At 48.3% G+C, this 56354-nt stretch carries 62 protein-coding genes (2 of these 62 only partly in view); 21 read left to right on the top strand and 41 right to left on the bottom strand.

What is annotated here, in order from left to right:
• The 3 genes in view from hemW to rph are tightly spaced (at most 33 nt apart) and all read right to left on the bottom strand, a layout consistent with a single transcriptional unit that may run on beyond the window.
• Positions 1–905, bottom strand: the 5' portion of a protein-coding gene (gene hemW / locus RS24_RS07695; RefSeq protein WP_021777642.1) for a radical SAM family heme chaperone HemW. Its footprint begins 280 nt before the window's first position; only the first 905 of its 1185 coding nucleotides appear in the window; its start codon is at positions 903–905; its stop codon lies beyond the left edge, outside the window.
• Positions 890–1525, bottom strand: a complete 636-nt coding sequence (gene rdgB / locus RS24_RS07690) for an RdgB/HAM1 family non-canonical purine NTP pyrophosphatase (RefSeq protein WP_021777641.1) — start codon at positions 1523–1525, stop codon at positions 890–892. The genes hemW and rdgB overlap by 16 nt, the downstream gene beginning before the upstream one ends.
• A 33-nt stretch (positions 1526–1558) precedes the next feature.
• Positions 1559–2278, bottom strand: a complete 720-nt coding sequence (rph, locus tag RS24_RS07685) for a ribonuclease PH (protein WP_038300962.1) — start codon at positions 2276–2278, stop codon at positions 1559–1561.
• 168 nt (positions 2279–2446) lie between these two features.
• Here rph and grpE point away from each other — a divergent pair, with 168 nt between their 5' ends.
• The gene (gene grpE / locus RS24_RS07680; protein WP_021777639.1) at positions 2447–3112 is read left to right on the top strand and encodes a nucleotide exchange factor GrpE; all 666 of its coding nucleotides are present in this window, start codon (positions 2447–2449) and stop codon (positions 3110–3112) included.
• Positions 3113–3127: 15 nt separating this feature from the next.
• Here the strand turns inward: grpE and RS24_RS07675 are convergent, their stop codons facing one another.
• Positions 3128–3748, bottom strand: coding sequence for an alpha-ketoglutarate-dependent dioxygenase AlkB (locus RS24_RS07675; RefSeq protein ID WP_038300802.1), 621 nt, complete (start codon positions 3746–3748; stop codon positions 3128–3130).
• A gap of 224 nt (positions 3749–3972) precedes the next feature.
• On the opposite strand from RS24_RS07675, the gene dnaK reads away from it, so the two are divergent.
• The 4 genes from dnaK (at position 3973) to RS24_RS07655 (ending at position 8547) form a co-directional block, all read left to right on the top strand.
• Positions 3973–5898, top strand: a complete 1926-nt coding sequence (gene dnaK, locus RS24_RS07670) for a molecular chaperone DnaK (protein ID WP_021777637.1) — start codon at positions 3973–3975, stop codon at positions 5896–5898.
• A gap of 64 nt (positions 5899–5962) precedes the next feature.
• Positions 5963–7075 carry a molecular chaperone DnaJ gene (gene dnaJ / locus RS24_RS07665; RefSeq protein ID WP_021777636.1) on the top strand — a complete coding sequence of 371 codons (1113 nt, stop codon included), beginning with the start codon at positions 5963–5965 and terminating at the stop codon, positions 7073–7075.
• A 54-nt stretch (positions 7076–7129) separates the two neighbouring features.
• The gene (dapB, locus tag RS24_RS07660; protein ID WP_038300801.1) at positions 7130–7927 is read left to right on the top strand and encodes a 4-hydroxy-tetrahydrodipicolinate reductase; all 798 of its coding nucleotides are present in this window, start codon (positions 7130–7132) and stop codon (positions 7925–7927) included.
• Positions 7928–7938: 11 nt separating this feature from the next.
• Positions 7939–8547 (top strand): 2,3-bisphosphoglycerate-dependent phosphoglycerate mutase, encoded by a 609-nt coding sequence (locus RS24_RS07655; protein WP_021777634.1) that lies wholly within the window; start codon positions 7939–7941, stop codon positions 8545–8547.
• A gap of 18 nt (positions 8548–8565) precedes the next feature.
• Here the strand turns inward: RS24_RS07655 and RS24_RS07650 are convergent, their stop codons facing one another.
• The gene (locus tag RS24_RS07650) at positions 8566–9105 is read right to left on the bottom strand and encodes a methylated-DNA--[protein]-cysteine S-methyltransferase (RefSeq protein ID WP_021777633.1); all 540 of its coding nucleotides are present in this window, start codon (positions 9103–9105) and stop codon (positions 8566–8568) included.
• 45 nt (positions 9106–9150) lie between these two features.
• Positions 9151–9621, bottom strand: coding sequence for a DUF2244 domain-containing protein (locus tag RS24_RS07645; protein ID WP_021777632.1), 471 nt, complete (start codon positions 9619–9621; stop codon positions 9151–9153).
• 99 nt (positions 9622–9720) lie between these two features.
• Between RS24_RS07645 and nth the strand changes: the two genes are divergently transcribed.
• Positions 9721–10356, top strand: coding sequence for an endonuclease III (gene nth, locus RS24_RS07640; protein ID WP_021777631.1), 636 nt, complete (start codon positions 9721–9723; stop codon positions 10354–10356).
• 22 nt (positions 10357–10378) lie between these two features.
• On the opposite strand, the gene RS24_RS07635 is transcribed toward nth, so the two are convergent.
• Complete coding sequence (locus RS24_RS07635) at positions 10379–10807, bottom strand: hypothetical protein (protein WP_021777630.1); 429 nt, start codon at positions 10805–10807, stop codon at positions 10379–10381.
• Between the two features lie 172 nt (positions 10808–10979).
• On the opposite strand from RS24_RS07635, the gene RS24_RS07630 reads away from it, so the two are divergent.
• Complete coding sequence (locus tag RS24_RS07630) at positions 10980–11975, top strand: adenosine kinase (RefSeq protein WP_021777629.1); 996 nt, start codon at positions 10980–10982, stop codon at positions 11973–11975.
• Here the strand turns inward: RS24_RS07630 and coaA are convergent.
• Genes coaA through RS24_RS07590 form a run of 8 tightly spaced genes read right to left on the bottom strand, consistent with a single transcriptional unit; the run spans position 11972 to position 17444 of the window.
• The gene (gene coaA, locus RS24_RS07625; protein WP_021777628.1) at positions 11972–12943 is read right to left on the bottom strand and encodes a type I pantothenate kinase; all 972 of its coding nucleotides are present in this window, start codon (positions 12941–12943) and stop codon (positions 11972–11974) included. The genes RS24_RS07630 and coaA overlap by 4 nt on opposite strands.
• A 3-nt stretch (positions 12944–12946) precedes the next feature.
• Positions 12947–13306: a phosphoribosyl-ATP diphosphatase gene (locus RS24_RS07620; RefSeq protein WP_021777627.1), complete on the bottom strand. Its 360-nt coding sequence runs from the start codon at positions 13304–13306 to the stop codon at positions 12947–12949.
• 37 nt (positions 13307–13343) lie between these two features.
• Positions 13344–14102 carry an imidazole glycerol phosphate synthase subunit HisF gene (hisF, locus tag RS24_RS07615; protein ID WP_021777626.1) on the bottom strand — a complete coding sequence of 253 codons (759 nt, stop codon included), beginning with the start codon at positions 14100–14102 and terminating at the stop codon, positions 13344–13346.
• Positions 14096–14824 carry a 1-(5-phosphoribosyl)-5-[(5-phosphoribosylamino)methylideneamino]imidazole-4-carboxamide isomerase gene (hisA, locus tag RS24_RS07610; protein WP_021777625.1) on the bottom strand — a complete coding sequence of 243 codons (729 nt, stop codon included), beginning with the start codon at positions 14822–14824 and terminating at the stop codon, positions 14096–14098. Before hisA ends, hisF begins: the two co-directional genes overlap by 7 nt.
• Positions 14821–15459, bottom strand: a complete 639-nt coding sequence (hisH, locus tag RS24_RS07605) for an imidazole glycerol phosphate synthase subunit HisH (protein WP_021777624.1) — start codon at positions 15457–15459, stop codon at positions 14821–14823. The genes hisA and hisH overlap by 4 nt, the downstream gene beginning before the upstream one ends.
• A gap of 39 nt (positions 15460–15498) precedes the next feature.
• Entirely contained in the window at positions 15499–16095 is a 597-nt protein-coding gene (hisB, locus tag RS24_RS07600) for an imidazoleglycerol-phosphate dehydratase HisB (protein ID WP_021777623.1), read from the bottom strand.
• A gap of 29 nt (positions 16096–16124) precedes the next feature.
• The gene (locus tag RS24_RS09800) at positions 16125–16769 is read right to left on the bottom strand and encodes a Smr/MutS family protein (protein ID WP_021777622.1); all 645 of its coding nucleotides are present in this window, start codon (positions 16767–16769) and stop codon (positions 16125–16127) included.
• A gap of 3 nt (positions 16770–16772) precedes the next feature.
• Positions 16773–17444, bottom strand: coding sequence for a Tim44/TimA family putative adaptor protein (locus tag RS24_RS07590; protein ID WP_021777621.1), 672 nt, complete (start codon positions 17442–17444; stop codon positions 16773–16775).
• A 141-nt stretch (positions 17445–17585) separates the two neighbouring features.
• Here RS24_RS07590 and RS24_RS07585 point away from each other — a divergent pair, with 141 nt between their 5' ends.
• The gene (locus RS24_RS07585; protein WP_021777620.1) at positions 17586–18080 is read left to right on the top strand and encodes an FxsA family protein; all 495 of its coding nucleotides are present in this window, start codon (positions 17586–17588) and stop codon (positions 18078–18080) included.
• Between the two features lie 48 nt (positions 18081–18128).
• Entirely contained in the window at positions 18129–18635 is a 507-nt protein-coding gene (secB, locus tag RS24_RS07580; protein ID WP_021777619.1) for a protein-export chaperone SecB, read from the top strand.
• An 11-nt stretch (positions 18636–18646) separates the two neighbouring features.
• Here secB and dnaQ read toward each other — a convergent pair whose 3' ends face one another.
• From dnaQ to RS24_RS07555, 5 genes are read right to left on the bottom strand one after another with little or no spacing between them, the layout of a single operon-like run.
• Positions 18647–19345 (bottom strand): DNA polymerase III subunit epsilon, encoded by a 699-nt coding sequence (gene dnaQ, locus RS24_RS07575; protein WP_021777618.1) that lies wholly within the window; start codon positions 19343–19345, stop codon positions 18647–18649.
• Positions 19346–19372: 27 nt separating this feature from the next.
• On the bottom strand, positions 19373–20002 hold the full coding sequence (coaE, locus tag RS24_RS07570) for a dephospho-CoA kinase (protein ID WP_021777617.1): 630 nt from the start codon (positions 20000–20002) through the stop codon (positions 19373–19375).
• A complete protein-coding gene (locus tag RS24_RS07565; RefSeq protein WP_021777616.1) occupies positions 20002–20892 on the bottom strand; it encodes a shikimate dehydrogenase in 891 nt (296 codons plus the stop codon). The genes coaE and RS24_RS07565 overlap by 1 nt, the downstream gene beginning before the upstream one ends.
• Positions 20889–21485, bottom strand: coding sequence for a Maf family nucleotide pyrophosphatase (locus tag RS24_RS07560; RefSeq protein ID WP_021777615.1), 597 nt, complete (start codon positions 21483–21485; stop codon positions 20889–20891). Before RS24_RS07560 ends, RS24_RS07565 begins: the two co-directional genes overlap by 4 nt.
• The gene (locus RS24_RS07555) at positions 21485–22324 is read right to left on the bottom strand and encodes a pyruvate, water dikinase regulatory protein (RefSeq protein ID WP_021777614.1); all 840 of its coding nucleotides are present in this window, start codon (positions 22322–22324) and stop codon (positions 21485–21487) included. Before RS24_RS07555 ends, RS24_RS07560 begins: the two co-directional genes overlap by 1 nt.
• A gap of 542 nt (positions 22325–22866) precedes the next feature.
• Here RS24_RS07555 and hemE point away from each other — a divergent pair.
• From hemE to rho, 3 genes are all read left to right on the top strand, one after another.
• Positions 22867–23889: a uroporphyrinogen decarboxylase gene (gene hemE / locus RS24_RS07550; RefSeq protein ID WP_021777613.1), complete on the top strand. Its 1023-nt coding sequence runs from the start codon at positions 22867–22869 to the stop codon at positions 23887–23889.
• Between the two features lie 4 nt (positions 23890–23893).
• Positions 23894–24343: a protoporphyrinogen oxidase HemJ gene (gene hemJ / locus RS24_RS07545; RefSeq protein WP_021777612.1), complete on the top strand. Its 450-nt coding sequence runs from the start codon at positions 23894–23896 to the stop codon at positions 24341–24343.
• 159 nt (positions 24344–24502) lie between these two features.
• A complete protein-coding gene (rho, locus tag RS24_RS07540; protein WP_021777611.1) occupies positions 24503–25768 on the top strand; it encodes a transcription termination factor Rho in 1266 nt (421 codons plus the stop codon).
• 36 nt (positions 25769–25804) lie between these two features.
• Here the strand turns inward: rho and RS24_RS07535 are convergent, their stop codons facing one another.
• Together RS24_RS07535 and RS24_RS07530 are read right to left on the bottom strand one after the other, a co-directional pair.
• Complete coding sequence (locus tag RS24_RS07535) at positions 25805–26503, bottom strand: dienelactone hydrolase family protein (RefSeq protein ID WP_021777610.1); 699 nt, start codon at positions 26501–26503, stop codon at positions 25805–25807.
• A gap of 20 nt (positions 26504–26523) precedes the next feature.
• The gene (locus tag RS24_RS07530) at positions 26524–28710 is read right to left on the bottom strand and encodes a thioredoxin domain-containing protein (RefSeq protein ID WP_021777609.1); all 2187 of its coding nucleotides are present in this window, start codon (positions 28708–28710) and stop codon (positions 26524–26526) included.
• Positions 28711–28808: 98 nt separating this feature from the next.
• Between RS24_RS07530 and mnmE the strand changes: the two genes are divergently transcribed.
• From mnmE to RS24_RS07505, 5 genes are all read left to right on the top strand, one after another.
• On the top strand, positions 28809–30149 hold the full coding sequence (mnmE, locus tag RS24_RS07525) for a tRNA uridine-5-carboxymethylaminomethyl(34) synthesis GTPase MnmE (protein ID WP_021777608.1): 1341 nt from the start codon (positions 28809–28811) through the stop codon (positions 30147–30149).
• A 77-nt stretch (positions 30150–30226) separates the two neighbouring features.
• Complete coding sequence (mnmG, locus tag RS24_RS07520; RefSeq protein ID WP_038300798.1) at positions 30227–32128, top strand: tRNA uridine-5-carboxymethylaminomethyl(34) synthesis enzyme MnmG; 1902 nt, start codon at positions 30227–30229, stop codon at positions 32126–32128.
• The gene (rsmG, locus tag RS24_RS07515) at positions 32121–32801 is read left to right on the top strand and encodes a 16S rRNA (guanine(527)-N(7))-methyltransferase RsmG (RefSeq protein WP_021777606.1); all 681 of its coding nucleotides are present in this window, start codon (positions 32121–32123) and stop codon (positions 32799–32801) included. The genes mnmG and rsmG overlap by 8 nt, the downstream gene beginning before the upstream one ends.
• Positions 32802–32881: 80 nt before the next feature.
• The gene (locus RS24_RS07510; RefSeq protein WP_021777605.1) at positions 32882–33766 is read left to right on the top strand and encodes a ParA family protein; all 885 of its coding nucleotides are present in this window, start codon (positions 32882–32884) and stop codon (positions 33764–33766) included.
• Positions 33756–34691 (top strand): ParB/RepB/Spo0J family partition protein, encoded by a 936-nt coding sequence (locus tag RS24_RS07505; RefSeq protein WP_021777604.1) that lies wholly within the window; start codon positions 33756–33758, stop codon positions 34689–34691. Before RS24_RS07510 ends, RS24_RS07505 begins: the two co-directional genes overlap by 11 nt.
• 6 nt (positions 34692–34697) lie before the next feature.
• On the opposite strand, the gene holA is transcribed toward RS24_RS07505, so the two are convergent.
• The 5 genes from holA to RS24_RS07480 all read right to left on the bottom strand — a co-directional run bounded on the left by holA (position 34698) and on the right by RS24_RS07480 (position 40109).
• Entirely contained in the window at positions 34698–35774 is a 1077-nt protein-coding gene (gene holA / locus RS24_RS07500) for a DNA polymerase III subunit delta (RefSeq protein WP_021777603.1), read from the bottom strand.
• A complete protein-coding gene (locus RS24_RS07495) occupies positions 35774–36283 on the bottom strand; it encodes a hypothetical protein (protein ID WP_157833796.1) in 510 nt (169 codons plus the stop codon). Before RS24_RS07495 ends, holA begins: the two co-directional genes overlap by 1 nt.
• Before the next feature lie 16 nt (positions 36284–36299).
• Positions 36300–38888, bottom strand: a complete 2589-nt coding sequence (gene leuS / locus RS24_RS07490; protein ID WP_021777601.1) for a leucine--tRNA ligase — start codon at positions 38886–38888, stop codon at positions 36300–36302.
• 26 nt (positions 38889–38914) lie between these two features.
• Entirely contained in the window at positions 38915–39466 is a 552-nt protein-coding gene (locus RS24_RS07485) for a DUF3576 domain-containing protein (RefSeq protein ID WP_021777600.1), read from the bottom strand.
• Between the two features lie 109 nt (positions 39467–39575).
• Entirely contained in the window at positions 39576–40109 is a 534-nt protein-coding gene (locus RS24_RS07480) for a thiamine phosphate synthase (RefSeq protein ID WP_157833795.1), read from the bottom strand.
• 244 nt (positions 40110–40353) lie between these two features.
• Between RS24_RS07480 and RS24_RS07475 the strand changes: the two genes are divergently transcribed.
• Entirely contained in the window at positions 40354–40983 is a 630-nt protein-coding gene (locus RS24_RS07475) for a YggS family pyridoxal phosphate-dependent enzyme (RefSeq protein ID WP_420885951.1), read from the top strand.
• 7 nt (positions 40984–40990) lie between these two features.
• Here the strand turns inward: RS24_RS07475 and RS24_RS07470 are convergent, their stop codons facing one another.
• Entirely contained in the window at positions 40991–41506 is a 516-nt protein-coding gene (locus tag RS24_RS07470; RefSeq protein WP_021777597.1) for a L,D-transpeptidase family protein, read from the bottom strand.
• 132 nt (positions 41507–41638) lie between these two features.
• On the opposite strand from RS24_RS07470, the gene RS24_RS07465 reads away from it, so the two are divergent.
• Positions 41639–42325, top strand: a complete 687-nt coding sequence (locus RS24_RS07465; protein WP_021777596.1) for a response regulator transcription factor — start codon at positions 41639–41641, stop codon at positions 42323–42325.
• A 99-nt stretch (positions 42326–42424) separates the two neighbouring features.
• Here the strand turns inward: RS24_RS07465 and RS24_RS07460 are convergent, their stop codons facing one another.
• Entirely contained in the window at positions 42425–43390 is a 966-nt protein-coding gene (locus RS24_RS07460; RefSeq protein ID WP_131443757.1) for a hypothetical protein, read from the bottom strand.
• A gap of 121 nt (positions 43391–43511) precedes the next feature.
• On the opposite strand from RS24_RS07460, the gene RS24_RS07455 reads away from it, so the two are divergent.
• Positions 43512–43880 carry a hypothetical protein gene (locus RS24_RS07455; protein ID WP_021777594.1) on the top strand — a complete coding sequence of 123 codons (369 nt, stop codon included), beginning with the start codon at positions 43512–43514 and terminating at the stop codon, positions 43878–43880.
• A gap of 227 nt (positions 43881–44107) precedes the next feature.
• Here the strand turns inward: RS24_RS07455 and xth are convergent, their stop codons facing one another.
• From xth to RS24_RS07425, 6 genes are all read right to left on the bottom strand, one after another.
• Entirely contained in the window at positions 44108–44908 is an 801-nt protein-coding gene (gene xth / locus RS24_RS07450) for an exodeoxyribonuclease III (RefSeq protein WP_021777593.1), read from the bottom strand.
• 28 nt (positions 44909–44936) lie between these two features.
• On the bottom strand, positions 44937–45629 hold the full coding sequence (locus RS24_RS07445) for a hypothetical protein (protein ID WP_021777592.1): 693 nt from the start codon (positions 45627–45629) through the stop codon (positions 44937–44939).
• A gap of 21 nt (positions 45630–45650) precedes the next feature.
• Entirely contained in the window at positions 45651–46289 is a 639-nt protein-coding gene (locus RS24_RS09795) for a LolA family protein (protein WP_021777591.1), read from the bottom strand.
• Positions 46289–48733, bottom strand: a complete 2445-nt coding sequence (locus RS24_RS07435; protein ID WP_239642412.1) for a DNA translocase FtsK — start codon at positions 48731–48733, stop codon at positions 46289–46291. Before RS24_RS07435 ends, RS24_RS09795 begins: the two co-directional genes overlap by 1 nt.
• Before the next feature lie 13 nt (positions 48734–48746).
• Positions 48747–49970 carry an aminotransferase class I/II-fold pyridoxal phosphate-dependent enzyme gene (locus tag RS24_RS07430; RefSeq protein WP_021777589.1) on the bottom strand — a complete coding sequence of 408 codons (1224 nt, stop codon included), beginning with the start codon at positions 49968–49970 and terminating at the stop codon, positions 48747–48749.
• Between the two features lie 152 nt (positions 49971–50122).
• The gene (locus RS24_RS07425) at positions 50123–51337 is read right to left on the bottom strand and encodes an ammonium transporter (RefSeq protein ID WP_021777588.1); all 1215 of its coding nucleotides are present in this window, start codon (positions 51335–51337) and stop codon (positions 50123–50125) included.
• Positions 51338–51505: 168 nt separating this feature from the next.
• Here RS24_RS07425 and RS24_RS07420 point away from each other — a divergent pair, with 168 nt between their 5' ends.
• Positions 51506–52840 (top strand): FAD-dependent monooxygenase, encoded by a 1335-nt coding sequence (locus tag RS24_RS07420; RefSeq protein ID WP_021777587.1) that lies wholly within the window; start codon positions 51506–51508, stop codon positions 52838–52840.
• Between the two features lie 31 nt (positions 52841–52871).
• Here the strand turns inward: RS24_RS07420 and RS24_RS07415 are convergent, their stop codons facing one another.
• From RS24_RS07415 to RS24_RS07390, 6 genes are all read right to left on the bottom strand, one after another.
• On the bottom strand, positions 52872–53081 hold the full coding sequence (locus tag RS24_RS07415; RefSeq protein ID WP_021777586.1) for a Trm112 family protein: 210 nt from the start codon (positions 53079–53081) through the stop codon (positions 52872–52874).
• Positions 53082–53090: 9 nt separating this feature from the next.
• Entirely contained in the window at positions 53091–53747 is a 657-nt protein-coding gene (locus RS24_RS07410; protein WP_021777585.1) for an LON peptidase substrate-binding domain-containing protein, read from the bottom strand.
• A gap of 1 nt (position 53748) precedes the next feature.
• Positions 53749–54708: a thioredoxin gene (gene trxA / locus RS24_RS07405; RefSeq protein ID WP_021777584.1), complete on the bottom strand. Its 960-nt coding sequence runs from the start codon at positions 54706–54708 to the stop codon at positions 53749–53751.
• A gap of 129 nt (positions 54709–54837) precedes the next feature.
• Positions 54838–55794 (bottom strand): phosphate acyltransferase, encoded by a 957-nt coding sequence (locus RS24_RS07400; RefSeq protein WP_021777583.1) that lies wholly within the window; start codon positions 55792–55794, stop codon positions 54838–54840.
• Complete coding sequence (locus RS24_RS07395) at positions 55787–56140, bottom strand: AtuA-related protein (RefSeq protein WP_021777582.1); 354 nt, start codon at positions 56138–56140, stop codon at positions 55787–55789. The genes RS24_RS07400 and RS24_RS07395 overlap by 8 nt, the downstream gene beginning before the upstream one ends.
• Positions 56141–56142: 2 nt before the next feature.
• Positions 56143–56354, bottom strand: the end of a protein-coding gene (locus tag RS24_RS07390; protein WP_021777581.1) for an acyclic terpene utilization AtuA family protein. Its footprint extends 1162 nt past the window's final position; the window shows 212 of its 1374 coding nt (coding positions 1163–1374); its start codon lies off the right edge, out of view; its stop codon occupies positions 56143–56145.

Below are 56354 nucleotides of genomic sequence, written 5' to 3'. Positions count from 1 at the left end.
GTGGATGCGAGCCATGCTGCAGGTTGTTTAATACCGATGGAAGCATGGCGTTGACCCCCAATATCAATGCGACCATGTGCACCGGGTCCGATGCCAATATAGGGCGCCCCCTGCCAGCATTGTATATTATGACGAGACTCATGACCTGGGCGGGCATGATTTGAAACTTCGTAAGTCACCAACCCCACATCATGGCAGAGCGATTGGGTGATATCATATAGCCCAATTTGGACGTCTTCATCCGGCAAGGTCAGTCGCCCCGCCTGATGTAACTTGCCGAAATTTGTGCCTTGCTCAATCGTCAGCTGATAGGCCGACAGATGATCAGGTGCCAAAGCGAGCGCCGTTGTCAACTCCGCCGCCCAAGCGGCAACCGTTTGATCAGGACGGGAATAAATCAAATCTAGGGATGTGTACTCAAAAAGATCCCGCGCCAAGGCGAAAGCAGAAATGGCGTCAGCCGCATTATGAGTGCGCCCAAGAAATGAAAGAGCCTCGTCATCCAGCGATTGCACACCCATGGAAAAACGCGTAATGCCGGCCCGCTTTAGATCCTCAAGCAATGGCCTGTCCAACCCAACAGGATTAGCCTCAAGCGATATTTCTGCATTTTGGGCCAGCCCCCAAACGGAAGCGATTTCGTTTAAAACGCCTTCAAGAATATCCGGACGCACCAGTGACGGCGTGCCGCCACCGAAAAATACACTCGTCACGGGGTGCGCATAATCCGTCAGATTACCAAGGTGTTGGATTTCAGCTGCATAGGCTTTCAGCCAGCTATCCTGATCAACATTTTTAAATACGTGAACATTGAAATCACAATAGGGGCAAATTGACAGGCAAAACGGCCAGTGGACATAAACACCGAGAGAGTCTGCTATTGACGCGTCTAGTCTTTCAGACATGCCGTAACAAGTTTTTGAAATGCTGCTGCCCGATGCGACATTGCATGTTTCATCTCCGGTTGTATCTCGCCAAAGGTTTTTGCAAGACCGTCAGGCTGGAACACCGGATCATAACCAAAGCCTAGATCCCCGCGCGGCGGCCAAACCAGCTCACCATAAACCTTACCTTCGAAGCTTTCACAATGTCCGTCCGGCCATGCAAGCGTTAGCGCACAAACAAAATGTGCTGTTCTGGGCGCATCGGGAATGCGCGTAAGCGCTTCCTCGACCTTTCTCATGGCGCGCTCGAAATCGCGCCCGGGAGTTTCCCCCTTCTCAATATCTCCCTCCGCCCATCTGGCAGAATGAATACCTGGCGCACCACCCAACGCGTCAACCGCTAGCCCACTATCATCAGCCAGTGCCGGCAAACCTGCCGCTTGCGCCGCCGCCAAGGCTTTTAGTTCCGCATTAGCTATAAAAGTGTCACCGGCTTCCTCTGGCTCAGGCAAATTCAAGTCAGCCGCACTGATTGTTTCAATGCCGAAGGCGGCGACCAATTCATTAATTTCAGTTACCTTGCCGGCATTATGACTGGCAACGACAATCTTCCCTGACAAGACTTTCCGGTTTTCAGACATGTAGCGCCCCAAATGTTGTAACCAAAAACTGTATTAACCGAGAGATTGCTTCTGCAGCACGACCAGATTACGAATACCCGCTTCAGCAAGCATCATAAGAGCAGAAAAATCCTGCTGGCTAAAAGGTCTTTCTTCGGCTGTGGCCTGCACTTCAACAAGTGTGCCACTCCCGGTCATCACAAAATTCGCATCAGCAATCGCGTTGCTGTCTTCTGCATAATCCAAATCCAGCACCGGCTCATCCTTATAAATACCACATGAAATTGCCGCGACATGATCGCGAATAACAACTGCGTTAGCATCAACAATTTGTTTGGCTTTCATCCAATCAACCGCCTGTGAAAGCGCAACAAAAGCGCCAGTGATAGAAGCCGTTCGTGTACCGCCATCAGCCTGCAGCACATCACAATCAATACTGATTTGATTTTCACCCAACGCGGCGAGATCCGTGACGGCACGCAGTGAGCGACCGATAAGGCGCTGAATTTCTTGGGTGCGCCCTGACTGTTTACCAGCCGATGCCTCGCGGCGCATGCGATCAGATGTCGAGCGCGGCAACATACCGTATTCTGCCGTAACCCAGCCCGTACCGCCATTTCTTAGCCATGGCGGGACACGCGTTTCAACGCTTGCTGTGCACAATACATGCGTATCGCCCGCTTTTATCAAACAGGAGCCCTCGGCATGTTTAGTAACTCCCTTCTCAAGCGTGACGGATCGCAATTGATTATATTGGCGACCTGATGGTCTTATCATTTGTGTCATTAACAGTCCTGTTCGTTGAAAACTATAATTTAGTCATCTGTTTAGCGGCTGGACGGAACATCAGCAAGGGTGAATAAATCCAAAAGGTTGAACTCGCGCGCTATACCTCCTAAATAAGATGTGCTGAAGCCCATATCAGATAATTTAGGGAATGAAATGATGAGTCACGAAAACGAAACTGACACAAATCCGGAAAATCAAGAGGCCCCTAAAACGGAAACAGATGCCCCAAAAGCCGACACATCTCAAATAGAAGCATCTCATAAAAATACAGAGGAGCCTTCAAAATCTGAAGAAGAACCTACTGAGAAGAAATCTTTAGAAGAAGCGCCCGCAGAAGTGGTTGAAGAGCCAGAGGAAATTGATCCCGAACAACAAATTGCCGAATTGAACGAAAAAATGCTTCGGCTGGCGGCTGAGCTAGAAAATACCCGCCGCCGTGCTGAGCGCGATAAGTCCGATGCTCTCCGATACGGCGTGACTGGTTTTGCTCGTGATATGGTGTCAGTAGGCGATAACCTGACACGCGCCCTCAACGCCATAGAAGAAACCGACCGGGAAGGATTGTCTGATAACATGGTCAATCTGCTGGAAGGTGTCGGCGCCACCCAGCGCGACCTGATGGCGGCGCTTCAACGCAATGGCGTAAAACCGATTGCCCCTGAAGGCGAAAAGTTTGACCCCAATTTCCACGAAGCTATGTATGAAGCGCCGGGCACAGGGCAGGATAATGGCACAATTATCGAAGTCGTGGAAATCGGCTATATGATTGGCGATCGCCTGCTAAGAGCTGCAAAGGTTGGGGTTGCGAAAGACGGTTAAACCTTCACAGCTGAATTAAGCTGGATTTACCCGTCGCAGTGTCAGATTTATCCGCCCACCGCCCTCAATATAATCACCGATGAGCTGGGACGAGTCCGGCATGATGCGATCAATACCATGAAAGCTCAAACGAGACTCACCTTGCAGTATAACAACATCTCCCGAATTAAGCTTCACCGATTGCGTTGGGCCTTTTCTGGTTTTGCCGCCGACCCGAAACCGCGCGGAGTCACCGAGCGAAAAAGACAGAACCGGAAAACTTTTATCAATTTCATCGCGATCCTGATGCAAACCCATTTTCGCACGCTGGCCTTGGTACAAATTAATCAGACAACATTCTGCCGGCACATCGAGACCCGTTAAATCAGTCCATGCCGCCTGCAAAATATTCGGTAAGGGCGGCCATGTTTCACCGGTTTCAGGATGAGCCGCCTGATATCTGTAACCATTGACATCGGAAACCCACCCCAGTGACCCGGCATTTGTCATAATAATTGACCAGGGCTGATTGGTGCGCGGCATACGAGGCTTAAAAAAGGGGGCTTTTGCAATCACAGGCATTAAAGCGTCCAAAACAGCCCTTTGTTGCTTGGGTGACCAGTATTCCGGAATATATTTTGCGTGATTTAAGTCCATAAATGACACCAAAAGCTTTCTTACCCTCAAAGTAAGGTGATTAAATTTTTTTGGGTTGCGACCTTGTAGTCCCTTAACCCCAATCTTATATAAACCTCAACCGGCCTTGATAAAGGCAAAATGTGAAACTGTTTCAGGTGTCTAAAGCCTTTTTTGAAGACTTAAGATAGCCCTAAACAGGCGCAAATACGAATTATAGACGAATAAAGTGAATAGGTGGAACAATGGGTAAAGTTATCGGAATTGATCTGGGAACCACAAACTCCTGTGTTGCTGTTATGGACGGCGATACCCCCCGTGTGATTGAGAACTCAGAGGGCGCAAGAACAACGCCTTCCATGGTTGGCTTTGCAGAAGACGGAGAACGACTTGTTGGGCAACCCTCAAAACGTCAGGCTGTCACCAACCCGACAGACACGGTGTTTGCTGTCAAACGACTGATTGGCAGAACCTTTAAAGACCCTGCCACACAAAAAGACATTGAAATGGTTCCCTTCACAATTTGTTCCGCAGATAATGGCGATGCTTGGGTTGAAGCACGGGGTGAACAATATTCTCCATCGCAAATTTCTGCTTTTATCTTGCAGAAAATGAAAGAAACAGCCGAAAGCTATTTAGGTGAAAAGGTCGATCAAGCCGTTATTACTGTTCCGGCCTATTTTAACGACTCCCAGCGCCAGGCCACAAAAGACGCCGGTAAAATTGCAGGGCTTGAGGTGCTACGCATTATCAATGAGCCGACAGCCGCATCTCTTGCTTATGGCATGGAGAAAAAAGAGGGTCAGACGATTGCTGTTTATGACCTCGGCGGCGGCACGTTTGACGTATCCATTCTTGAGATTGGCGATGGCGTTTTTGAAGTGAAAGCAACCAATGGTGACACATTCCTTGGTGGTGAAGATTTCGATACCGTTATCCTGGACTATCTTGCCGAGACATTTCAAAAAGAGCAGGGCATTGACTTGCGCGAGGACAAGCTCGCACTTCAGCGCCTAAAAGAAGCGGCTGAAAAAGCTAAGATTGAGCTTTCCTCTTCTACTCAGACTGAAGTGAACCTCCCCTTCATAACGGCTGATCAATCAGGGCCAAAGCACCTGAACACCAAACTTACCCGCGCCACGCTTGAGGGCATGGTGGATGACCTGATCCAGCGCACCCGCAAGCCATGCGAAGAGGCCATGAGCGATGCCGGCATATCTGCTGGTGAAATTGATGAGGTCGTGCTGGTCGGCGGACAAACGCGTATGCCTAAAATCCGAGAGTTCGTGAAGAATGTTTTCGGCAAAGAGCCTAATATGAGCGTGAACCCGGATGAAGTTGTTGCGATGGGTGCAGCAATTCAAGCAGGCGTTTTACAGGGCGATGTTAAAGATGTGCTGCTTCTCGACGTAACACCTTTATCTTTGGGTATTGAAACTCTTGGCGGTGTTTTCACCCGTCTGATTGAGCGCAACACAACAATACCGACTAAGAAATCTCAGGTCTTCTCTACTGCTGAGGACAATCAGTCTGCCGTGACCATTGCCGTTTATCAAGGCGAGCGTGAAATGGCAAAAGACAACAAGGCACTGGGCCAGTTTAATCTTGAGGGTCTCCCCTCCGCCCCAAGAGGTGTGCCGCAAATCGAAGTTGCCTTTGATATTGACTCCAACGGTATTGTGAATGTTTCGGCAACCGACAAGGCTACCGGCAAAGAGCAAGCCATCCGTATTGAGGCCTCAGGCGGCCTTTCTGATGACGACATTGAAAATATGGTCAAAGATGCAGAGGCCAATGCTGAGGCCGATAAGGCGCGCCGTGAGTCTGCCGAGGCCAGAAACAATGCTGAGAGTCTTATTCATGCGACGGAGAAAACAATCGCCGAGAATGAAGACAAAATCGAGCTGGCAGATAAAGATGCCGCAGAAATTGCAATTTCCGATTTGCAAACGGCACTGGAAGGTGAAGATTTGGATGATATTAATGCCAAAGCTCAGGCCCTCAGTCAGGCCGCAATGAAAATTGGGGAATCGGTTTACAAAGCCCAGCAAGAGGCGGAGGCAGCAGGCGATGCGGCGGCTGATGCTCAGACGGATAGTGAAGATGTTGTCGATGCTGACTTTGAAGAAGTAAGCGACGACGACACAGATGAAGAACAGAAAGCATCCTGACAGACTTCCCAAAGCGGATGACTGTCTGACATGCTGACATGCGCTTTCACAGGAGTGCCTGACCTTGGAAAAACGAGACTATTACGAAACGCTGGGCGTTAGCCGCGATGCAGATGCGGCTGAGCTAAAAAAAGCGTACAGGGTTCTTGCCAAAAAATATCACCCCGACCTTAATCCGGGCGACGCAACGGCTGAAAAAAACTTCAAAGAGGCCAATGAAGCCTATGAATGTCTTAAAGATGCTGACAACCGTGCCGCCTATGACCGCTATGGTCATGCCGCCTTTCAGAATGGCGGCTCGGGCGCAGCAGGTGCCGGAGGCGCAGGGTTTGGTGACTTCGGTTCAATGGGCGATATTTTTGAAGAATTCTTTGGCGGCAGAAGCCGCAGCCGTCGACAGGCGGGCCCCAGTCGCGGCAATGACCTTCGCTATGACCTAGAAATAGATCTCATGGAAGCATTTAATGGTGTCTCTAAACAAATTGCAGTTACGGGCGCTGTCACATGCTCAAGCTGCAATGGGAGCGGTGCCAAAAAGGGAACCGAGCCCGTAACGTGTGGCACATGTAACGGACAAGGAACAGTGCGCGCCCAACAGGGCTTTTTTACTGTTGAAAGAACTTGCCATGCTTGCGGCGGTGAAGGCCGGATGATCAGAGACCCGTGCGCAGATTGCGGCGGACGTGGTCATGTTCATAAAGAGCGCAATCTTTCCTTTGATGTCCCCAAAGGCATTGAGGACGGCACACGCATTCGCCTAAGCGGCGAAGGGGATGCCGGTGCGCGCGGCGGACCGCGGGGCGACCTTTATGTTTTTATAAGCATCCGCCCGCACAGTCTCTTGCAGCGCGATGGCGCAGATTTGTTCTGCCGTATACCGGTGAAGATGACACAAGCAATATTAGGCGGGGCGATTGAAGTCCCCATGCTTGATGGCAAAAAAGTAAAGCTCACCATTCCTGAAGGGGCGCAATCGGGCCAGCAATTCCGCCTGCGCGGCAAAGGGATGCCCGTCCTGCGTAATCGTCATTTCGGTGATTTATATGTCCAGATTGCGGTGGAGATACCGAAGAAAATCTCCCGCAAGCAGAAAGATTTACTGAAAAAGTTCGATGCAGAGAACAAGCCGGGTCTATACCCCGATAGTGAAAAATTTCTCAAAAGCCTTGATGATTGATAGGTGCTTCGCTCGGCACTAGCCCTCAAAGCAAACCCCTGCTATTAAAACCATATGAAACTTGTCGTAAATGGTTGCGCCGGAAGAATGGGACAGACACTTGTCCGCCTCATCGCAGAAGATGAGCGCTTAACACTTGTGGGCGCATTGGAGCATGCCAACAGCCCGGCCCTTAATGAAGATGCCGGTAAATTAGCAGGGCTAGACGCGCTTGGCGTGAAAGTCACCGATAATGCGCTCAATGTTATGAAAGATGCGGATGGCGTTATCGACTTCTCTGACCCCTCTGCCAGCGCGGCTCTTTCCGCACTTGCCGCGCAAACAAGAATTGTACATGTCATTGGGACGACGGGATTTACTGCCGATCAAGAGGCCGAAATAGAAGCCGCAGCGCGTCACGCTGTGATTGTGAAATCCGGCAATATGAGTCTCGGGATTAACCTGCTTACCAATCTCGCAAAACAAGCAACCGCTAGTCTAGACGCCTCATGGGATATTGAAATTCTTGATATGCATCACCGTCATAAAGTAGACGCGCCATCCGGCACAGCTTTAATGCTGGCTGAAGCGGCAGCCGAAGGGCGCGATGTCTCGCTGGACGAGGTTGCAGACCGTGGTCGTGACGGGCTAACGGGGCCACGTGAACACGGCGCGATTGGTATTTCAGCCCTGCGCGGCGGGAGTGTCGTTGGAGATCATCAGCTTATTCTGGCAGGGCCAAATGAACGTCTTGTTCTCAGTCATCACGCTGAAAGTCGGGATATTTTTGCACAAGGCGCACTTCAAGCCGCCTTATGGGGCGGAGATAAATCTCCCGGCCTCTATACCATGTCAGATGTTTTAGGTCTTTAGGAGGCAACACAATGGGGTGTTTAGTTCTTGTGCGTCACGGGAAAAGTGAATGGAATGCAAAAAATCTGTTCACGGGCTGGCGCGATCCGGATTTGACAGAAAAAGGTGTTGAAGAGGCCGTTCAAGCCGGCAAGACACTCAAGCAAGCCGGTTATAATTTTGATGTTGCCTTTACATCTGATTTACAGCGCGCCCAAAAAACCTGCGCGCTTATTCTTGACGCTCTTGGGTTGGGCGACCTTGACGTCATCAGAGATCAAGCCCTGAATGAGCGCGACTATGGCGACCTTGCGGGCCTAAACAAAGATGACGCTCGTGAAAAATGGGGTGACGAACAGGTGCATATATGGCGTCGCTCCTATGATATTCCACCACCCGGCGGTGAAAGCCTAAAGGACACCGCCGACAGAGTGTTGCCTTATTATCAAGCCAGCATCAAGCCACGCTTATTGGATGGTGAAAATGTTCTGGTTGCGGCGCATGGCAATTCGTTACGCGCGCTTGTTATGATGCTGGAGAACCTGTCCCAAGAAGAAATTCTTGCCAAGGAAATTGGCACAGGCGAACCTATAATTTATGATATTTCCAGCACTGGCGCGGCGACGCCCAAAACACTTTAACTTCAAAGTCCTGTTATTTTAAAGCGCAACTGAAACGGGCGCACCCTCGGCTGCGAGTAAGGATTTTTTAATATCCAACCCCCATCTATAACCATGCAGATGGCCTGTTGAACCGATAACCCTGTGACAGGGAACGAGCAGGGAAATAGGGTTTTTGCCGACAGCAGTACCGACCGCGCGCGGCGCGCTTTGCAAATTATCAGAAATCTTTCCATATGTGGTTGTAGTGCCTGTTGGAATTTCCATGAGCCTGCGCCACACTTTTTTCTGAAAATTCGTACCGCGCAACGACACGGGTACTTTATGTGGCTGATCAAGAATTTGGGTGGCAAGAGGCCTGAGCTTTTCGGGGTTGGACAGCACATTTTGACAGCCAAGCTGACGAGACAAATCGGCGATGACCGCTTCATCATTCATTTTTATACCGGCAAAGCCTAACCCAATAAGCTGCATTGAAGTGGCTTTCTTATTTTCTGTTGAGGTGTCTTCAGCAAGTAAAATCATACGCCCCAACGGGGTGTCAAATCCTGCCGCATAATTATTGTTATTTTGTGACATATCTCCAGCTTAGTCACAAAAATATTTAATGCAAACAACGAAGTTTTAAACGGTACGGTAGTTTTGTAGCGCGTTGCCAAGTGCATCAGCAAAATCGCAACGCTCGTCTGGGCCAAGAAAAGATGCTATTTCAAGCTTTTGTCCATGAGATGTAAGATGAAGCGGCCCTACCGCGCGTTCAGATTTAGACAGCTGCAGCCGAACCCAATATGGATCAAACGCTTTGAGATCTGTTGCCACCCCGTCCCAGCCGGTTGTTACGGTCAACCGATCATCGCAAATCTCTACAAGCTCATAACGCTTTGCCGCACGGTAATTAAGCCGAAAAGCAAGATAAAGCATTAAAATATCAAGGCCGAAAAAACCAAATACAGGCCACGCGCCAATCAGCAAAAAGAATATACCCGAAATCAAGCAAATGGCTGACAACAAAGACATCAACACAATGAAACCCAGATTATTCAAAGAACAATTAGGACGCAATACGGCACTGAAAAAAGGCTTTTCATCAGACATGCAATTATAATAAGTCTTAAAACTCTTACCTCAAGCAATCGAGGTGCGTCTTAATTTCGCAGTATTTCGTTGAAAACCAATCTATAAGACAAAATATATATGAAAGTTTCTCAGATACCCGAATTTTTTGCCCGTCTAGCCGAGTCCATGCCTAACCCTGAGGGTGAGCTGGATTATGTAAATATGTTCACCCTTTTGGTTGCCGTCGTATTGTCTGCTCAAGCAACGGATAAGGGCGTGAATAAAGCCACTAAGACTCTGTTCCAACTGGCGGACACCCCGGAAAAAATGGTTGCCCTCGGCGAAGAGGGTATACGCGAGAAAGTGAAAACCATTGGCTTGTATCGTAATAAAGCAAAAAATGTTTACGCCTTATCTCAAAAGCTCATCGACCTACACAACAGTGAGGTACCTCAAGATCGCGATGCCTTGATGGCTTTACCAGGTGTTGGCCGCAAAACGGCTAATGTGGTTCTTAATATAGGCTTCGGCGAAGCGCGCTTTGCTGTGGATACTCATGTTTTCAGGCTTGGCAACAGAACGGGGATTGCACCCGGAAAGAATGAACTTGAAGTAGAGAAAAAACTCGACCGACGTGTCCCGGATCCATACCGAATAAATGCCCACCATTGGTTAATTTTACATGGACGCTATGTATGCAAAGCCCGCAAGCCGGATTGCCCTAATTGCGTTGTGCAAGATTTATGTCGATATAAGGATAAAACAAAGGCTTGAAGCAACACGTCTTTAATATGTTTCACCCGCGATATTTCCGCCTTTTAAATTTGCTCCATGCTTTGAAGCAAGCGGCATTATCAGCATAGTCGTCAACTCTATTTACATCGGAACCCGCAGGGTTTCTGGAATGAAGTCCAGTTGGCTGGCCGCGCGCATCCAGAAAAACGAGCAGAGTACAATCCGGCACCCTTTTATCTTCGGGCATTCCTGCAAATTGCAGTATCGTCGTCTTACCTTCACGCCAAACCAATGAAGGTTCCCCTAGTCGAGCAAGTTGAATATTTTGTAACGCTAATTTAGAAGGCGCTTGCATATTATCAAAAGTAGCATCGGCCTGCTGTGATTGCATTTTTTCCTGATTATAAGCAGGTGTGACAAGTTCGCCATTCTCTGAATTAGCGGCATAATAAGCTTCACCCGCGCACGAAGCCAGAAGCGTGAAACACAAACTTATCCACAGAAATTTTCTCATATAAAGCGATTTAGAGCGATTTGAGACAAATGTCCAGAAATTGCCAAACAGAACAATAGAATAAACAAACAAAATTTAACTAGGTGCGATTTACTTGACCCCAATCTGGGCTTCCTGTATCGACTAGTTCCAATATGAGGAGAGTGGCATGTCAAATGAACAAATGGATATTATCGGAATAGGCGCAGCGATTGTAGATGTTTTCGCTGACATCACAGATGAAGATTTAAGAAGACTAAATATGCCTAAGGGGGCCATGACCCTCATTGACACCGACGCCTCCAAGGATTTGCTCGGTCAGATTAATGTGCATACCAGCACCGCAGGAGGGTCTGCCGCAAATACCATCGCAGGCACCGCATCACTCGGTATGTCGTCTGGCTTTATCGGCAAAGTCGCCAATGATCCATTTGGAGACATATTTGCGAACGACCTTTCAAAAATGAATATCAAGCTTTTCGGTCAGCCCCTCAATAATGATACGCCAACGGGCAAATGCATTGTTCTGCTCACCCCCGATGCAGAAAGAACCATGAATACTCTTATTGGCGCGGCTGCTTTTATTACCCCGGAGGATCTTGATGCAGAAGTGTTGAAACAAACCAAAGTCTTTTTTGCCGAAGGTTATCTTTTTGACAGCCCTCAGGGGGTAGAAACTTTTTTCAAAGCCTGCGACATGGTGCATGCTGGCGGCGGCAAGGTCGTCTTATCATTATCTGACAGCTTTTGCGTCGAGCGCCACCTTAATACTTTCAACCAAGCGCTCGCCGGGCCAGTTGATATGCTCATGTCGAATGATGCCGAAGCCAAAGCCATGTTCGGAGGAGCGTCCATTCAGGATCGGATTGCCGCAATGAAGCAAAAAAATATTGATGGCGTGATTACCCGAAGCGCGGATGGCGCGATCATTGTGTTGTCTCATGAAGTAACTGAGATTGCCGCGGAGAAGGTTGATCAGCCTGTAGATCTTACCGGAGCAGGCGATCAATTTGCCGCCGGCTTTCTTTCCGGGGTCGCTTCAGGTAAACCGATGGAAAACGCTGGGAGGCGCGGAGCTGTCGCAGCAGCCGAAGTCATAAAGCATGTCGGCCCACGCCCGCAAGTTAATCTGCAAGACCTCATTAAGGCAGCTAATCTCGCTTAAATTTTTCTGAGGGACACTTGATCAATCGTATGATCGGCAGATTTGTGCAACACGAGGTCTGCGCGCCAGCGCGTCGGGAGAATATTTTCTTCAAGATTGCGTAAATTTATTAACTTCCAGATTTCGCGTGCCACCCGGTCAGCATCCACATCATCCAAATCGGCATAGCGCGAGAAATAAGCATCAGGCTGGCTAAATGCTGTCTGTCGCAGTCCCAGAAAACGCTCTACATACCATTCCTCAATGACCGCAGGTTCCGCATCAATAAAGATTGAAAAATCAAAAAAATCCGAGACAAATGGAATACCCTCTGACGCATCATCCGGGCGCGCAGGCTGTAATACATTCAACCCCTCAACAATCAGAATATCCGGCTGGTCCACCTCAAGATATTGATCCGGCACAACATCATAAATGATATGTGAATATGTTGGGGCTTGGAGACCCTTTTCGCCTGACTTAACATTGGTTAGAAATTTTCTTAGACCAGCCAAATCAAAGCTTTCAGGAAAGCCTTTTCTATCTGCAAGACCGCGCTCTTCAAGCGTCTTATTGGGATGCAAAAATCCGTCCGTGGTAACAAGTTCAACTTTAGGATGGCTGGGCCAACGGGCCAGCAATTCCTTTAAAATACGAGATGTCGTGCTTTTTCCAACCGCCACTGATCCGGCGACACCAATAATGTAAGGCACTTTTTGAGTGTTCCCAAGAAAGGCATTGGTCGCCCCGTGCAACGTTTGCACCCCCTCCGCATAAAGATTAAGAAGGCGCGATAACGGCAGATAAATTTGCTCAACCTCAGCAATAGAAACCGTTTCGCCGCGCCCACGCAAACCCACAACCTCTTCTTCTGTAAGCGGCAGCGGCGTATCATCGCGCAACTTTCCCCAAGCGGTGGCCGAGAAATGTCGATAGGGGGAAGGTGGGCTTCCGTTTTTTTCTACACTCTTGTCCTCAGGGTTTTTCATACGCTAATCCCCTTTTGTGACACCTTTATGTTCAGCCGCCTGTCTTGATGCTTTTTCTTCCAGACCGGAAACGCCCTGTCTCTTGGCGAGAATATCCAAAACCTCACCTAGGCTGACACCCAGCGACGCCAACAAAACCAACAGATGATAAATCACATCCGCAGCTTCCAGTGCCAATTCGGAAGGATTGTCCTGTGCCGCGGCAATCAATGCCTCGACAGATTCTTCATTGAGCTTTCGCCCGATAGTCGCCGGCCCTTTTGAGAAAAGCTTTGCCGTATAGGAAGCTTCAGCATCGCCGTGCTTGCGTGTTTCAATGATTTCGAAAAGCTCATCAAGAATTTCCGATTTTTGAGACACCATTTAATCTTCCCCTTGAGGCTCTCCCTTGAGCCTTATCTTAAAGCCTGACGTCAATGCCTGCGGCCAGCATAATCTGCTTGGCTTCTGAAATTGTAAAGTTCCCGAAATGGAAAATACTTGCCGCAAGCACCGCGCTCGCATGCCCCTCAACGACACCACTAATAAAATGTTCCGGATGCCCAACGCCACCCGAGGCGATAACCGGCACCGGCACAGCATCTGCAAGCTTGCGGGTCAGGGCCAAATCAAAGCCCTCTCTCGTTCCATCACGATCCATAGAGGTTAATAAAATTTCCCCCGCACCACGTGCAACCATTTCTTGAGCGAAGTTAACCGCCTCAATCCCTGTCGCTTCGCGTCCGCCGTGGGTAAAAATTTCCCACCGACCCTCATCAGTCTGTTTCGCATCAATGGCGACAACAATACATTGGGAGCCAAATTTACGCGCCGATTCCACAACTATATCCGGGTCTTTAACAGCCGTCGTGTTAAACGAAACCTTATCAGCCCCCGCCAGCAATAATTCACGAACATCTTGAGGCGTGCGCACGCCGCCACCTACTGTCAACGGCATGAAGCATTGCTCTGCTGTCATACGAACAACATCAAGCAAAATACTTCTGCGCTCATGGCTGGCGGTGATATCAAGAAAACATAACTCATCCGCCCCGGCAGCATCATAAGCACGCGCTGCTTCAACCGGATCACCCGCATCAATCAGATCAACGAAATTAACTCCTTTAACGACACGCCCATCTTTAACGTCAAGGCACGGAATAATTCGGGTCTTCAGCATATACCCTCCATTGCCAAAGCGCTGGTAGCATCCAGGCGACCATCGTAAAGTGCGCGACCCGATATGACACCCGTCACGCCGTCTTTCTCAACCGCCAGCAATTTTTCAAGATCCTCAAGCCCCGCCAACCCGCCAGAGGCTATAACAGGAATATTTATGCCCCGCGCCAGCGCCGCAGTTGCCTCAACATTAATACCCCGCAGCATGCCATCGCGGTCAATATCTGTGTAAACAATGGTAGCAACCCCCACATCCTCAAATTTCTTGGCAAGTAATTGAGCATCCATATTGCCGGTCTCAGCCCAGCCTTCGACGGCAACGTTGCCATTGCGCGCATCTATGCCAACAACAATGCGATTCGGAAAGATGCGACAAGCCTCAATAACTAGTTCAGGATGGCGCACCGCCGCCGTGCCAAGAATAACCCGCCCGACCCCACGCGCGAGCCAGCTTTCTATTGTTGGCAAATCTCTTATCCCGCCACCAAGCTGGGTTGTAACTTTTGTAGCCGCAAGAATTTGGTCAACCGCATCAGCATTGACAGGCGCACCTGCAAAAGCACCATCCAGATCAACAAGATGGAGATGCGAAAACCCTTGAGATTGGAAAGCCTTAGCCTGTGCCGCAGGGTCATCATTAAAGACCGTTGCACGATCCATATCCCCTTGCTCAAGTCGCACGCACGCGCCATTTTTTAAATCTATTGCAGGGAATAAAATCATGGTCGCCACTCCAGAAAATTTTTGATGAGACGCAGGCCAACATGCTGGCTTTTTTCGGGATGAAATTGCGTGCCGATAATATTGTTGCGCCCAACCACCGATGCAAATGATGCCCCATGCGTAGTGGTCGCCAGACAATTACTTATATCGTCGGGGCGGAAAGCATAAGAGTGGACAAAATATACAGACTCTCCGTCCAACCCTTCCAGAACCTTATGGCCCTTCGACACATCAATCGTGTTCCAGCCCATATGCGGAATTTTATAAGCAGTGCTGTCAACTTCAAGCTTTTGCACGTGCCCGGGCAACCAATCGAGGCCATTTGTTACTTCGCGTTCATGGCCTGTGGTGGCCAGCAATTGCATACCCACACAAATACCCAGAAACGGCTTGCCGCCAATTAGCACTCTCTCTCGCAACGCTTCCGTCATACCGTCAAGCGCATCAAGTCCCGCCGCGCAATCCGCAAAAGCACCAACGCCAGGCAAAACAATATGGTCCGCCGCCGCGACGTCTGCGGCATTGGCAGTCAGCATTACCTCAGATGTTAATGAGAGCTCGGATGCAACACGCTCAAAAGCTTTTTGCGCAGAACGCAAATTGCCTAAGCCGTAGTCGATTATTGCTATTGTCAAACCCTCATCCCCACAAAATCCAAAGTAGGCCGATCCAAGTTAATTGCCGAGAACGCCTTTTGTGGAGGGAATGTCATCTGCCTTACGTGGATCAATGTCTATTGCCTGACGCAAAGCACGCGCCAGCCCCTTAAAACAACTTTCGATAATGTGGTGATTATTCTCACCATACATATTTTCAACATGTAACGTTATACCGGCAGATTGCGCGAAGGCTTGGAACCACTCTTTAAAAAGCTCTGTATCCATATCACCCAGCTTAGGCTTGGTGAAATCAACTTTCCAGATAAGGTAAGGCCGCTGTGAAACATCAAGCGACACGCGGCTACAGGTTTCGTCCATCGGAATAATGGCGCTGCCATACCTGACAAGCCCTTTAAAATCACCCAATGCCTGGCGTACCGCCTCGCCAATAACGATGCCTGTATCTTCTGTTGTGTGGTGAAAATCAATATGCAAGTCACCCTTGGCTATCACTTCGAGGTCAATCAGAGAGTGCCGGGAGAGTTGCTCAAGCATATGATCCAAAAACCCGATGCCCGTCGAGATGTTATAAACGCCGGTGCCGTCAAGGTTCAGTTTGACCGTAACCCCTGTTTCTTTGGTTTCACGCTTAATTTCTGCTGTTCTTGACATGTGTCCTACCAGATTTTGTTACGGCCTTTTTAACAGGTGTCAGGGTGATTTGCCAATAATTTGGCACATTTTGGCTTATGTCTTTTTTTCCGCAAGCGCACACAAACTGCGCCGCTACCACCCATATTTGGAGGGGCTAAATCAAAACCCATAACAAGGCCTTTTTCGGCCAGCATGCCTAACCAGATCGGGGTCTCTTTTTTTAATGCACCTTCTCCCCGCTCACCTTTGCCCGTAATAATAAGCACCCACTTGCACCCATTTGCGTGGGCTGAATGGATAAAGGTCTCAACTCTTTTTTTGGCGATTGCCGCCCTTAAACCATGCAAGTCAAGCGTCTGTTCAATCGCATCGCGTCCGCGGCGTACACGGCGCAACTCATTACGGTCCAGCCTCTCCAGCTTCTTGACGGATTTAAGGGGTGTAGGTCTTGAGGATTCATGTTTAGCAGCAGGTTTGGGGGAGGATTGTTTCAATACACTCATTTTCCCGACTGCGGGTTTTTTGGTGTCCGGACGCGCTGGCTTGCTAAGCCGCTCGGCTTGATAAGAATCCTTTTGCTTTTTATTTAGCTTGCGGGTTGATTTTGCAACGCGTGCCCAAACGTCCGCTTCGTCATCACCTTCAGAAGAAGTGGATTTGTTTTTTCCAGAATTCTTCTCAGAACCCTGCATAATCTAGACACTTTCGGTGGCGACCAAAACCCAAATCGGGGTTTTTTTCTTCAAATCGCGCTCAAAGCTCCACAAATCATTATTTTTATTTATATTTTCCAGTCCGCCCTCAAGCAGCTCTCCCGCACTGTCGGTTAACGCCGAAGCCAGCGAGACCTCAAAATTGATTGTGATGCGGGCAAGGCTACCTTCAAGCTCAACATCAGCGATTTCAGCGCGATCCACAGAAATAATTTCGGTGCGCAGGGTGTGCCCCTCCTGCTCTCGCGATTTCATAACCTGATCAAAGCCTTGATAAACCTCTGCACTTACAAGCGGTTTGAGCGTTTTGCGGTCATGCTCAGAAAAGCACCGGAGAATAATTTCATAGGCTGTGGACGCGTTTTCTATAAATAAGCGCGCATCAAATGACGGATCAAGTCCGCGGATTTTTGTTAGTTCATCTGCAGTTTTGGGAGTCTCGCCATTGGCAACCACACGCAAAGGTGGGCGGCTAGGGCCGCCTTCTGTCTGCTGGCCTCTGCTATGACTGTTTTTGTTGTGGTTTTTATCCCTGTCATCCAGACCAAAACCATAAGTATCGTTATTTTTATTGTTGGTGCCGCCGCCAGTACCCAAAACAGCATTCAGCCGCCAGATAATGACGATTACAAAAACCAGCAATATGAGGTTCAAGATAGTTATGACACACTCCTTGTAATCTTTATTTCGACATCTTACATGAAAAACATACACAATGAGATATTTTACCCGTGGTGAGTTGTCTCATGCAGAGATAGTAAAGCTAATCTCTGAATAAACAGGAAAAAGTTAATTATGTCTTTTTTATTGTTAGTTTTTTTCATTTTATTACCGATTGTCGAAATTACGCTTCTTATTGACATCGGAAGCAATATCGGCGCCGGCGCAACAATCCTACTTATTATCGCCACCGCAGTGGTCGGGGTGGGGCTTGTGCGCTATCAAGGTTTATCTATTCTAAAAGATGCGCAAATTCAAATAAGCAAAGGCCAACCCCCTGCTAAGGCGTTGGCGCATGGCATTCTTGTCTTACTTGCAGGATTAATGCTCATTATCCCCGGCTTCTTTACGGACGGTATTGGTTTTCTGCTACTCTTGCCGCCTGTTAGGTCTCTGCTTCTAGATTTCGTTGTCGGGAGCATAATGACTGAATTCACTTCGGATTTCAGTGCAAAATTTTATTCCGGCGCATTCTCGCAAAATAGTGGGGCTCACCCCGCCCCAGCAAATGATGATGATGTCATTGACGCCCAACATATCGTGATTGACAAAAAAGACCCTGAAAGTTAAGCATCACTCAAATATTCAAGCGCATTTTTAAAACTAAAGGACGACGCCATGACCGCCGACGATAATAATGACGCCCCCCAACCTGCCGCAAATCCAAGCTCAGATGGGCCGAGCTTTAGTGTTCTCAGCCAATATGTAAAAGACTTATCTTTTGAGAATCCCCACGCCCCCAATAAGCCAGCTGAAAGCAAAGAAGGTTCCAATATTGATGTTCAGGTAAATGTCGGCACAACCCCCCTGCATGATGACGCCCATGAAGTAACATTGAACTTTCGCGTTGAGGCCAAAACGGGTGAGACGACACTTTTTATTGTCGAGCTAGTTTATGCCGGTGTGTTTAAAATCGTCGGACTCACGCAAGAAGCATTGCGCCCGGCACTCCTGATAGAAGCGCCGCGCCATCTGTTTCCTTTTGCGCGCCAAATAATTGCCGATGTCACTCAAAACAGTGGCTACCCAACACTCATGCTTGATCCGATTAATTTTGCCGGCCTTTATCAGCAGAGTGAAGCGCGCGCGCAAGAGAGCAATGAGGCCAATACTCAGCCAAACTAGTCGGCTCTAAATTATTCAGTAGCCTGCCATTTTGAGGGCGCTGACAGGTTTTTTATAAATTCCTGATGCGCGCTTTCCTCCGCCTGCGTGAGGCGAGACGGAAGCGGTTCCGGGCGTCGCGGGCGCGCTGTGTCGGTATGCTGTTTTATTTCCTGATCATTGCAATCAAGCCGATCCTGTTTAAAAATTAGCCCGGGCTGACGACCGCCCTTCAGCTCAAGATAAACCTCGGCAAGCAGTTCACTATCCAGTAAGGCGCCGTGCTTTTCCCGCCCTGAATTGTCGACCCCAAATCTACGGCAAAGTGAATTCAAATCGTTTTTCGCACCCGCAAATTTTGTGCGCGCAATTTCCAACGTATCAACAACACGATCATAACCCAGCGCCGGTCGGCCAATTAGGGCTAATTCATGATTTAAGAACCCCATATCAAATGGGGCATTATGCATAACCAACTTGCTGTCACCGATGAAGGCGAGAAAATCATCAACCTTCTCGGCAAATTTTGGCTTATCACGCAAAAACGCATCACTTATGCCTGTTATGTTCGTCGCCCCCTGAGACATTGGGCGCTCAGGATTGAGATAACATTGAAAAGTTCTTCCGGTGGGCATTTGGTGCTCAACTTCAAGACAGCCGATTTCGACAATTCGATCACCATCATCCGGGCTTATGCCGGTGGTTTCTGTATCGAGGATAATTTCTCTCATCTGACCCGTTCTGTTAAACTAGCAAGCCTATGTCGTTAGCGCCTTTCTGACCGCCAACGCCCGCGCTGGTATATCATCAAGCCTGCTTATTATATCCCTGATTTGCCTATGGGCGTCTGCCACAGAAATTGTGCTATCCACAACAAAATCAGCCTTCTCACGCTTCTCGGAATCCGGCATTTGCTTGCTTAAAATGGAATGAAACTTTTCTTCTGTCATACCCGGGCGGTCAAGCACACGTTGTTTTTGCACCTCGGGGGACGTGCTAACAACAACCACAACGTCAACAAGACCCTCAGCTTTTTTTTCAAGTAAAAGTGGAATATCTAGAATGACTGCTTTTTTACCGGCAGCTTCCTGTGTCTCAAGAAAATCTTTTTGCATTTTACCCGCAAGCGGATGAACAATACTTTCAAGTTTTTGCAACATCTCACCATCATTTAACACTAACTTTCCCAATATCGTCCGATCCACGGCACCATCTTTTATGGCTTCCGGAAAGTGCTCAGAAAGAGGGGCAACAGCCGCGCCGCCTTTTTCGTAAAGTGCATGTACCGACGCATCAGCATCATAAACTGGCAGACCCTCAGCTTCGAAAAGTTCAGCAGATTTAGATTTACCCATCCCAATAGAGCCCGTCAGGCCGACCAGCAACATCAGCTTTTCTCCTCGAGATTATTTATAACAAGCTGTCTCAATTCCGGTGTCACTTCAGGCGTAACCCCAAACCATGCGGCAAAGCTCGGCGCCGCCTGATGCAAGAGCATGCCAAGACCGTCAACAGTCCGCAGGCCTTTTTGTGCGGCAACCTTTAATAAAGATGTTTCCAGCGGCGCATAGACAATATCGACCACCGCCGCAAAATCCGGCAGCTTATCCAACGAGATATCAAGCGAGGGCTGCCCTGACATACCGAGGGTGGTAGTGTTAACCAAAAGTCCGCACCCATCCAACATTGCCGCCCGGTCGTTCCATGGAACAGCAGTCATCTTGGTTTGTGTTCCCTCGCAAAGAAAACCCAAGCTTTCGATTTTTTCCATCGTCCGATTGCTAATCCGCAATTCGGGCACACCTGCATCAACAAGCGCCCCAATTATGGCGCGCGATGCACCGCCCGCACCCAACAGGGCGGCAGGTTTTGACAACCATTTTTTTTCGATATTTGTGTCTTCAGCCCCCTCATGCAAGCTCTGCAAAAAACCATAGCCATCGGTATTGGCGGCATGTATCTCACCTTCTTTAAAAACCAATAAATTGGCAGCGCTTAATCGTGACGCACTTGGATCAACAACATCAGCCAGAGCATAAGCTGCCTCCTTATGGGGCACAGTAACATTGGCTCCTGCATAACCCGCCTCCATAAGACCCATCACAACATCCTGAAAGTCCTCAGGTGAGGCTAGCAATTTCTCATAACTGCCCTCAAGGTTGTGCATTTTGAGCCAATAACCATGAATTAAAGGAGAGCGCGAATGCGTAACAGGCCAACCGAGAATACCCGCCTTTGCTGGGCCTTGAACGCTATTAGCGAGTTTACCGGACATCATACCACAGCCACCCCGTGCTCACGTAAAGCCCCCAAAAGAGGTATAAGAGGAAGGCCTAATATGGTGAAATAATCACCGACAATTTTTTCAAACAACTGACTGCCCTCCGCCTCAAGACGGTAACAGCCAACAGATGATAAAATGCTTGACCCGGCACGCGACAAATACATGTCCAAAAAAGCGTCCGAGAATTTACGCATCGTTAAGGACGCGGTCGTTGTATTTTGCCAAATCAGCTCATCATTTAATGCCAACACCATCCCGTTGATTAGCTGGTGCGTCTTGCCACGCAAAAATAATAGATTACCGCGCGCCTCATCCATATCGTGCGGCTTGTCAAACAACTTGCCATCACATGACAATATTTGATCTGCGCCCAACACTAAATGGTCAGGGTATTTCGCTGCGACGGCGCGGGCCTTTTCGGCAGCAAGAGCAAGCGCGAGGTCTGGGCCACTGGTGAGCGTTCCTTTTAATAAGCCCTCATCAACCTGGCTTGGGCAAATATCAAAATTTATGCCCGCACCACCAAGAATAGTTGCGCGCACTTCACTTGCAGAAGCCAACACCAGTTTTGGTGTCTTGCGCTCCATCACAATGCGCCCTTTTCCTGCTCATCACGGCTTTGAAAAATATTCAATATTTCTGCTGATGTTTCTTCAATCGAGCGTCGGGTCACATCTATGACATGCCAGTTTTTTCGCGCAAATAACCTTCTTGCTTCAGTTGTTTCTTCTTTAACATAGCTCGGGTCGATATAGTCTGTCTCTCCAGTTTCATTGAGAGACAAAAGTCGGTTTTTTCTAATTTGCACCAGACGGTCCGGGCTTGCCGTCAAACCAATAACCAGCGGCTTGGTCAGAGACATCAAATCATCCGTGGGGCTCACGCCAGGCACTAATGGCACATTTGCCGCTTTGATACCCCGATTAGCCAGATACATACATGTCGGAGTTTTAGATGTACGACTGACCCCAACAAGGACAATGTCAGCCTCTTCTAAATCATGCTGGTTCTGACCATCATCATGCGACACTGTATAATTTAAAGCCGCGATACGCTCAAAATATTCCTTATTCATTGGGTTTTGGCGCCCCGGTTGACCCCTCAAGCCAACACCTAAATAAGACCCCAAAATAGTCACAAACGGATCCAGTACTGAGATACAGGGAATATCAAAACTTTGGCAGGCCTCTTCAAGACGAGACGATAGTTCCGGTTGAACAATACTATATAAGACTGGCCCCGGGGCGGACTCTATAGCTTTCAGGGCTCTATCCAACTGCTTGCTTGAACGAATAAGCCCATAGCTATGTTCAATCGCACGCGCGCCCTCAAAACGCGCGCACACTGCTTTGGCAACAGCGTTAATGGTCTCGCCCGTACTGTCAGATATCAAGTATAAGTGAAATAGCTTTTCGGACTCATTCATTCTTTTTTCTCTCTCATTTATATCTCATCTTAAACGCCAAAATTGAGAATGACATATGCCGTTCACGCCTCAATGGAATTGTGAATCATGTGAATAACAAGGATAAGGGGCTTATTTTACAAACCCAAGAAATTTTATACCCATGTTTGATATTTTGTTGGATGATTTATGCATGGTTTAATAAATCGTCTTAAACTAATCTGAATAAGTGGGAAAACTGATAGAACTATTGTCAGATTTATTTATCCCCGTTTTTATCATTATTCACACACACCTAATATCGCCTAAAACGTCAAAATTAAGCAGAGTTTATGCAGATAAAATTAAAAGCCTGAACAAAATGTGTATATCTTGCTCACTCATCCAATTTTCAAGAAATATTTATGCGCAGCGCGTCCCTCTTGATAAGTATGTGTAAAACATATTATCCACAGCAGAACAGGGACACTAATACATCTACTTTCTTTTTATATATATATAGTAAAAGGAAATAACATTAGCGCCGAGCTAAATTTCAGTAAAAACACGACAAGTTCTCAAATATGCAAAAAACAATCCTATCAGTTTTTAATAATATAGAGTGTCCTAAGTCGCCACCAATCTGGCTTATGCGCCAAGCGGGTCGATATTTACCAGAATATAAAAAAGTTAGGAAACAAGCAGGGAGTTTTTTAGATCTTTGCTATTCACCAGAACTTGCTTGTGAAGTGACACTTCAACCTATTCGTAAATACGCTTTTGATGCATCTATTCTCTTTGCAGATATTCTTCTTATTCCTGATGCGCTGGGTCAAAAGGTCTGGTTTGTTGAAGGTGAAGGTCCACGTCTTGAACCAGTAAGTTCACCCGACACATTGTCTTTAGATAATCTATCACACCAAATGCAGCCAGTTTACGAAACAGTTTCTTTACTGAAACAACGCCTCCCTGAGGAAACAACACTTATCGGCTTTGCCGGATCACCGTGGACAGTTGCAACATATATGATTGCCGGAAGGGGAACTCCTGACCAAGGGCCTGCTCATGCTTTAAAACAAAATGATATTATTGCTTTTCAAGGTTTATTGGATGTGATTGTTGAAGCTACGATTGATTATCTAGCGTCCCAGGTCGAACATGGTGCAGAAGTTCTTCAGCTTTTTGATAGTTGGGCCGGCAGTCTTATTGGAGAAGATTTTGATCGTTTTTGTATTGCACCAAATAAATCAATCATTGATGGTTTGCGTGCGCGTGGAATAACCACTCCGATTATCGGATTTCCAAGGGGTGCAAAAGATAGATATATTGATTTTGCCATTGAAACTGGTGTTCAAGCGATAAGTATTGATCAAGATATCCGCCTTTCATCTGTCATAGCTGATTTACCCGATACAGTTGTGAGCCAAGGCAACCTTGATCCGCTATGTCTTATTGATGGTGGACAAAATATGTTTTCACAAATTGACGATATAATTGAAGTGACCAAAGGACGGCGACATATTTTCAATCTTGGTCATGGGATAAAACAATATACACCACCGCATCATATTTCTGAACTGGTGGATTATATTCGAAATAAGGGATGATTATATGGCTGACATTCTAACAGGTTCATATACATGGTTACTTTCTTTACACCTTATTTCTGTCATGTTCTGGATGGCGGGAATGTATTATTTACCGAGGTTGTTTGTTTATCACGCGGAAGCGATCGAAAATAACGAACCCTTTAAGGTTTTTGAGCGCATGGAGTACAATCTTATACGCATAATCATAAACCCGGCTATGATTGCCGCATGGATATTTGGTCTTTTACTTTTATTTTCTCCAGGTCAAATTGAGAGTGCCGGTTATTGGTTACCTATTAAATTATTTGCTGTTGTCGTTTTATCTGCCTATCACGGTATGTTGTCGTCATGGCGTAAAAAGTTTCTTCTCGAGACTCCCCCTAAAAGCAGTAAATTTTTTCGCATGATTAATGAGATACCGCCAATTTTGACGATTTTGATTGTGATTATGGTAATTGTTAAACCGTTTTAATGTTTAGAGATCACTTTAGGCTTGAACTGTTAAAGTTTTAAGCGCATGATAAATATGTACCTTCTTTTCTGTTCCCTCAGTGTGTTTTCAGATGCATAGCATTACCGGGTTAATCGGTAATTTTATAGGCGACAGAATCCCCCGACAATGAGTTAACTTATGGAACAAATTAAGCTTCAGGACTTAAAGTCTAAATCCCCGACAGAACTTTTAGCATTGGCTGAAGAAAACGATATTGAAAATGCTTCTACAATGCGCAAACAGGACATGATGTTTGCCATTCTGAAAGAACTTGCAGAACAAGGTGTTTTTATTATTGGTGAGGGGGTTGTGGAGGTTTTACCAGATGGTTTCGGGTTCTTGCGTTCGCCAGATGCGAATTATTTGCCCGGTCCGGATGACATTTATGTAAGCCCATCTCAAATAAGGCGTTTTTCTCTTCGCACAGGCGATACAGTTGAAGGTGACATTCGCAGCCCTAAAGATGGGGAAAGATATTTTGCCTTATTAAAGGTCAATAGTATTAATTTTGAAGACCCCGATAAAATTCGTCACAAAGTTAATTTTGACAATCTAACCCCGCTATATCCTGAAGAGCGAATTTTAATGGAGTTTGACAACCCCACCGAAAAAGACCGCTCCTCTCGTATTATTGACATTGTCGCACCCCTTGGAAAGGGCCAACGAGCCCTTATCGTTGCGCCACCGAGAACCGGTAAGACAGTTCTACTTCAAAATATTGCCAAATCTATCGCCGCTAATCACCCTGAGTGTTATCTCATTGTACTTCTGATTGATGAACGACCGGAAGAAGTGACAGATATGCAACGTTCGGTAAGTGGTGAGGTGGTCTCCTCGACATTTGATGAGCCTGCGGCGCGCCACGTTCAGGTGGCAGAAATGGTTATCGAAAAAGCCAAACGGCTCGTTGAACATGGGCGTGATGTTGTTATTTTGCTTGATAGCATTACCCGCCTTGGTCGGGCTTACAATACGGTTGTCCCCTCCTCAGGTAAGGTTTTAACTGGCGGCGTAGATGCGAATGCTCTGCAAAGACCAAAAAGATTTTTCGGTGCTGCTAGAAATATCGAACAGGGTGGTTCACTGACGATTATTTCAACCGCACTCATCGATACTGGTAGCCGGATGGACGAAGTCATTTTTGAAGAATTTAAAGGTACAGGTAACTCAGAGATTGTGCTGGACCGTAAAATTTCTGATAAGCGCGTCTTCCCATCTATCGATATTATGAAATCCGGCACACGGAAAGAAGAGCTTCTCATTGACAAAGAAACGCTTTCGAAAATCTACGTGTTACGTCGGATTCTTAATCCTATGGGTACGGTAGATGCCATTGAGTTCTTGCTCGATAAACTCAAGCAAACCAAAACCAATGACGAGTTCTTCGACTCAATGAACACCTAATTACTGGGCCCAAAACCCAGCTTTATAAACTGAAATTTAAAGCGCGCTGTTCAACAGCGCCAGTGAGCGTTCATTGGCTAGATTGGCTGCCGCTTCGTCATAATGCATGCCGGTGAAGCGCGCAAAACCGTGGTCAACGCCCGGATAAATATGAACATCAAAATTATCGGCTGTTAGCCCGTCTTTAATCGCCGCTTGGGCCTCTGGTGGAACAAAACCATCATCTTCGGCAATGTGTAGAAGTGTTGGGATTTTTATATTTCCAGCTTGGTCGAGCATCGTTTCAATGCCGACGCCATAATAACTGACAGCAACATCAGCGTCTGTGCCGAGTGCGGCCATGTAGGCCAGACGACCTCCAAGGCAAAAGCCCAGCACACCGACCTTGCCGTTACAGGCGGGGTGGTTGCGAAGTGTGGTGATGGTGGCTTGTATATCGTCAATACCGGTTGGTTGATCAAACTGACCCATAAGCTCAATGCCGCGATTAAACTCTTCTTCCTTATTGGGGTTGAGTTGGACACCCGGCTCGAGACGCCAGAAAATGTCGGGCGCCGCTGTTACAAAACTTTTAGCGGCATATGCCTCAACTGTGGCGCGAATAAAATCATTAACACCAAAGACCTCTTGAATAATCACGAGTCCGGGTGCGCCCTCTCCATCAGGTGTTGCCATATAGGCACCCATTTGTCCTGATGCGCCAGACGTTTCAACTGAAATCATGTTTCCGGTCATTTGTGTTCCCCCTATCAGTGCTACTCAATATTTAAAACAGCTACATGCAAAAAACCGTTCAATCGTGTTGTTAAATCCTCAACAGATTTAGCAGGCGGTAAGCATGCATTATGCGTACAAACATATGCTGTGGGTTGGTCAAAGGCAAATGACATTTTATTTGATGCGCTGTTTATGTTTGTCGTGCCATCCAAAGGAATATGAGATGGTGGATTTTGTCCCGGTATAACAGGATGTACAACCAGCCCCGGACATGGGTGTGCGTGCGCTGCTTCCATTAACAGCTTAAAACCACCATCCGATGGGTCACCTATGATGACACAGCTGGCTTGGTGGCGCGTGTTTTCTGTTTCGGTGAGATAGCGCGGCATTTGAGGATAATGCTTGATGGCTGTAATCGCTTGGGTTTTGATGAGAGCTTCCAGCTTGTTGCGATATTCCTGCTCGCCGGTAAAAATGGAAAGCCGCCGATATATATCAACCATGGTCCCGTTAGCATTTGGTGTTGCGCCGTCATAACTATTATGGGGGCGGGCGATAAGCGCCTCAGCACCCGATGCGGTCATATAGAAGCCCCCAAGCCCATCTGCATAAAAATGTTCAAGTGTTTTAATTAAGGTTTCGGCGGTTGATAAATAATCTGCCCGGCCTGTGGCGCTGAAAAGAGCCAGCGCGGCATCCGCCATATTGGCATAATCTTCTGCCATGCTTACATTAAGCCGGCTGTCCTTGCGGGCGGCGTGGGCAAGCTTTATAAATCCTGCATCTTCGTAAGACATGATATGAAGGATGCCCTCAAAAGCCTCTTCAGCTTTGTCCAGCCAGTTTTTGTTTTGAAAAATAGGCGCCAGCCGCGCCAGTGCAGCAATCACCAATCCGTTCCAATCGGCCAAGATTTTATCATCGCGCCCGGGTGGGGTTCGAAGGTTTTGTGCACGCGCCAAAATATCAAGTGATTGTGCATGCTGAGCTTCCTCTTCGAAATTGTCATTGTTAAGCGAGGGCGGCAAGCGATTTAGGATGTTTACGTCACCACCTTCGGGAAAGTTACCTGCATCGGTGACGCGGTAGTCACGGGCAAAGGCAGAAAAATTATCTCCTAAGAGAGATGCCAGCTCAGTAGTTGTCCAAACATAGTATTTGCCTTCTTCGCCTTCGCTGTCGGCGTCAAGGCTGGCGGCAAAAGCAATGTTGTTACCCTGCGCTTTGTTGGTTGTGGTGATGAGCATTTCGTTAAAAAGCCATCCGACCGTTTTTTCAATGCGATCTTTTGGCACCTCGTCATGCGTTGATTTCCAAACGCCCCCCATCAAGTCCAGTAAAAGGGCGTTATCGTAAATCATTTTTTCAAAATGCGGCACAAGCCACTCGGCATCAACGGAGTAACGACAAAACCCGCCGCGCACATGATCGAAAATGCCACCATGACATAGTCCGCTGAGGGTTATTAACACGGCTTCTCGGCTAACATCCCGCCCGTTACGTAACCAGTCTTGCCAGAGCAGATCATATATGAGGGGTTGTGGAAATTTGGGCGCACCCCGCATGCCCCCATAGGTTAAGTCAATTTGCCGGGCCAGATTCTCTGAGGCTTCGCTTGCCAAATCCTCCGGCACCCCAAGCGGGACATCAGGGGAAAGCTGCTCCAATCCCGCGGTTTTGAAGGAGGCATTATTTTGGTTGTTCAGGGCTTCGGTTAGTTTTTTTGCATTATCCAGAACCTTTTCAGACTCGTCTTGGCATATTCTGGCGATTTCCCGGCAGATGTCAGGGAAGCCCGCTCGACCATATTTTGCAGTAGGCGGGAAATATGTTCCCCCCCAAAATGGCCTGCCATCTGGCAATAAAAACATGGTTAAGGGCCAGCCGCCCTGCTCGCCCATCATATGCAGGGCTGACATATAGATATCATCAATATCGGGGCGCTCCTCTCTGTCCACCTTAATGTTGACAAAGAGTTCATTCATGACAGCTGCGATGCTTTCATTTTCAAAGCTTTCATGTGCCATAACGTGACACCAGTGGCATGCTGAATAGCCGATAGACAGCAAAATGGGCTTCTTCAAATCCTCTGCAATTTTCAGTGCTTGGGCATCCCATGGCTGCCAATGCACCGGATTGTCTTTATGTTGCAGTAAATAAGGGCTGGTTTCGTTTGCCAATCTGTTTTCAAGACCTTTCTTGGGGGGTGTCTGATCTTGTGCCATGGCTACGCTCATTGAAATCTATTGACGAAGGAAATACCATCATATACGCCCATGATGATTCAGCAAGCGCGCGCCTTATAAGATGAAGGGGGTGAAGAATGACTGTTTATGCTTTATCCACCCCGCCGGGGCGCGGTGCGATTGCCATTATACGCATCACTGGTAGTCATACCGCCGCCACGCTAGAAAAGCTGACGGGAAGGCTCGCGCCACAGCCGCGTCAAGCGGCGCTCAGAGTTCTGTCGGACCCCGGGACAGGCGATCCGATTGACTCTGGCCTCGTGTTGTTTTTTCAGGCGCCGCACTCTTATACGAGCGAAGACATGGCTGAGCTGCATATTCATGGCGGCATTGCGATTGTTGACCGCTTGCTCGGGGTTTTGTCTCAGCTTGAGGGGTTAAGGCCGGCAGAGCCCGGAGAGTTTACGCGACTTGCTGTTCTCAATGGACGTATGGACCTCACGCAAGCTGAGGCTGTTGCAGATATGGTTGACTCCGAGACAATGGCGCAACAAAAGCAGGCTTTTCGACAAATGCAGGGCGCTCTCGGCACGCTTTATGAGAATTGGAGGCAAAAGCTGGCATCATCACTGGCGCATTTGGAGGCTGATATTGAATTTGCTGATGAAGATTTGCCGGGCGGTATTGGTCAGGCGGTACTTGCCGACGTTGCAACCCTTAACGATGAGATTGCCAGCCATATTCGGGATGATAGGGGGCGCTCGCTTCGCCATGGTGTGGAGATTGCCATTATTGGCGCCCCGAATGTTGGCAAGTCCAGCCTGCTTAATTATCTGGTGGGGCGCGAGGCGGCGATTGTGTCTGCGCGCGCTGGCACAACCAGAGATATAGTTGAGGTGTCTTTAACACTTGGGGGTGTGCCAGCCGTGCTCGCAGACACAGCCGGTATTCGTGAGGCTGGGGACGAGATTGAGAGGGAAGGTGTTCGCCGCGCACTAAAAAGAGCTTCGGAGGCGGATATTCGTCTTCATGTTACAGCCTTTGGCGATTCCCCTCGCTCTGATGGGGTTAATACTGATAAGGCAAGTTTTCAGGCTGGAGATATATATGTTGCCAATAAGCAGGATATTGGTGAAACCACACGCCCCCCAAATATTCATGAAGATGATTTTTTCGGCGTTTCTGCAGAAACTGGTGCTGGCATGCCGGCCTTTATACAAGCTCTTAATGCAAGAGTTCAGCAAAACTTTGGACTGGCAGAGCGACCAGCGTTAACACGAACGCGTCATCGAATAGCACTTCAGGCGGCAAGTGTTGCTCTGAGTCGTGGCCTTGAGCGCGCCGAGTCAGGCATGGAGCTAGAGCTGGTGGCTGAGGACTTGAGGCTCGCTATGCGCGAAATTGGGCGCATAACTGGCGCAGTGGATGTTGAAAGTCTTTTGGATGTTGTTTTTCGGGATTTTTGCATAGGAAAGTAGATGGCTCCTCCGTTTGGCTTGGATTGTTTCACGTGAAACATCTTGCCGAGGGGCTTGGGTTTGTATAAAAACGGCGCATGAACATGGTTCAGGAAAAATACGATGTTATTGTGATCGGCGGCGGTCATGCGGGCTGCGAGGCTGCGGCTGCGTCTGCACGTCTGGGCGCACAAACACTTCTTGTCACGCATAAGCTTGAAACCATTGGGGAGATGTCTTGTAACCCTGCCATAGGGGGCGTGGGCAAGGGGCATTTAGTGCGCGAGATTGATGCGATGGATGGTTTAATGGCCCGCGTTGCTGACCGTGGGGGTATTCAGTTTCGTGTGTTGAATCGTCGAAAGGGGCCTGCAGTGCGTGGCCCACGCGCGCAGGCCGACAGAAAGCTTTACAGAGAGGCAATGCAAGCTGAGCTGGCGTTGATTGACGGGCTTGAGGTTGTGGCCGCCGCCGCCGCTGACATCATTGCGGTGAACGGTCATGTTGGTGGTGTTGTGTGTGAGGATGGGCGACGCTTTTTGGCCCCTGCTGTCGTGCTGACCACGGGAACTTTTTTAGACGGCCTCATTCATATTGGTGAGAAGCGTATTCCAGCGGGTCGACATGACGAGGCTCCGGCAAAGAAACTTTCCGAGCGTCTTTATGCTCATGGGTTTAAAATGGGGCGCCTGAAAACCGGCACGCCCGCCCGATTGGATGGTAGAACAATCAACTATGATAAGTGTGAGCCTCAGCCGGGTGATATGCCGCCCGAGCCTTTTTCATTTCTAACGGAACGTATAACGACACCCCAAACCATCTGCCATATTACTGGCACGACACCTGAAACACATCAGATTGTCGCCGATAATTTAAAAAAGTCGCCGGTTTTCTCTGGTCAGATTGATGGAGTCGGGCCGCGATATTGCCCTTCTCTGGAGGACAAGATTCATCGCTTTGCAGATCGTGGCAGACATCAGATTTTTCTTGAGCCAGAGGGTCTTGATGATCACACGGTTTATCCGAACGGGATTTCGACAGCCCTGCCAGAAAATGTTCAAGAGGCGTTTGTGCGAACCATTCCGGGGCTGGAGGATGTCGCTATTATCCGCCCGGGCTATGCCATTGAATATGACTATATTGATCCACGCGAGTTGCTCCCTAGCCTAGAAACAAAAAGCCTTCCCGGCCTGTATCTTGCCGGACAGATTAACGGGACAACCGGCTATGAGGAGGCTGCGGGCCAAGGTCTTGTTGCTGGGTTGAACGCTGCGCGGAAGGCCGGGGGTGGCGATACTTTCGTCCTGGATCGTGCCGATGCTTATATTGGCGTGATGATTGATGATCTCGTCACCAAGGGCGTCAGCGAGCCATATCGCATGTTTACAGCGCGCGCAGAGTACAGACTTTCTTTACGTGCGGATAATGCTGACCAAAGGCTTACGCCGGTGGGCATTGCCCTTGGCTGTGTCGGCGCTAATAGACAGGCGGCTTGGGAAGAAAAGAGGGACGCCCTGGCCTCCGCGAGAAACTTTGCGGCGGAAACAAACATGACCCCCAGTGAGGCTCAGAAGCATGGGCTGCCGGTGAATGCGGACGGTATTCGCCGAAGCATAACGGATTTGCTGGCACATCCGGATATTGAGTGGGCGCAACTGCAGGCGATATGGCCGGAAATGTCCGGCTGGGCGCCCGCCATACGTCAGCAAATTGAAACTGACGCGCAATATGCCGGTTATCTTGATAGGCAGAAGGCCGACATCGCAGCCTTTAGGCGCGATGAAAGGCTCCGCCTTCCTGACAATATGGATTTCTTGTCCCTTGAGGGAATGTCCAACGAGGTGCGGCAAAAACTTGCCGCGGCCCGCCCAGCCACTCTGGGGCAGGCGGCGCGTGTTGATGGGATAACCCCAGCTGCCCTAACGCTTTTGTTGCACCTTGCCAAGCGCGACACAGCGACCTCTAAACCTAAGCATGCGCCGGAGGAGGCGGATGCGTGAGGCCGATATCAACCCGGATATTGAAAATCTCATCCAGGCCTTTGGTGTTTCACGTGAAACAATTGACCGGTTAGAGATATATCAGTCTCTTTTAGGGAAATGGCAGAGTTCCATTAACCTTGTTGGGCCTGCCACGCTTCATCAGTTTTGGACGCGGCATGTGGCGGACTCGGCTCAGCTTGTGGCCCTTGCACCCCCTTTGGCGCGGAGGTGGGTGGATCTCGGGAGCGGCGGCGGATTCCCTGGCCTTGTGATTGCTCTGATATGGGCGTCGCGGCCTGCGACAGATGGCGGGGCCGTGCATTTACTTGAAAGTGATGGCAGGAAGTGTGAGTTTCTGAAAACCGTTATTAGGGAGACGGGTGCGCCGGCCGTGGTGCATGAGGGTCGAATTGAAGAAATTAGCCAGCAAAACCCCGACATCTTTGCCGAGATAGATGTGATTAGCGCCCGCGCACTTGCGCCGCTGGATAGGCTCCTTTTAATGTCTCTGCCATACTTTGATATCCACACAATAGGCCTCTTTATGAAGGGGCGCGGGTGGCAAGAGGAATTGACGGCGAGCGAGGTTTCGTGGAATATGGATGTTGAGGTTGTCCCCAGTAAGACGGATGAGGAGGCTAAAATCTTGATTTGTCGTCAACCTAAATTGCGACAATCTGGTTTGCGTTAGTTTGCCGCATTTTCGTTTCTAAGACGCAGTTTTGTTGATTTAGTCAGTATATAAATAGATTCAATAACGAGGAATAAATTTTGTCAGCTCAGCCGGTTTCTTCACAATCCATAGCTTCAGATCCAGCCGCATCTTCCTCGCCGCGCATTTTGGCGGTGGCGAACCAAAAGGGGGGTGTCGGCAAGACAACCACAACGATTAACCTCGGCACGGCTTTGGCCGCAATTGGTGAGCGCGTTTTATTAATAGACCTTGATCCGCAGGGCAATGCGAGCACCGGATTGGGTGTAAATCCGACAGACCGCGAGGCCTCGGCCTATGAACTGTTGCTTGACGAAACGGATTTAGGTAATGCTGTTGCGAAAACCGTTGTCCCGAATTGTGACCTTATCGCATCCAGCATGGATTTGTTGGGGATTGAGGTGGCTTTAGCGGACAATCCGCGGCGTTTGCACCGTTTGAAAGAGGCGCTTGAGGCTTGCACGGTTGGCTATAATTATGTGCTGATTGACTGCCCCCCATCGCTTAACATGTTAACGCTCAACGCTATGACCGCGGCAAATGCCGTGTTAGTGCCGATGCAATGTGAGTTTTTTGCGCTTGAGGGGCTGAGCCAGCTACTCAAAACAATTGAACAGGTGCGCACAGCGCTAAATCCTGGCTTAGAGATTCAAGGCGTGGTTCTGACCATGTATGATCCGCGCAACAATCTTTCCGGCCAGGTTGAGGAAGATGTGCGCACGCATCTCGGTGAACGTGTCTATAAGACTGTAATACCCAGAAATGTGCGTATTTCAGAGGCGCCTTCCTTCGGGCAGCCGGCGCTTCTTTACGATCATAAATGTGCAGGAAGCCAGGCCTATATGCGACTGGCTTCCGAGCTTATTCAGCGCGAAAGACAGCTTAATGATGAGTTAATAGCTGCTGAAGGGGCGATTGAAAGGGGAGAAAATCATGGCGGATAAAAAGAGAGGTCTTGGGCGTGGCTTGTCAGCGCTTATCGGTGATGTGGATATCGGGCTGTCGGCAGATGCCAAAGCGCCCACCAAAGAAAAATCCAAAAAAACCTCCACCCTTTCATCTGAAGAGTCTTCTTCTCAGGGGCTTCGTACTCTAGGTGTCGAAAAGCTTGTCCCGGGTAAATTCCAACCGCGGCGCGAATTTGATAAAGGGGCCTTAAGGGAACTGGCCAACTCTATTCGTGAAAAGGGCATATTGCAGCCAATTTTGGCCCGCCCTAATCCCGACGGTGGCGCAAAATCCCCATATGAGATTGTTGCTGGTGAACGACGCTGGCGTGCCGCGCAAATTGCGCAGCTTCACGATGTTCCCGTTATCGTGCGGGATATGACCGATAACGAAGCTCTGCAAATAGGTATTATTGAAAATGTTCAACGGTCTGATTTAAGTCCGATTGAAGAGGCCGAAGGCTTTCAGAGATTGATTGATGAATTTAGTTACACGCAAGAGGTGCTGGCAAAAACGCTCGGCAAAAGCAGAAGTCACATTGCCAATACGCTCCGGTTAGTTGGTGCGACCAATAAGGTGCGCGAATATCTGGTAGCCGGGCAACTCTCTGCCGGGCATGCCCGGGCACTTTTGGGGCATCCAAGTGCTGACCGCTTGGCCTCTGATATTGTCAAGCAAGGCCTCAGTGTGCGCGACGTTGAGAAGCTTGTCGCAGATAAAAAGCCCAGCAAAGGTGGGTCTAAGTCAAAGAAACCTGCTGAAAAAGATACAGATACGCGGGCGCTGGAGAAGTCAATTGCTGACAATCTGGGCCTAAGCGTTGCAATTCAGCATGAAAAAGACGGGGGTCATGTTCGTGTTTCATACAAAACCCTCGAACAACTTGATGAGGTTGTAAGGCGTCTCATGGCATCCTCTTGAGGATGTTTATCTTTTTGCCGCCCGTGCGAGCCTTAACATCGTATAGGCCGCCAAAGTCACATCTGGACTTCCTGTTTCTCGGCAATTTGCTTCTGTTTCGTGGATTATACTTAACGCCGTAGAAACTTTCGCTTTTGACCAAAGATTGACTTGGCGTTCAACTACCGACACTCTTTTAAAATGAAGGGGGGGGCGAAAGGCTAACCTTAATGCCTCCTTTCGTGACATGCCATTTTCTATATGACCCTGTGTCAGATGTAGATTTTGAAAATGTGCGCGCAACCGGTTAAGCACCGCAGTTGCAGGGGTTCCCGCTAAAGATAAGCGGGTCAGAGCTTGGTCGGCATCATCCAACACCCCGCAGGCAATGGCATCAATCACATTTTCCAAAGATGCAACAGCCCCATCCCCAATCATTTGCTCCACATCATCCAGTGTAATCATAACAATGTCGCGTCCGTCTCTTTTTTCAGAACCACGGGGGCCTGCATAAAGGGCAAGCCTTTCAAGCTCCTGCCTTGTGACACCTCGATCAGCGCCTAGCCTTTGGCTGAGACGATCCATCGCGGCGGCCTCTATACGAAATCCCTCGGCTTCTAGCCATTCGCGCGCCAACCGTTGAATGGTTCCTGGGTCATCTTCAAAGCACGGTAGGGCCATAGCTTTTTTGTCGCTCTCCACGATTTTACGAAGCTTAGAAGCGGGCGTCAGTTTGCCAGCCTCAATAATTACGAGTGCCTCTGGGACTGGGTCGGCGAGATAGTCCTTAATAATTTGTGCAATCTGGTCACCAGTCGTGCGCACCATAACAACACGACGGCTTTTGTTGTCAGGGTCCGCAAACATAGAGAGAGAGGCTGCCTCGTCGTGTAAAAGTCCCGGGTTACGCGTGAGTGTGGCGGCGTCAACGTCAACACGTTCCATTGTGTCGCCATCCTGCCTCCCGCCGCCTAAGGCAAAATTTGCAAGCACTCTGGCGTGTTCACGGATCATGCCGAGGTCACTCCCATAGACCAGAACCAGCAAGATATTGGGGTCCGGTGACTTTATAAACCCATCGACCTGATGTGCTTTTAATTTCATTATTGCACCTGAGTTTTGTGCCAGTTGGCCAGCTTCAGGACGATCTTTTCGGACACGGCGTTGGCGGTTCTAGATTGGGCGCTTTCAACCGCAATCAAATTCGCATGTTCGCTGATATCAACATTAAAAGATGTTGATGCGGATGCTGTGCCGTTCGTTACAACAACACCTTTTGCGATATCATAGAGGCTATAGCGGACCCTAAGCGTGAAACGTGTTCGCGCCTCACGGCTATTATTGTCCATAAGTGCTCCAGTTTTGTTTTCCTCTGCCCAGATATCGAGCCGATACGCTGGTTTACCTTCAGGCCTTAAAGTTTTCGAGAGGGCGCTATATACGGCTCTATTTGTGTCGTTGTCCGGTGAATTGTTAGGTTGTTGTATCTGTATTGTTGTGAAAAGAGTTGAGGGTCCGGGGGCGTTGCGCTCAGCGTATAATGGTTCGAAGCCACAACCGGATAAGCCAAACCCGCCGAGATTGACAGCACATACAATAAGAATGGCGCGCATATATTTTTGCACGGGCCTAAACAACAAAATTAATAATTTTTCCAGGGACAAAAATAAATTTCCTAATATCGTTATCTGCGATTGCTTTGACAATCCGTTCATCGGCAAGCGCCAGCGCTCTGATTTCTTCTTCACCTGCACCAACAGGCGCTTCAATCTCTGCGCGCTTTTTGCCATTAACTTGAATCGGCAATCTAATTACATCATCCTTAAGAACGGTGTCATCTGCAACCGGCCATTTGGTTTTGGCGAGAATTTCTGGATGCCCGAGGCGTTGCCAACAGGTTTCTGCAAGGTGCGGTATCATCGGGCCAGCCATAATGACGAGGTAGCTGAGGCCCTGAAATAAAACAGATTTGTCAATGTCTTCTTTTGTGGCGGCAGAGGATAAGGCGTTGCTTAGCTCGTAAATCCGAGCCACAGCCTTATTGAAGGCCAGTCGATTTAAATCATCAGTCGTCGCGGCAAGTGCCTGATGAACGGTTTTATAAAGAGCTTTGTCAGCATCGCTTTTTGGCTGAGTTTCTCCGCCATGTGCGGTGACATGGTCACAAAGCCGGTCGGCGTGACTGTCTATGAGGCGCCAAAGTCTTTGAATGAATCTGTAAGCGCCCTCAACCCCCGCATCTGTCCAATGGACATCTCGCTCGGGCGGGCTATCAGACAACATAAACCAGCGCGCTGTATCCGCACCATATTGGGCAATGATGTTCGTCGGGTCGACGACGTTCTTTTTGGACTTTGACATTTTTTCAACTGGCCCAACATTGATCATAACGGATGGGTCAGAAGTTAATACATATTGACCCTGATCGGTTTGGGTAACTTCGTCAGGTGTCACAAAGGTCTTATCCGGCGTGCTGAAGGTTTCGTGTATAACCATGCCTTGCGTAAAAAGCCCTGCAAATGGTTCTTTGAGATTTAAATGTCCGGTTTTTTCCATAGCGCGGGCGTAGAAGCGCGAATACAGTAAATGTAGAATGGCGTGTTCAATGCCGCCAATATACTGATCCACAGGTAGCCAATAGGCAACGGATTTTGAATCCGTAGGCCGGTCTTCGAGTAAGCCCGTAAATCGGGCATAGTACCATGAGCTATCGATAAATGTATCGAATGTGTCTGTTTCGCGTTGCGCGTCCGCACCACAAGATGGGCAAGGAGTGGTTTTCCATTCTTCATCCCTGTCAAGCGGGTTGCCAGGCTTATCAAAATTGACTTCCGAAGGAAGCGTCACAGGTAGCTCAGATTTTGCTACCGGCACCACGCCGCATGTTTTGCAATGCACCACAGGTATCGGGCAACCCCAATATCTTTGGCGGGAGACGCCCCAGTCGCGCAGACGGTAATTGGTTTTTCGCTTGCCGCGTCCAAGCGCCTCCAACTTTTCTGCAACCGCCTGAAAAGCATCTGTCTGGGTCATGTTATTCATGAAGTCTGAATTAATCATTATCCCGTCACCTATATAGGCGTCGTTTTCGATTTCATAGTTTTCGGCAGTTTCCCCAGGTGGCAAAACGACGGGCGTAACAGGTAGATTATATTTACGTGCAAAATCCAGATCACGTTGGTCATGTGCCGGGCAGGCAAAAACCGCACCTGTTCCGTAATCCATCAATACGAAATTTGCGACATAGACGGGCAGCATCCAGCTTGAGTCAAGAGGGTGTGCAGCTTGAATATCCGTCAGAACACCTTTCTTTTCAGCAGCTTCGATGTCGGCTTCGCTTGTGCCGCGCTGTGCACATTCGGCCAGAAACTCGGCCATTTCATCGTTGGTTTCCGCCACCTTTCGCGCCAGCGGGTGATCGGGTGAAATTGCGCAAAAGCTTGCCCCGTAAAGTGTGTCCGGACGCGTGGTATAAATATCAAGCTTGTCAAAACCGTCCGGTGAACCTGTAAGGTCAAAGCTAAGCTCCAGACCCTCGGAACGACCAATCCAGTTTTTCTGCATGAGCCGCACATTTTCTGGCCAGCGTGTAAGCCCCTCAAGATCGTTGAGCAATTCTTCCGAAAAATCCGAAATTTTCAAAAACCACTGGGTTAGGCTTTTTTGCTCAACCGGCGCGCCTGAGCGCCATCCCAACCCGTCAATTACTTGCTCATTTGCGAGTACGGTTTGGTCAACCGGGTCCCAGTTAACGATGCTTTCGCGGCGTTCGACTAGCCCTGCCTCCAGAAAGCCAAGAAACATGGCCTGCTCATGCTTATAATAAGACGGATCACAGGTGGCGAATTCGCGAGACCAGTCAATGGCAAGCCCCATGGATTTTAGCTGTTCGCGCATCGTGTCTATATTTTTGTAAGTCCAATCACGCGGGTGCACATTTTTTTCCATGGCAGCATTTTCGGCGGGCATGCCGAATGCGTCCCAGCCCATTGGGTGCAAGACATTGTAACCTTGTGCCATGCGAAAACGGGCGATAACATCGCCCATTGTGTAATTTCTGACATGTCCCATATGAATCCGACCGGAGGGGTAGGGAAACATCTCAAGCACATAATATTTCTCACGCGTGTCGTCAGCCGGGCCTGCTGCAAAACAGTTTTCGGTCTCCCAGATTTTTTGCCAATTAGGCTCGTGTGTCTGAGGTTCGTATGAAGACATAATACCCGTTCTGTTTATAGAGGAGGCTAATTTTGCGTTTCGAGGGTCAAAATATGAAGCTCACGAGCACGAGATAGGATGGCATTTTCAAGTTTGATCGCTACTTGAGGACTCATTGTGACGTCTTGCCAGCCACTTGATGTCAGCTCTTGTTTGAACGCTGATACCCGAATGCCGTCGGCGCGCAGGTTTTTGTCCAAGATATATACAGTGACTTTAAACCGTTCTTTTGGTGCGCCCTTGCTTTGATACCAGTCAGTAATCACAATACCGCCAATTGGATCGGCTGAGGTCATAGGCATAAAGGACAATGCATCAAGTGTTGCCTGCCATATAAAGCCGTTTACACCGAGTTCTTGCTCTGAATTTAGGGTTTGTGTCTCATCTCGGCCACTGAAAAGCCCAAAACCGCTAGAAAACCCACCTCTTTCTTTGACGTTTTCAGCGTCTTTTTCGAACTTGAAAGTGCCACACCCCGCAACAAAACCCGTTATGAGCATCACGAGAAGCGCTTGTTTAAAAAGGCTAGAGGTTGTTGGGATGGGTGTGTTCTTGGAAAGGAATGCTTTTCGTGTCATTTAAAACCTGTATTGCCTCATCAAATTTTAAAGACAATAACATATCCGCCAATGACTTAAACCTTAAATTTCTTTCACTTAAATAAGGTCAAAGGGTTTTCATCAGAGCTTAAACTGCAAAAGCCTCTATCGCGGCATAACCGACAACATTATGTGCGCGAAAAGTGCCAAGTCGTTTGAGCCGTGTTTCGGACATCCCGCCGAGTGCGTAGACTGGACACGGGCAGTCTTTAACAAGAGATGCAAACCGCATAGGCCCGAGCGTCGCGGCATTTGGATGACTGTTGGTTGGGAAAACAGGCGATATCAAAACCGCATCAACCGAAACCTGACGTGCTGAAATCACACCTCTCGCGCTGTGCACTGAAAGCGTCACAAGCGCGTTGGCAGGTATGCGTGACAGATGGCGAAAAAGAGTTGGTCCTTGTTTTTCGGGCATGTGCAAGCCTGCACCAAGTGCAAGGGCAAGCTCCGGGTCTCCGCCAATGCTCAGAACAAGACCCCGTGCGGCACAGATATCAGCTACCTGTTCTGCCATTTTCTTGCGATCAGGGGCATCATAATCGCGAAGAATAACACCCGTTCCCTCTGGCAGGGTTAAAAGCACCTCTTTCCAGTTAGGGAGGCGGTGGCGGTCGGTCATGAAAATTTTAGGCGGAAGCATAGGGTTTAATTGTAAAAATCTGTTTGAAATAAATCTTGTCAGTTGGTTTGTCGCTCATTCTTCGCAATCTCGATTGGTGCATCTAGTTTGTGCTAAGCGCATTTGCTTGTGATACGATAAGCCAATCCGATAACCTGCATAACGCTTGACCCCTATTATGATGACCACGACACGACCTCAAGATAACCAAAAAAATGATAGCATGACAGCCCCGCAAAGACTGATGAAAATTAGTCAAGACATAGCGGCATTGTCAGAGCAAGTGAATATTATCGCTGTTTCAAAAACATTTTCTCCCGAAGCTATCGCGCCTGTGTTGGCGGCGGGTCATCGCGTTTTTGGTGAAAACCGCGTTCAGGAGGTCGCTGAAAAGTGGCCAGATCTAAAGGCGTCTTATCCCGATGTTGAGCTACATCTCATTGGCGCGTTGCAAAGCAATAAGGCCGCGCAGGCGGTGGCGCTCTTTGATGTCATACACAGCCTTGACCGCATCAAGTTGGCACGTGTGCTGGCGGCGGAAATGAAGCAACAAAATCGGCAACTCAAAATTCTTGTGCAGGTTAACACCGGCAAAGAAGATCAAAAGTCTGGCATACCGCCCGAAGAAACAGAAGAATTTGTCAGAACTTGTCGCGCTGAATTAGGCCTCAATATTGATGGCTTGATGTGCCTGCCACCCCAGCAGGATGTCGCTGGCCCTCACTTTGCGCTGTTACAAAAATTATCTCAACAATGTGATGCCCCGCTGCTCAGCATGGGGATGAGTGGTGATTATGAAGAAGCTATAAAATTTGGGGCGACGCATATTCGGCTTGGGACGGCGATTTTCGGCCCCCGGACTCAAAAGCTTTAGAGTGTTTTCAGGCTTCAATAATCATGTTTGTTTCAGGTGTCAGTAGCGGCAAAATTTCCCGCATGTGCTGATGCGAAATCGCAACGCACCCTTCTGTTGGGCTATAATCTGGCTTGGCGAGATGGAAAAAAATAGCACTTCCGGCCCCTGGTATTGCTGGCATGGTATTATGGTTAAGTGTGATGACAACATCATATTGATCATCTGAGCGCCAAAGTTTTTCATGAGAATAGACGTGTGGTAGCGTGACAGGGCAATTATAGTCCGGGTCATTCGGATCATCTGACCAGCCGCTTGTTTCCGTAATTACGTGGGAAGGTAGATGTAACGGCGGGTTCAACCATTTATCAGAACGAAACCAGCAATCCTGTATTTTCCAGATACCGGCAGGCGTGCTGCCATCGCCTTCTTTCTTGTTGGCTAGAATGCCGGCTCGACCAAGCGCGCAGGGAAAGCGGTCTTTACCAAGGCTAAGGCGCCCATTATGAATGTCGGGGCCGTGCTGTTTGACAGTGATATCCATTGTGTGAGAGTGGTGAACATCTTCTTATTTGTCGAGATAAATATCACGCGAGTTAACATTTTCGTTATGTGTTAATAAAAAGCTGTCATTTTGAGCATGAAAACGCATGATAATTTTGTTAAGAGTTGAGTAATGAGTCAAAACAGAAAAATATTAATTATTGAAGATGACACGCTTCTTGTTGAAGAACTAAGCGAACAACTCCTTATGCATGAGGAGTTTGATGTCATATCTGCTGAAACGGCAAGCGCCGGGCTGGCCGCCGCCAAGAGCGAGGCGCCTGACCTTATCTTGCTGGATATTGGCCTGCCCGATCAGGATGGTCGCGAAACCTGCAGGCTTATGCGCAAAGCCGGCATAACAACCCCGATTATCATTTTAACCGGTGCGGACTCTGATGCAGATACGATTCTGGGTCTTGAGGCCGGGGCGAGCGATTACGTCACGAAGCCCTTTAGGTTTGGGGTCTTGCTGGCACGCATCCGCACACGGTTCCGACAATATGAGATGACTGAATCCGCGCAGTTTAATTTGGGTGGCTATCAGTTTAAGCCATCAGTCAAAACCCTTGTGCGTGATGATCAAAGTAAGATCAGGCTTACTGAAAAAGAAACTAATATTCTCAGGTTGCTATTGCGTGCCGGAGGGGAAACTGTGGCGCGTGATAAGCTGCTTGAAGAGGTGTGGGGCTATAACGCACAGGTGACAACACACACGCTTGAAACCCATGTTTATCGCCTTCGCCAGAAGATTGAAGACGACCCCTCAAATTCTGAATTGCTTATTACCGAGGCTGGCGGCTACAGATTGAACATATAGGCGCTTTACATCTATTTTTTTATGAAAACCAAAGAACAAAAGATGCCCTGTCAAATTCTGTGATACACCCAAAGGCATAAAAACAACACTTTTAGCGGATTAAAAATCAGCCTTGAGTTTGACTTTCAGCATATCAAAATCATAAGTATTAACAGACGAAGATTTGTCTTTAAAATTCAACTCAACACCCAACTTGTGGTTTGCTAAGTAGAATTGTTTCTCATAACGCACCTCATACGTTTCGTCCTCACGATCAAAATTATAAAAAGATCCTTTGATCGGATGAACAAAATTTGAAAATCTAAAAGTAATGCTGCTTGGATCTCGACTTGTAGATTTCATCTGTAATTCAAGGACAGATCCTATTGCGTCTTCAAAATCACCGTAACCGGAAATATGAGAAACACCTACGGAACTCAAAAACTTATAATCACTAATATTGTTCAGCTCAAAAGTCAGACCGGTTGTGTATCTCTCAATGCTGCTGAGGAGTTCATTCATTCTTGAAATATTTGAGGTTGTAAATACCGACAGGTTTGTACCATCATAGGGTAATTGAAAAATCTGAGGAAGGCTGGTTACAAAGGTTATGCCTTCTGACTCATAAACATTATTGAAAATATCAAACTGTGATTGGGCTAATCCGTAACCTGAGCCTGAGTTATTCGAATATCCGCCTGATTGTGTCATAGTTGTATTGGGAACCTCAGTCGGGTTTGCTGGTGGTGTTTGTGTAAGTATTTGATGACCCTCCGGCAAGGTTGCATCGTGGGTAGGCCCGGAATGATAAGTTCCATCTTCCATTTGATGATACTCACCTGAATATTGTTCGCCATCGCTGGTATACAATGTAATACCTGAACTTTCCGTTGTTGTAGGGCCCGCCCCTGGGTTGGATGTGTCAGCATTATTTTGAGTTAATGAATTACCTCCATATCCACCCCCACCACCGCCGCCGCCACAAGCAGAGAGTGCCAATGAAATCAAAAAAATTGAAAGGATTCTTAACATTGTGAAGTTTCCTAAATATTGATATTGGTATGCATGTATATGTATCTTACGCATGCGATAGGAATTAGATTGGTATAAAAATTATTTTTGGATTTAATTGTTAAGAGAAACCCTGAAGAGTTGAATGACTTATTGGAGAGATAATATCGTTATCATTAATTTTATGGGAGTTGTTATGAAACCATTATTATTTGTCATAACACTTGTATTTGCATATCCTAGTTATGCAATTGATTTTGAAAAATATAAATATGTAATAATTACTGAAAACGAATGTGAAAACATAGTCTCTGCAATAGAAAAATTTGAAATGTTAAGGGAATATGAAAATTTAAAAGCGCCAAATAAACAACATAATAAATGTGGAATAAGATATGATGGAAAGCTTGGTTGTATATCAATAACCGAAAGTTCCGAGGCATTAGAAGAAAATATTTCTTTTTTCGAGAATGACCCTAAGTGGAACAGTATAGCCACTGCTATGTGGAATGATTGTGGTGTCGAATATTTCGGTTTTGAGCGTGAGTCAATATCATTTGAATAAAAAGCAAAACAACATAAGAACTTATTATGAAGAACCACCATCAAAGACTCATATGTGAGCTCCAATAGGTGTTCGATTATATTTGTGTATGTGTGTCTATAAAATAGATAAAAAACTCTACGACCTTATATTGACAAATTATTGACACAAAAAACTCAGGTCTAAAAAATATAATGATTACAACTCACTAATCTGAAACCTTTATGTTGAACATCTAAAGCCGGGGCTTAGATTAAATCGATCATTACGGGCACATGATCTGAGGGTCTTTCCCACCCCCGCGCTTCTTTGAGAATTTTATAGCTGTTTACTTTTGACTCAAGTGCAGGTGTGACCCAAATATGGTCAAGTCGACGCCCCCGATTGGAAACATCCCAATCCCTGGCGCGATAACTCCACCAAGAATAAAGCTTCTCCTCAAAAGGTACAAAGGCGCGTGCCACGTCAATCCAGTTATGAGATTTTCTAACCTTTTCCAGCAATGCCACCTCTTGGGGGGTATGGCTGACGACATTCAGGAGTTGCTTGTGCGACCATACATCATGCTCATATGGGGCGATGTTTAAATCACCTACAAGGATGCGCTGGGCGGTGGTTTTTTGCTTAGCTTTGACGAAACGGCTTTGCATTTCTCCAAGAAAATCGAGTTTATGACCGAATTTTTCATTGATTTTACGGTCAGGCTCATCCCCACCGGCGGGGACATAAAAGTTATGCAGTGATAAGGGTGCGCCTTCATAGTCGAGAACGGTCTCAATATGTCGCCCGTCTTTTTGACCGCAATAATTAATGATGCTTGTTTTGGCAAAAGGGATTTTGCTTAGGGTTGCGACGCCGTGATAACCCTTAATCCCGTTAACCGCGATATGCTCGAACCCCATTTTATTGATGGCCTTGGTTGGGAAGCTGTCATTCGGGCACTTCGTTTCTTGTAAACAGATAATATCTGGTTTCAGTTTTTTTGCCATTTTGGCCAGAAGTTCAATTCTGAGTCTTACAGAGTTGATGTTCCACGTCACGATGCGCATGATTTATGTCTCGCTTTAAAAGGATTAATCAAAATAGATTTAGACTGTTGCCGATGAGAGAGACAGGCCAGCGACCCATCTCGAAAAGTCTGAATCTAAGCATGAGTGGGTGGTTGGCAATGTCGTCATTGTCTAATTCAATTGCCTCTATATGCGGATCGGACTTTAAAACATGAGCAGCATAGGCGGCTAAGCTCAGCGCCGCACCATGAACCGCTTGTTGGGCCGCGCCTGCAGCTAGATTGGTCAGAACTTCCGAGGACGCCTCGTCAGCCATATAAAGCGCCTCTTCCACGCAATTTGCCACATCTTCAGACAGGCTGGAGGCGAGATGCGTCAACATAATGCCAAGCCCTTCTTCGCTGATGAGGGTAAGCGCTTCTACGGTGGCCGCGGCGCGGAATTGTTCTTCAATTTCCCAAGCCTCGCTATTAATGTCCATGCTTTGGGCGGCATCGGCGGCATCGCGCCAATCAAGCAGAGGTGCGGGGGATGCTTCAGGTAAGCCTAGCCCTTCGAGATAGAGTGTTACCACGTCGAGGCAGTCGTCATCCAGTGGTTCGCCGAGTTCGGTGAACCAGCTTACTCGGCTGGCGCGATTGGCAAAGTCACGCAAAACTGTCAGAGCAGGTAATTCTGCTTCCAGCGCCTCAAGCGCTATATCTGATATTGCCTCTTCGTCGGGGGCTTCTGTTTCAAGCGGGGTTTCTGATGCAATCAAGGGGACTCCTGATGAGTGAAATTAAAACTTTCCATGGGGGCGACGGTGGCGCTCATCGAGCTTGAAGTCTTTTCTATCAATATTTTCACGCTTTTGTAAGTCGTTCAGAACAATTGTAATCGCCTGTCCTTGTGCATCGACCACATGCCAACTTCTTAAGAGAGTCGTCTCCGACGTACCTTGATAATTAAATGTCATGCGCGTATAGCCCGGAAAATCTCCCGCTGGATCTTGCAACAGTATCTCGGCGGCGGAGTCAAACACGTCCAGCTTAGAAATGTACTGCGCCTTATCGGTCAGAGACCCTTTGCCCCAGAAAATCGGCAGGGGTGTTTGGCTCAATGGATACCTGTCGGCCTTTTCGCCCGGGGCTTCTTGAACCGCCAGCCATTTTCCGTCAGCGACGACTTTTAATTTTTGCGGCGGGTCATAATCAAACCGCATCATGCCGGGTCGCTTCATAAGGAACTGACCCGTGGACGTGTTGCCCTGCTGGTCAATTTGCAGAAAAGTGCCAGCCATATTGTCTAGTTTATCCAGATAGGTTGATATGTGCTCAAGGGCGTCTGCATTGGCCTTTTGGTTGTTCTGAGCTGTTGCTTTTTGCTGGGTCAGCAAGAAAACAAAGCAAACCGACAAGAGTATTCTGAGCATTTTCATTAATGTTTTCCTGCAAGGACTTCGCGTTTACCGGCGTGATTGGGCGGGCTGATGACGCCTTCTTCTTCCATTTTTTCAATCAGGCTTGCGGCTCGATTATAACCAATTTGTAAGCGCCGCTGGACATAACTCGTCGAGGCGCGGTTATCGCGGGTGACAATTGCCACCGCCTGATCATAAAGGCTGTCACCTGAAGCGCCGCCCTCCATGCTGCCCATCTCAACAGGGTCGCTGTCTTCGGTGACGGCATCAACATAAACCGGCTGACCCTGTTTTTTCAGAAACGAAACGAGGCCCTCAACTTCATTATCCGAAACAAAGGGGGCGTGCACACGCTGGATGCGGCCACCGCCTTCCATGAACAGCATGTCACCCATGCCGAGAAGTTGTTCAGCACCCATATCACCAAGCACGGTTCGACTGTCAATTTTTGACGTGACCTGGAAAGCAATCCGGCTTGGGAAATTTGCCTTAATCGTACCCGTGATAACATCAACTGAAGGGCGCTGGGTCGCGGTGATAAGGTGCACGCCTGCGGCACGGGCCATCTGCGCCAATCGCTGAACAGCTGCTTCGATTTCCTTTCCGGCGACGAGCATTAAGTCTGCCATCTCGTCAATGACAACAACGATGTAAGGAAGTTTCTCGATCTTAATTTCTTCAGTCTCGAATATGGCCTCGCCACTCTCGGGGTCAAACCCTGTCTGAATCTCGCGGGTCAGTGTTTCACCTTTTTTTAACGCCTCGGCCATGCGCGCATTGTAACCTTCAATATTGCGCACCTTGATTTTGGACATTTTCCGGTATCTGTTTTCCATTTCTTGAACAGCCCATTTAAGGGCAGCGACAGCCTTTTTGGGCTCTGTTACAACAGGGGCGAGCAAATGTGGGATGCCGTCATAGACCGATAATTCCAGCATTTTTGGGTCCACAAGGATCATGCGGCACTCTTCGGGGGTCAGGCGATATAAGATTGATAAAATCATGGTGTTAATGCCCACAGATTTGCCGGAGCCGGTGGTGCCCGCGACAAGCAAGTGGGGCATTTTTGTCAAATCGCTCAGCACCGGCTCGCCACCAATATCTTTGCCGAGGGTGAGGGGTAGTTTGGCGTTGCTCTTTTCAAATGCCTCGCTGGACAATATTTCACGAAGAAAAACGGTTTCCCGATTGCTGTTTGGCAGTTCAATACCAATCACGTTGTGCCCCGGAACCGTTGCAACACGGCAAGAAATCGCACTCATCGCGCGTGCAATGTCATCCGCTAACCCCACAACGCGGGATGATCGGATGCCGGCGGCTGGCTCCAACTCATAAAGCGTGACAACGGGGCCCGGACGCACGCGCCCTATCTCGCCTTTAATGCCAAAATCCTGCAACACTGTTTCCAACAGGCGGGCGTTAGACTCCAACGCGTCCATGCTGACTTTTTGCGGCGCGCGTCCGCGTGGCTCGGATAACAACCTTAGCGGCGGCAGTGTGAAGTTGCTTTCAGGCTCGAGGGGTAAATTGCTCTGCGCTTCTTGGGATGCCCGACGGCCTTGACGTGGCGCACTTTTTTTCTCAACAGGTATAGGTTTGCGTGATGTTGGTTTAGCTGTTTTCATCGCGCCTATTTTAGATGCCGCGTCATGGTCAGCTGAAGACCGCGCTGAAGAAAAGGCCTCGGCATTTTGACTTTTGAGCCTAAGCTTAAAATTACCCAAGCGCGCCTGTATGCGCCGAACAAAATTTTTGGAAAATTCCAGTGCGGCTACTGGGGCTGAAGTCTCACCCGTTATTGATGTTTCTGGCTTCTTGTTGGTTAGCAGGCTTCTTATGAAGCGGAAAATAGTGACGAGGACGTAAAGTGTTGTTTTGACAAAAAGACCGAACCAACCCGCGGACATTAACGCAAGGGCGATACCAAAAGCGCCAATTGTTACTGCCGCCGCCCAGAGCCAGAGTGTGATTGAATTTGTCAAACTCGTTAGGGTGTCTCCTAGCAATAAATTAAGCCAGCCGCCAAGCGGCGCGACAAGTGCCTGTCCCAAAACACCGCCCGCATGTGGGGTAAAGGAGTCCGAATGAAGGGGTGCAATAGTTGCTGCCATAGATAATAAAATAATGCCGCCAACCCAGAAGAAAAATTTCAGTATCGGGCGCGCCACGGATGCATGCCGCATATAGCGCCACCCTAGTGCCGTCAGCCCGGGAATGATGCCCCAAGCGCCGTATCCGGCAAATTGATAAAGTAAATCTGCGATGACAGCTCCATAGGCCCCGAACCAGTTTTCAATATCTATATTGCCGACGCGGTTAAGGCTGGGGTCAGACGCGTGATAGCTGAATAAAGTGAGCGCCAAAGACAGGCCGGCAACCATTAAGATGATGCCGATAACCTCTTGCCCGCGAAAAATCAGGAAGTTGCCTAATCTTCCACGGAGTTCGCTTAAGGTACTCATTATTCTTGCCATATTATTTTATGCCTTCCGCCGACAAAATATCATTCATTCTGGGTAAAGCCAATTTCATCTCTGCCATATCGTCGACAAGCGCGACACGAATATATGCAGCGCCCGGGTTTTCTCCGTTCACCTCGGCTCCCAGATAGGCGCCCGGCAAGACTCGGATACCGCCTTTTTCCCAAAGCAGTTTTGTGATGGCTTCACTGTCTCCAACATTTAGCCAGAGAAAGAATCCGCCTTCAGGTCTGTAAAAATTATAATTTGTGCCGAATACACTCTCAGCCAAATCTATTTTATCCTGATAGAGGCTACGGTTTTCCTGCACATGTGCGTCGTTTGCCCAGCAGAGTGCTGCTGCTTTTTGAGCTGCAATCGGGCTTTGCGGCGCGGCAAGCATTCTGAGTTTGAGGAATTGCTTCATCACCTCATCACCCCCCACCCCTAAGCCTGAGCGCAGACCGGGCAGGCTAGAGCGTTTTGAAAGTGAGTGAAACACCATAAGGTTTTTCAGGCCTTCAGGCCTTTGGGCTGCAACATTTAAGGCCGATATGGGCGGTGATGCTTCACGGCGACGGTCAAAAATATCAATGTAGCATTCGTCCATTATTAATAAAAAATTATGCTTTTCTGCGCGCGCCAACCACTGATCGAGATAATCCCACTCGGCGACAGCACCTTGCGGGTTTGCAGGACTACACATAAAAACAGCGCGCATTTGATCGAGTGTTTCATCTGACAGGCCAGACGGGTCAGGAAGAAAACCATTTTCAGCAACAGCGTTCATATAAACAGGCGTCGCCCCAGCTGAAAGTGCGGCGGCGGCATAAAGCTGGTAAAACGGGTTTGGCATCGCCATAAATTTTTTGTTTGGCCCGTCGGGGGCAATCTGGGCGGCGAGAAACAAAGCTTCACGAGTGCCTGTAGCTGGGAGAACTTGATGCAGCGCACCATAAATTTCGGGCGTAATGTGAAAGCGCCTTGCGAGCCAATCACGCGCAGAGGCTTGCCATGATTCAATGCCGTTAATGGGCGGATAGTCGCCATAAGTAGCAAGATTTTCTGTAAGGCAATCAAGTGCAAATTGCGGGGGTTGATGCCTTGGGGAGCCAACAGCAAGGGATATGGTAGGTTCGGTCTGAGGGGATGGGGTGTCCAGCAAGGCGCGAAGACGCGCAAAGGGGGACTCTGACAGCCCGGCGAGAACGGCGTTTTGGGCCGCTTCTTCTGGCTTCATGTCATCTCCTTTCACGTTTTCTCCACAAACAGACTCTTACAAGAACCCACAAAAAACCGAGGCAAGCATAACCTGCCCCGGCTGATTTGGTCAAAACCAATTGCAATGTGCTAACTAAGCCAACCTCAAGAATTTGTTCAAGAGTTTCTGCCCTAGTTGATGCCGCTTTCTGGCTCGGATTGAATGTTATGGACAGCAAGGTCTGCGCCCATAATTTCTTCATCTTCGCTAAGTCGGATGCCAATGGTTTGTTTGAGCACACCATAAACGACGAGACCGCAAATAAGTGCATAGCCGCAACCAACAACTGTCCCGATGAGTTGAGATATGAAACTAACACCGCCAAGACCACCGAGCATTTCGAGGCCGAAAATACCGGCCGCTATTCCGCCCCATGCGCCGGCAAGGCCATGCAATGGCCAAACGCCTAAGACATCGTCAATTTGCCATTTTTCCTGACATAGGTTGAAAAAATGCACAAATAGAAAGCCGCCAATACCGCCTGTGATGAATGAGCCGATAGGGTGCATGATATTTGAACCTGCACACACGGCGACCAGTCCGGCGAGAGCGCCATTATGGACAAAGCCTGGATCACCGCGTCCAATAACAAGTGCAGCAAGAATGCCGCCGGTCATGGCAAGCAGTGAGTTCATGGCGACCAGACCCGTCACCCCTTCAAGCGACTGAGCAGACATGACGTTAAAGCCGAACCAGCCGACGCAAAGCATCCAAGACCCGAGCGCCAGCCATGGTATGGATGAGGGCGGAAAGGCCCGACCTCTATCGCCATATCTGCCGTGGCGTGCGCCCAACATTAAAACAGCGCCCAGCGCCAGCCACCCGCCGACACCATGGACGACAACCGAACCGGCAAAATCATTAAAGGCATAGCCAAAGGTTGCTTCGAGCCAGGACTGGAAACCAAATTGTCCATTCCAGATAATGCCTTCAAAAAATGGGTATATCAGCGCGACGATTATCGCCGACGCTGCCAGTTGTGATCCAAATTTAGCGCGCTCGGCAATGCCGCCGGAAATAATCGCCGGAATGGCGGCGGCAAATGTTAACAAGAAGAAAAATTTAACCAATGAAAGGCCTTGCCCATCAAAGCTACTACCTTCACCGCCTTGAATGGTTGCCGCACTCGCGAAAAAGTTAATGCCATATGCAACGCCGTAACCAATTAAGAAATAGGCCACAGTTGAAATAGCAAAGTCTGATATGATTTTGACCAGGGCGTTAACCTGGTTTTTCTTGCGAACAGTTCCAACTTCTAAAAATGCAAATCCACCATGCATGGCAAAAACCAAAATAGCACCGATAAGCAAAAAGAAGACGTCACCACCTAATTGCGATTGAGACATGCTCCCCTCCATTATAATTAACTTGATCTAATCACAAGCAAGATGTGTGCCAGAAAAAATATGTAAATCATTGATATTATTGATATATTTTCTCGTTTATTTTTCCAATTCTCGCATTTGCTTAAAATTTAATCATCTTCAGGTTATTCGTGTGCAGATGCCTAAATAATGGTCGTTTTGAGGGGGTTATATGTCTCATCTGTTGGGCTGGACTTTGGCCTTCATGTCAGCCAATTTAGAGGCATGATTTCTCCGTCACCTGAAAAAAGTGAAATTGTGATTGTAGGCGCCGGTCTTGCGGGATATGCGGCAGCAGTGGCTTTAGCAGGGACGGGGGCAAATATTACTATGCTAGACCGTGCACCGGAGGGTTTGGGTGCCGCCGGTCATTCTGATCCACGAACAACGGCCTTGTCGCCATCATCTTTTAAAATGCTAAGCTGTCTTGATGTGTTGTCCGCTTGTCAGGATGCGCCCACACCCATTGCCGCGATGAAAATTACCGAAGCTGAGACTGTGCTCAGATGGCCGGGCGGCTCGTTAGACTTTGGAGATGCTGAAAGTGATGATGTGCTGGCCTATATGGTCCGCAATCATGATTTGCATGCCGCCTTTGCAAAAGTCAGCAAGGACATACCGAATATTTCAATGCGTAAAGGTCAAGCAGTGACCGATATCGAGCAGACACCAAACGGGATGCGGCTCGCTGTCAATAACACCGAAATAATTTGCGACCTTGTTGTCGCTTGTGACGGTCGTCAATCGCTTATCAGAAATTTCCTTGGCACGCGTATTATAAAACGCGATTATCGCCGCGCCGCTTTGGTGGCGGATTTTTCCCATAGCTTGCCACATGATAATATTGCTCTCCAGATTTTTAGAGCCGACGGCCCCTTGGCCTGCTTGCCTCTTGGTAAAAACCTAAGCGGTGAATATGTCAGTAGTCTTGTCTGGGTAGAAAAAACAAAAACAGCTGAAAGCCTTTATGCACTATCGCCTGAGAGATTTTCCCATGCTTTGTCAGAACAGCTTGATGGTGCTTTAGGCGACATAGAGATCTCCGACAGGCCGCATTGTTTTCCTTTGGCCCTGATGCTGGCAGAGAATTATACCGCCCCTCATGCAGTGCTGTTAGGGGACGCGGCGCATGTTATCCATCCACTTGCCGGACAAGGTTACAACCTCACTCTTCGCGATGCCGCCACGCTTGCAGAACACGTTTTTGAGGCCAAAATTTTGGGGCTGAAAGTTTGCGATATGAGTGTCACAGAGGGGTATCAACTTAATCGACGGGCCGATGCTTTCGCCATGGCAGGTTTGACAGATGGCCTCAATACAATGTTTGGCAGTTCTTTTCTGCCCCTCTCATGGTTGCGCCACGCAGGTCTTGCGCTTGTTAATCATGCCCTCCCCAACCAAGCAAAAGCTGCAGCGCAAATTTATGCGGACAGAGGCACATCTCCTCCGCCACGTTTATTGAGAGGCCATCGATTGAATGGTTAAACGCGTTTTTAACCATTAGTCGCTTTAAGCTTTAGTCTTTGGAAATCTTGCGGGCTTCGCTTTCCAGCATTACCGGAATACCCTGCCTAACCGGATACGCCAATCCGGGCTCTTTGCTAATCAGTTCCTGATTGTCGCGGTCATAAGATAAAGGCCGTCGAGATATCGGACAGACGAGAATTTCTAACAGGCTCGGGTCAGGGGTAGCGGCATCGAAGTTTTCATTATTTTCTTTTGTCATTAACTCAACCTATTGAAGCGGCGTTTCTTTATCATTTCCCTGCGCAAGAACAACCTCGGTCATGGCAATGAGCATATCGGCGCGACTGGCGAGCGTATCTGCTTCTAAAAGGGCCTGTTTTTCAGGCGGCCCATAAGGGCTAACGACACTCAAAGAATTCACAAGCTCTTCAGTGGGCGAGCCCTCAATAGATGGCCAATCTCCTTGTAGCTGATTGGCATCCAGATAATTTTTAAGCACCTCAAGAAGCCCTGTGCGGTCTACATCGTCAACGCCGTAATCTTTAACTAGGTCATGTGAAAAGGGTTCATAATCAGCTTTGACTTGTCGGTAAGCGGTGGTGACATCTAATTCTTCAAGCACCTGAAACCGGCAAAGACCAGTCAAGGTCACCAGTATCCGGCCGTCCTCGGTTTCATTATATGTTGTGAGTCTGCCGACGCATCCAGCATCGTATAGGCCGTAAGGCCCCGATTGGCTGCTGTTGCGTGGTTGGATAATCCCGATAATGCGTGAACTGCTCATAGCATCATTGATCATAGATAGATAGCGTGGCTCAAAAATGTTGAGTGGCAGTAAAACACGCGGCAACAATAAAGCGCCGGATAACGGGAAAACAGGAATAACACTGGGCAAATCTGCCGGAAGTTTATAATCAACAAGCATATTAACTGAACAGCAGGGAAGACAATTTGCGTCGCCCCTCAACCGTTACCTCATCCGTGGGTCCATAAGCTTCAAAAAGCTCGAGTAATTGTTTGCGCGCAGCATCATCCTGCCATTGGCGGTTGCGTTGAATAATCTCCAGCAGAGCATCTATCGCATTTTCTTTTTGACCGGCAGCGTGATAGGCCAGCGCCAGATCATAGCGTGACTGGTGGTCATCGGCGTTGCTGTCGAGGGTTGTAACGAGGGAGCCAATCGCTTCCTCTTTTTGGTCGGCAGTTTCGCCGAGTGCGGCTGATTTTTTTGCCAATTCAAGGCTTGCCAGTGCGGCACTGTAAAGCGAGTCCGGGGCCGTGGGGTTTTCAATCAGAGCAAGAGTTTGCTCTGCAGCATCTGTGTTGCCTGCCGCCAGATAGCACTGTGCCAGCCCACCAAGCGCAGCTGTATTGGTGTTGTCTTGCTGGGCGATTGCGCCAAAAATTTGCATGGCGTTGGTGAAATCATCTTGCTCCAACGCTGCTTTACCGGCGGCCAGCATTTCCTCAATGGGGTCTGGCGCGAGGTCTTCGCCAAGGTTTTTTTCGATGAAAGCTTTGAGCTGGCTCTCGGGCAAGGCGCCTGCGAAACCGTCTACAGGTTGACCATTCTTAAAGGCAAAAACAGCTGGAATAGATTGCACCTGCAATTGTTGGGCTATCTGCGGGTGCTCATCAATATTCATTTTTGCCAAGCGTACGGCGCCATTACTTTGTGTGGCAAGCTTTTCAAGAAGCGGCGTTAGTTGCTTGCAGGGGCCGCACCATGGGGCCCAGAAATCAAGCAGAACCAACATATGCTGTGAGGCCTCAATAACATCGACCATAAAGTTTTGCGTGGTTGTTTCGACAACACTTTCCGTTGTCTGTCCGCCAATCGCGCCCATAGCTGATGGGTTTTGTTGAATTTCCGGTGTTTTGTCCATAATTTGTCCCGTTTTTGCTTCCTTGCAGGAAGTTCATATCCTTATGTTACTAAAGTGGGGTCTTTTGATGGTTTTGCCAAGTGCTGTTGATGATTTTCCTGTTTTTCTGACACTTTAAACATTCCAGCTTCAAGATGTTGTATCGCCCAGCAAGGCAGAAACAACCGCGACATCTATAATATCTTGGACACCACAGCCACGGGACAGATCCATCCATGGTTTGGGGAATCCCCCCAGAATAGGTCCGATGGCGCGTGCGCCGCCCAGTTCCTGCGTAATTTTATAGCCAATATTCCCTGCATCGAGGTCAGGAAAAATAAACACATTGGCTTTGCCCGCTACCGCGGAATCACGCGCCTTTCGGATACCTATTTTTGGGTTAATTGCAGCATCAAATTGCAACTCACCATCAATATTTAGGTGAGGGGCTTTTTGTGATACGAGCGCCATGGCTTCGGTGACTTTGTTAACATCGGCGTGATTAGCCGAGCCTTTTGTTGAAAAGGAAAGCATCGCGACATGAGGTATCTCTCCGGTCAGGCGCTGATGTGTTTCGGATGTGAAAATGGCGATATCAGCTAATTGCGCGGCAGTTGGATTGGGGACAACTGCACAATCGCCATAGCTCAAAACCCCTCCGTCCGGTAAAGCCATTAAAAACATGCTGGAAATAGTTTTGGTACCGTCCTTGACGCCAAGGCTTTTAAAGCCCGCTTTTAAAACATTGGCTGTTGTTGTAATTGACCCAGCTACGCCGCCATCCACATAACCCACGGCAAGCAAATAACAACTCAACAATAGCGGGTTGGACAAGGATTGTTCGACTTTAGCACGCTCAAGCCCTCTTTTGTTTTGCACATGCTCATAAATTCTGTTCAGCCAGAGATTTTTATCGGGATGGTCGTAAAAAATCTCCGTATCAACTGGCAGTCCGGCATCAGCACTAAGCGCGACGGGTATAACTTCGCCGCCTTTTTGTATGAGCTTTATAGCTTCTTGAATGCGTGGGTCGGATGTTTCTGGAAATAAAATGCGCTTCTTATTTTTTTGAGCGCGGCGATAAAGATTATGAATGATGTCAGTCATGTTTTATTGTCGAAAGAAGGCTTTCATCAATGTTTACTTCCATATGCAAAAGTGCAAGCCCATGCACTTTGCCCTGGGCGTCGGTTATGAGTGTTTCAGTGCCACCTCCGCCTAGCGATTCCTCAAGTAAAAAATTAAAAGCATTTAAATTCGGCAAATCATAACGCGTCACGCCACCGAGTGCTATTTCGCTAAAATGGTCAGCGACACGCGCGGCGGTTAGCTCTTTATCAAGAAAGGCATAAATTTCGGGTGATCTGGCGATGACCCCGACATTACTTCCATTCCCTTTGTCGCCAGAGCGCGCAAGGGCGATATCCATCAGTTTTACCTGCTTTTGTTCCACCCTTAAACCTCCTCAACTTTGACAGTTGTTTCAATTTTATCCTTGTTAATAAGCGCGGGCCAATAGCCGACAACCTCCGATGCGCGCGATCTTCCCGCCGCAAATCCGGTAATGCCCGGCGGGCCGGAGGTTAAAACCGGCGCAATTTCGCTCGACATCACATTAAGCTTGTCCGCATCCATACCCTTTGCGCCTAGCCGCATCAGAATTTCAT

It is taken from the genome of Candidatus Micropelagos thuwalensis (assembly GCF_000469155.1).
GTDB lineage: Bacteria > Pseudomonadota > Alphaproteobacteria > RS24 > RS24 > Micropelagius > Micropelagius thuwalensis.
The sequence above is the reverse complement of the archived record's forward strand: the minus strand, read 5'-3'. Positions and strand labels throughout refer to the sequence as shown.

What these genes read in the sequence shown, in the direction of transcription:
- rdgB (WP_021777641.1), bottom strand. Translation starts at nt 1,525, where the DNA reads ATGTCTGAAAACCGGAAAGTCTTGTCAGGGAAGATTGTCGTTGCCAGT.
- grpE (WP_021777639.1), top strand. Translation starts at nt 2,447, where the DNA reads ATGATGAGTCACGAAAACGAAACTGACACAAATCCGGAAAATCAAGAG.
- RS24_RS07675 (WP_038300802.1), bottom strand. Translation starts at nt 3,748, where the DNA reads ATGGACTTAAATCACGCAAAATATATTCCGGAATACTGGTCACCCAAG.
- dnaK (WP_021777637.1), top strand. Translation starts at nt 3,973, where the DNA reads ATGGGTAAAGTTATCGGAATTGATCTGGGAACCACAAACTCCTGTGTT.
- dapB (WP_038300801.1), top strand. Translation starts at nt 7,130, where the DNA reads ATGAAACTTGTCGTAAATGGTTGCGCCGGAAGAATGGGACAGACACTT.
- RS24_RS07655 (WP_021777634.1), top strand. Translation starts at nt 7,939, where the DNA reads ATGGGGTGTTTAGTTCTTGTGCGTCACGGGAAAAGTGAATGGAATGCA.
- RS24_RS07650 (WP_021777633.1), bottom strand. Translation starts at nt 9,105, where the DNA reads ATGTCACAAAATAACAATAATTATGCGGCAGGATTTGACACCCCGTTG.
- RS24_RS07645 (WP_021777632.1), bottom strand. Translation starts at nt 9,621, where the DNA reads ATGTCTGATGAAAAGCCTTTTTTCAGTGCCGTATTGCGTCCTAATTGT.
- nth (WP_021777631.1), top strand. Translation starts at nt 9,721, where the DNA reads ATGAAAGTTTCTCAGATACCCGAATTTTTTGCCCGTCTAGCCGAGTCC.
- RS24_RS07630 (WP_021777629.1), top strand. Translation starts at nt 10,980, where the DNA reads ATGTCAAATGAACAAATGGATATTATCGGAATAGGCGCAGCGATTGTA.
- coaA (WP_021777628.1), bottom strand. Translation starts at nt 12,943, where the DNA reads ATGAAAAACCCTGAGGACAAGAGTGTAGAAAAAAACGGAAGCCCACCT.
- RS24_RS07620 (WP_021777627.1), bottom strand. Translation starts at nt 13,306, where the DNA reads ATGGTGTCTCAAAAATCGGAAATTCTTGATGAGCTTTTCGAAATCATT.
- hisF (WP_021777626.1), bottom strand. Translation starts at nt 14,102, where the DNA reads ATGCTGAAGACCCGAATTATTCCGTGCCTTGACGTTAAAGATGGGCGT.
- hisA (WP_021777625.1), bottom strand. Translation starts at nt 14,824, where the DNA reads ATGATTTTATTCCCTGCAATAGATTTAAAAAATGGCGCGTGCGTGCGA.
- hisB (WP_021777623.1), bottom strand. Translation starts at nt 16,095, where the DNA reads ATGTCAAGAACAGCAGAAATTAAGCGTGAAACCAAAGAAACAGGGGTT.
- RS24_RS09800 (WP_021777622.1), bottom strand. Translation starts at nt 16,769, where the DNA reads ATGCAGGGTTCTGAGAAGAATTCTGGAAAAAACAAATCCACTTCTTCT.
- RS24_RS07585 (WP_021777620.1), top strand. Translation starts at nt 17,586, where the DNA reads ATGTCTTTTTTATTGTTAGTTTTTTTCATTTTATTACCGATTGTCGAA.
- secB (WP_021777619.1), top strand. Translation starts at nt 18,129, where the DNA reads ATGACCGCCGACGATAATAATGACGCCCCCCAACCTGCCGCAAATCCA.
- dnaQ (WP_021777618.1), bottom strand. Translation starts at nt 19,345, where the DNA reads ATGAGAGAAATTATCCTCGATACAGAAACCACCGGCATAAGCCCGGAT.
- coaE (WP_021777617.1), bottom strand. Translation starts at nt 20,002, where the DNA reads ATGTTGCTGGTCGGCCTGACGGGCTCTATTGGGATGGGTAAATCTAAA.
- RS24_RS07565 (WP_021777616.1), bottom strand. Translation starts at nt 20,892, where the DNA reads ATGATGTCCGGTAAACTCGCTAATAGCGTTCAAGGCCCAGCAAAGGCG.
- RS24_RS07560 (WP_021777615.1), bottom strand. Translation starts at nt 21,485, where the DNA reads ATGGAGCGCAAGACACCAAAACTGGTGTTGGCTTCTGCAAGTGAAGTG.
- RS24_RS07555 (WP_021777614.1), bottom strand. Translation starts at nt 22,324, where the DNA reads ATGAATGAGTCCGAAAAGCTATTTCACTTATACTTGATATCTGACAGT.
- hemE (WP_021777613.1), top strand. Translation starts at nt 22,867, where the DNA reads ATGCAAAAAACAATCCTATCAGTTTTTAATAATATAGAGTGTCCTAAG.
- hemJ (WP_021777612.1), top strand. Translation starts at nt 23,894, where the DNA reads ATGGCTGACATTCTAACAGGTTCATATACATGGTTACTTTCTTTACAC.
- rho (WP_021777611.1), top strand. Translation starts at nt 24,503, where the DNA reads ATGGAACAAATTAAGCTTCAGGACTTAAAGTCTAAATCCCCGACAGAA.
- RS24_RS07535 (WP_021777610.1), bottom strand. Translation starts at nt 26,503, where the DNA reads ATGACCGGAAACATGATTTCAGTTGAAACGTCTGGCGCATCAGGACAA.
- RS24_RS07530 (WP_021777609.1), bottom strand. Translation starts at nt 28,710, where the DNA reads ATGGCACAAGATCAGACACCCCCCAAGAAAGGTCTTGAAAACAGATTG.
- mnmE (WP_021777608.1), top strand. Translation starts at nt 28,809, where the DNA reads ATGACTGTTTATGCTTTATCCACCCCGCCGGGGCGCGGTGCGATTGCC.
- mnmG (WP_038300798.1), top strand. Translation starts at nt 30,227, where the DNA reads ATGAACATGGTTCAGGAAAAATACGATGTTATTGTGATCGGCGGCGGT.
- rsmG (WP_021777606.1), top strand. Translation starts at nt 32,121, where the DNA reads ATGCGTGAGGCCGATATCAACCCGGATATTGAAAATCTCATCCAGGCC.
- RS24_RS07505 (WP_021777604.1), top strand. Translation starts at nt 33,756, where the DNA reads ATGGCGGATAAAAAGAGAGGTCTTGGGCGTGGCTTGTCAGCGCTTATC.
- holA (WP_021777603.1), bottom strand. Translation starts at nt 35,774, where the DNA reads ATGAAATTAAAAGCACATCAGGTCGATGGGTTTATAAAGTCACCGGAC.
- RS24_RS07495 (WP_157833796.1), bottom strand. Translation starts at nt 36,283, where the DNA reads ATGCGCGCCATTCTTATTGTATGTGCTGTCAATCTCGGCGGGTTTGGC.
- leuS (WP_021777601.1), bottom strand. Translation starts at nt 38,888, where the DNA reads ATGTCTTCATACGAACCTCAGACACACGAGCCTAATTGGCAAAAAATC.
- RS24_RS07485 (WP_021777600.1), bottom strand. Translation starts at nt 39,466, where the DNA reads ATGACACGAAAAGCATTCCTTTCCAAGAACACACCCATCCCAACAACC.
- RS24_RS07480 (WP_157833795.1), bottom strand. Translation starts at nt 40,109, where the DNA reads ATGACCGACCGCCACCGCCTCCCTAACTGGAAAGAGGTGCTTTTAACC.
- RS24_RS07475 (WP_420885951.1), top strand. Translation starts at nt 40,354, where the DNA reads ATGAAAATTAGTCAAGACATAGCGGCATTGTCAGAGCAAGTGAATATT.
- RS24_RS07470 (WP_021777597.1), bottom strand. Translation starts at nt 41,506, where the DNA reads ATGGATATCACTGTCAAACAGCACGGCCCCGACATTCATAATGGGCGC.
- RS24_RS07465 (WP_021777596.1), top strand. Translation starts at nt 41,639, where the DNA reads ATGAGTCAAAACAGAAAAATATTAATTATTGAAGATGACACGCTTCTT.
- RS24_RS07460 (WP_131443757.1), bottom strand. Translation starts at nt 43,390, where the DNA reads ATGCGTAAGATACATATACATGCATACCAATATCAATATTTAGGAAAC.
- RS24_RS07455 (WP_021777594.1), top strand. Translation starts at nt 43,512, where the DNA reads ATGAAACCATTATTATTTGTCATAACACTTGTATTTGCATATCCTAGT.
- xth (WP_021777593.1), bottom strand. Translation starts at nt 44,908, where the DNA reads ATGCGCATCGTGACGTGGAACATCAACTCTGTAAGACTCAGAATTGAA.
- RS24_RS09795 (WP_021777591.1), bottom strand. Translation starts at nt 46,289, where the DNA reads ATGAAAATGCTCAGAATACTCTTGTCGGTTTGCTTTGTTTTCTTGCTG.
- RS24_RS07435 (WP_239642412.1), bottom strand. Translation starts at nt 48,733, where the DNA reads ATGAGTACCTTAAGCGAACTCCGTGGAAGATTAGGCAACTTCCTGATT.
- RS24_RS07430 (WP_021777589.1), bottom strand. Translation starts at nt 49,970, where the DNA reads ATGAAGCCAGAAGAAGCGGCCCAAAACGCCGTTCTCGCCGGGCTGTCA.
- RS24_RS07425 (WP_021777588.1), bottom strand. Translation starts at nt 51,337, where the DNA reads ATGTCTCAATCGCAATTAGGTGGTGACGTCTTCTTTTTGCTTATCGGT.
- RS24_RS07420 (WP_021777587.1), top strand. Translation starts at nt 51,506, where the DNA reads ATGGTCGTTTTGAGGGGGTTATATGTCTCATCTGTTGGGCTGGACTTT.
- RS24_RS07415 (WP_021777586.1), bottom strand. Translation starts at nt 53,081, where the DNA reads ATGACAAAAGAAAATAATGAAAACTTCGATGCCGCTACCCCTGACCCG.
- RS24_RS07410 (WP_021777585.1), bottom strand. Translation starts at nt 53,747, where the DNA reads ATGCTTGTTGATTATAAACTTCCGGCAGATTTGCCCAGTGTTATTCCT.
- trxA (WP_021777584.1), bottom strand. Translation starts at nt 54,708, where the DNA reads ATGGACAAAACACCGGAAATTCAACAAAACCCATCAGCTATGGGCGCG.
- RS24_RS07400 (WP_021777583.1), bottom strand. Translation starts at nt 55,794, where the DNA reads ATGACTGACATCATTCATAATCTTTATCGCCGCGCTCAAAAAAATAAG.